41 protein-coding genes and 1 pseudogene are annotated in these 51,259 nt (G+C 45.8%); 30 read left to right on the top strand and 12 right to left on the bottom strand.

Going from position 1 to position 51,259, the window contains the following annotated elements; all coding sequences use genetic code 11:
* Window positions 1–149 (bottom strand): NAD(P)-binding domain-containing protein (locus FC43_RS11455; RefSeq protein ID WP_420865149.1); only part of this gene is annotated, 149 nt, incomplete at its 3' end.
* Between the two features lie 213 nt (window positions 150–362).
* Between FC43_RS11455 and kduI the strand changes: the two genes are divergently transcribed.
* From kduI to FC43_RS09230, 4 genes are all read left to right on the top strand, one after another.
* Complete coding sequence (gene kduI, locus FC43_RS09245) at window positions 363–1,208, top strand: 5-dehydro-4-deoxy-D-glucuronate isomerase (RefSeq protein ID WP_056955460.1); 846 nt, start codon at window positions 363–365, stop codon at window positions 1,206–1,208.
* Between the two features lie 21 nt (window positions 1,209–1,229).
* Window positions 1,230–1,874 (top strand): bifunctional 2-keto-4-hydroxyglutarate aldolase/2-keto-3-deoxy-6-phosphogluconate aldolase, encoded by a 645-nt coding sequence (locus FC43_RS09240; RefSeq protein WP_056955459.1) that lies wholly within the window; start codon window positions 1,230–1,232, stop codon window positions 1,872–1,874.
* A 272-nt stretch (window positions 1,875–2,146) separates the two neighbouring features.
* Window positions 2,147–3,748, top strand: coding sequence for a tagaturonate epimerase family protein (locus FC43_RS09235; RefSeq protein ID WP_056955458.1), 1,602 nt, complete (start codon window positions 2,147–2,149; stop codon window positions 3,746–3,748).
* Between the two features lie 234 nt (window positions 3,749–3,982).
* Complete coding sequence (locus FC43_RS09230; protein WP_056955457.1) at window positions 3,983–5,047, top strand: LacI family DNA-binding transcriptional regulator; 1,065 nt, start codon at window positions 3,983–3,985, stop codon at window positions 5,045–5,047.
* A 50-nt stretch (window positions 5,048–5,097) separates the two neighbouring features.
* On the opposite strand, the gene FC43_RS09225 is transcribed toward FC43_RS09230, so the two are convergent.
* From FC43_RS09225 to FC43_RS09215, 3 genes are all read right to left on the bottom strand, one after another.
* Window positions 5,098–5,772, bottom strand: coding sequence for a GntR family transcriptional regulator (locus FC43_RS09225; protein ID WP_056955456.1), 675 nt, complete (start codon window positions 5,770–5,772; stop codon window positions 5,098–5,100).
* Between the two features lie 3 nt (window positions 5,773–5,775).
* Window positions 5,776–7,110 carry an MATE family efflux transporter gene (locus tag FC43_RS09220; RefSeq protein ID WP_202812968.1) on the bottom strand — a complete coding sequence of 445 codons (1,335 nt, stop codon included), beginning with the start codon at window positions 7,108–7,110 and terminating at the stop codon, window positions 5,776–5,778.
* Window positions 7,111–7,200: 90 nt separating this feature from the next.
* Window positions 7,201–8,619 carry an MFS transporter gene (locus FC43_RS09215; RefSeq protein ID WP_056955455.1) on the bottom strand — a complete coding sequence of 473 codons (1,419 nt, stop codon included), beginning with the start codon at window positions 8,617–8,619 and terminating at the stop codon, window positions 7,201–7,203.
* A gap of 418 nt (window positions 8,620–9,037) precedes the next feature.
* Between FC43_RS09215 and FC43_RS09210 the strand changes: the two genes are divergently transcribed.
* The 8 genes from FC43_RS09210 to FC43_RS09175 all read left to right on the top strand — a co-directional run bounded on the left by FC43_RS09210 (window position 9,038) and on the right by FC43_RS09175 (window position 20,828).
* On the top strand, window positions 9,038–11,542 hold the full coding sequence (locus FC43_RS09210) for a glycoside hydrolase family 31 protein (protein ID WP_056955454.1): 2,505 nt from the start codon (window positions 9,038–9,040) through the stop codon (window positions 11,540–11,542).
* A 12-nt stretch (window positions 11,543–11,554) separates the two neighbouring features.
* Complete coding sequence (gene uxaC / locus FC43_RS09205; RefSeq protein ID WP_056955453.1) at window positions 11,555–13,003, top strand: glucuronate isomerase; 1,449 nt, start codon at window positions 11,555–11,557, stop codon at window positions 13,001–13,003.
* 21 nt (window positions 13,004–13,024) lie between these two features.
* A complete protein-coding gene (locus tag FC43_RS09200; protein ID WP_056955452.1) occupies window positions 13,025–13,909 on the top strand; it encodes an aldose 1-epimerase family protein in 885 nt (294 codons plus the stop codon).
* An 86-nt stretch (window positions 13,910–13,995) separates the two neighbouring features.
* A complete protein-coding gene (locus tag FC43_RS09195) occupies window positions 13,996–15,225 on the top strand; it encodes a glycoside hydrolase family 28 protein (RefSeq protein ID WP_235807617.1) in 1,230 nt (409 codons plus the stop codon).
* Window positions 15,225–16,550, top strand: a complete 1,326-nt coding sequence (locus FC43_RS09190; RefSeq protein WP_191979102.1) for an enolase C-terminal domain-like protein — start codon at window positions 15,225–15,227, stop codon at window positions 16,548–16,550. Before FC43_RS09195 ends, FC43_RS09190 begins: the two co-directional genes overlap by 1 nt.
* Window positions 16,551–16,577: 27 nt before the next feature.
* On the top strand, window positions 16,578–18,347 hold the full coding sequence (gene uidA, locus FC43_RS09185) for a beta-glucuronidase (protein ID WP_056955449.1): 1,770 nt from the start codon (window positions 16,578–16,580) through the stop codon (window positions 18,345–18,347).
* 5 nt (window positions 18,348–18,352) lie between these two features.
* Window positions 18,353–19,183 (top strand): alpha/beta fold hydrolase, encoded by an 831-nt coding sequence (locus FC43_RS09180; RefSeq protein WP_056955448.1) that lies wholly within the window; start codon window positions 18,353–18,355, stop codon window positions 19,181–19,183.
* Window positions 19,184–19,196: 13 nt separating this feature from the next.
* Window positions 19,197–20,828: a glycoside hydrolase family 30 protein gene (locus FC43_RS09175; RefSeq protein ID WP_056955447.1), complete on the top strand. Its 1,632-nt coding sequence runs from the start codon at window positions 19,197–19,199 to the stop codon at window positions 20,826–20,828.
* A 55-nt stretch (window positions 20,829–20,883) separates the two neighbouring features.
* Here FC43_RS09175 and FC43_RS11130 read toward each other — a convergent pair whose 3' ends face one another.
* A complete protein-coding gene (locus FC43_RS11130) occupies window positions 20,884–21,054 on the bottom strand; it encodes a hypothetical protein (protein ID WP_156648380.1) in 171 nt (56 codons plus the stop codon).
* Between the two features lie 545 nt (window positions 21,055–21,599).
* On the opposite strand from FC43_RS11130, the gene FC43_RS09170 reads away from it, so the two are divergent.
* The 3 genes from FC43_RS09170 to FC43_RS09160 all read left to right on the top strand — a co-directional run bounded on the left by FC43_RS09170 (window position 21,600) and on the right by FC43_RS09160 (window position 25,808).
* Window positions 21,600–23,060: a glycoside-pentoside-hexuronide (GPH):cation symporter gene (locus tag FC43_RS09170; protein ID WP_056955446.1), complete on the top strand. Its 1,461-nt coding sequence runs from the start codon at window positions 21,600–21,602 to the stop codon at window positions 23,058–23,060.
* Window positions 23,061–23,096: 36 nt separating this feature from the next.
* Window positions 23,097–24,566, top strand: a complete 1,470-nt coding sequence (gene uxaC / locus FC43_RS09165; protein ID WP_056955445.1) for a glucuronate isomerase — start codon at window positions 23,097–23,099, stop codon at window positions 24,564–24,566.
* Between the two features lie 585 nt (window positions 24,567–25,151).
* Entirely contained in the window at window positions 25,152–25,808 is a 657-nt protein-coding gene (locus FC43_RS09160; RefSeq protein WP_056955444.1) for a histidine phosphatase family protein, read from the top strand.
* 64 nt (window positions 25,809–25,872) lie between these two features.
* On the opposite strand, the gene FC43_RS09155 is transcribed toward FC43_RS09160, so the two are convergent.
* Window positions 25,873–27,417: an FGGY family carbohydrate kinase gene (locus FC43_RS09155; protein WP_056955443.1), complete on the bottom strand. Its 1,545-nt coding sequence runs from the start codon at window positions 27,415–27,417 to the stop codon at window positions 25,873–25,875.
* Window positions 27,418–27,785: 368 nt separating this feature from the next.
* Between FC43_RS09155 and FC43_RS09150 the strand changes: the two genes are divergently transcribed.
* The 3 genes from FC43_RS09150 (at window position 27,786) to FC43_RS09140 (ending at window position 31,853) form a co-directional block, all read left to right on the top strand.
* Entirely contained in the window at window positions 27,786–29,432 is a 1,647-nt protein-coding gene (locus FC43_RS09150) for a mannitol dehydrogenase family protein (protein WP_056955442.1), read from the top strand.
* A 26-nt stretch (window positions 29,433–29,458) separates the two neighbouring features.
* Entirely contained in the window at window positions 29,459–30,460 is a 1,002-nt protein-coding gene (locus FC43_RS09145) for a D-isomer specific 2-hydroxyacid dehydrogenase family protein (protein ID WP_056955441.1), read from the top strand.
* A gap of 175 nt (window positions 30,461–30,635) precedes the next feature.
* The gene (locus FC43_RS09140; RefSeq protein WP_156648378.1) at window positions 30,636–31,853 is read left to right on the top strand and encodes a phthiocerol/phthiodiolone dimycocerosyl transferase family protein; all 1,218 of its coding nucleotides are present in this window, start codon (window positions 30,636–30,638) and stop codon (window positions 31,851–31,853) included.
* A gap of 690 nt (window positions 31,854–32,543) precedes the next feature.
* On the opposite strand, the gene rbsK (FC43_RS09135) is transcribed toward FC43_RS09140, so the two are convergent.
* Both rbsK (FC43_RS09135) and FC43_RS09130 read right to left on the bottom strand, forming a co-directional pair.
* Window positions 32,544–33,473, bottom strand: a complete 930-nt coding sequence (gene rbsK / locus FC43_RS09135; RefSeq protein ID WP_056955461.1) for a ribokinase — start codon at window positions 33,471–33,473, stop codon at window positions 32,544–32,546.
* Window positions 33,474–33,532: 59 nt separating this feature from the next.
* Window positions 33,533–34,549: an aldose 1-epimerase family protein gene (locus tag FC43_RS09130; protein ID WP_056955439.1), complete on the bottom strand. Its 1,017-nt coding sequence runs from the start codon at window positions 34,547–34,549 to the stop codon at window positions 33,533–33,535.
* 556 nt (window positions 34,550–35,105) lie between these two features.
* On the opposite strand from FC43_RS09130, the gene rbsK (FC43_RS09125) reads away from it, so the two are divergent.
* From rbsK (FC43_RS09125) to FC43_RS09105, 5 genes are all read left to right on the top strand, one after another.
* On the top strand, window positions 35,106–36,029 hold the full coding sequence (gene rbsK, locus FC43_RS09125) for a ribokinase (protein ID WP_056955438.1): 924 nt from the start codon (window positions 35,106–35,108) through the stop codon (window positions 36,027–36,029).
* 23 nt (window positions 36,030–36,052) lie between these two features.
* Window positions 36,053–36,448, top strand: a complete 396-nt coding sequence (gene rbsD, locus FC43_RS09120) for a D-ribose pyranase (protein WP_019206576.1) — start codon at window positions 36,053–36,055, stop codon at window positions 36,446–36,448.
* Window positions 36,449–36,473: 25 nt separating this feature from the next.
* The gene (fucP, locus tag FC43_RS09115; protein WP_019206577.1) at window positions 36,474–37,814 is read left to right on the top strand and encodes an L-fucose:H+ symporter permease; all 1,341 of its coding nucleotides are present in this window, start codon (window positions 36,474–36,476) and stop codon (window positions 37,812–37,814) included.
* Between the two features lie 225 nt (window positions 37,815–38,039).
* On the top strand, window positions 38,040–38,894 hold the full coding sequence (locus tag FC43_RS09110) for an aldo/keto reductase (protein WP_056955437.1): 855 nt from the start codon (window positions 38,040–38,042) through the stop codon (window positions 38,892–38,894).
* A 119-nt stretch (window positions 38,895–39,013) separates the two neighbouring features.
* On the top strand, window positions 39,014–40,189 hold the full coding sequence (locus FC43_RS09105; RefSeq protein ID WP_056955436.1) for an ROK family transcriptional regulator: 1,176 nt from the start codon (window positions 39,014–39,016) through the stop codon (window positions 40,187–40,189).
* A gap of 43 nt (window positions 40,190–40,232) precedes the next feature.
* Here the strand turns inward: FC43_RS09105 and FC43_RS09100 are convergent, their stop codons facing one another.
* From FC43_RS09100 to FC43_RS09090, 3 genes are all read right to left on the bottom strand, one after another.
* The gene (locus FC43_RS09100; RefSeq protein WP_156648377.1) at window positions 40,233–40,793 is read right to left on the bottom strand and encodes a hypothetical protein; all 561 of its coding nucleotides are present in this window, start codon (window positions 40,791–40,793) and stop codon (window positions 40,233–40,235) included.
* A 6-nt stretch (window positions 40,794–40,799) separates the two neighbouring features.
* Window positions 40,800–41,114 carry a PD-(D/E)XK nuclease family transposase gene (locus FC43_RS09095; protein ID WP_056955434.1) on the bottom strand — a complete coding sequence of 105 codons (315 nt, stop codon included), beginning with the start codon at window positions 41,112–41,114 and terminating at the stop codon, window positions 40,800–40,802.
* Between the two features lie 78 nt (window positions 41,115–41,192).
* A complete protein-coding gene (locus tag FC43_RS09090) occupies window positions 41,193–42,374 on the bottom strand; it encodes a helix-turn-helix domain-containing protein (protein WP_056955433.1) in 1,182 nt (393 codons plus the stop codon).
* 158 nt (window positions 42,375–42,532) lie between these two features.
* On the opposite strand from FC43_RS09090, the gene FC43_RS09085 reads away from it, so the two are divergent.
* The 7 genes from FC43_RS09085 (at window position 42,533) to recQ (ending at window position 50,761) form a co-directional block, all read left to right on the top strand.
* The gene (locus tag FC43_RS09085; protein ID WP_056955432.1) at window positions 42,533–43,984 is read left to right on the top strand and encodes an MFS transporter; all 1,452 of its coding nucleotides are present in this window, start codon (window positions 42,533–42,535) and stop codon (window positions 43,982–43,984) included.
* A 27-nt stretch (window positions 43,985–44,011) separates the two neighbouring features.
* Window positions 44,012–46,048 (top strand): right-handed parallel beta-helix repeat-containing protein, encoded by a 2,037-nt coding sequence (locus tag FC43_RS09080; protein ID WP_019206583.1) that lies wholly within the window; start codon window positions 44,012–44,014, stop codon window positions 46,046–46,048.
* 455 nt (window positions 46,049–46,503) lie between these two features.
* The gene (gene tnpA / locus FC43_RS09075) at window positions 46,504–46,902 is read left to right on the top strand and encodes an IS200/IS605 family transposase (RefSeq protein WP_040470070.1); all 399 of its coding nucleotides are present in this window, start codon (window positions 46,504–46,506) and stop codon (window positions 46,900–46,902) included.
* A complete protein-coding gene (locus FC43_RS09070; protein ID WP_019206586.1) occupies window positions 46,902–48,065 on the top strand; it encodes an RNA-guided endonuclease TnpB family protein in 1,164 nt (387 codons plus the stop codon). Before tnpA (FC43_RS09075) ends, FC43_RS09070 begins: the two co-directional genes overlap by 1 nt.
* Before the next feature lie 241 nt (window positions 48,066–48,306).
* Window positions 48,307–48,492 (top strand): type II toxin-antitoxin system RelE/ParE family toxin, encoded by a 186-nt coding sequence (locus FC43_RS11450; RefSeq protein ID WP_338086426.1) that lies wholly within the window; start codon window positions 48,307–48,309, stop codon window positions 48,490–48,492.
* A 65-nt stretch (window positions 48,493–48,557) separates the two neighbouring features.
* Complete coding sequence (locus FC43_RS09065; RefSeq protein WP_019206587.1) at window positions 48,558–48,836, top strand: helix-turn-helix domain-containing protein; 279 nt, start codon at window positions 48,558–48,560, stop codon at window positions 48,834–48,836.
* 128 nt (window positions 48,837–48,964) lie between these two features.
* Complete coding sequence (recQ, locus tag FC43_RS09060; protein ID WP_019206588.1) at window positions 48,965–50,761, top strand: DNA helicase RecQ; 1,797 nt, start codon at window positions 48,965–48,967, stop codon at window positions 50,759–50,761.
* Between the two features lie 105 nt (window positions 50,762–50,866).
* On the opposite strand, the pseudogene tnpA (FC43_RS09055) reads toward recQ, so the two are convergent.
* Window positions 50,867–51,169 (bottom strand): annotated as a pseudogene (gene tnpA / locus FC43_RS09055) (IS200/IS605 family transposase); the annotation flags it as partial.
* Window positions 51,170–51,259 lie beyond the last annotated feature (90 nt).

Genomic DNA, 51,259 nt, shown 5'->3' with positions numbered 1-51,259 from the left:
TCGCTGTGGTCGCGCATCATTTCGTCCGTCCGTTCGCGGTGGCGGTTGTAAACGCCAACCGTGAAGCCGCGGCTTTCGATGTTTAAGGCCAGGTTCTTACCCATGACCGCAAGACCGATCACACCAATTTGTGCCTTTTGATCTGACATTGTGTTGTCACACTCCTTAATCTAACTAAAACATGTTTACGTTCACTATTATACAAGATCAAGCAAAAAAAGAAAGCTTCGCTAAAATATTTTTTAGCGTGAACAAATGCTTTACTAGCAACGGAAATGCTGATTCCGACAGAAGTAAGCGCTTGCTCAAGTGGGAGCGAAAGACTATATTATGGAAAAAGGCAAAAAAGGGTGGGTAATAAAATGGTGCCAAAAATGAAAGTACAATATGCACATAGTCCTCAGGATATTGCACACTATGATGCAGAACAAATGAGACAGGAGTTCTTGATGACGAAGGTCTTTATTCCAGATCAAATTTTGCTAACGTATACCTATAATGACCGGATGATTTTTGGAGGAATAATGCCACAAAAGGATGCGTTAGAAGTTGAACTAAGTAAGGATTTAGGTGTGGATTACTTTTTGCAACGCCGAGAATTAGGCTTTATTAACCTTGGTGGTGAAGGGAGCGTTGAAATTGAAGGAGTAACTTATCCGGTGTTCCCACACGATGGCTTTTATATTGGGATGGGAACCAAAAGGGTAGTTTTTCGTTCTAAAATTTCGGCGAGCCCAGCTAAATTTTATATTGTTTCTACACCGGCACACCGGACATATCCAACTCGTCGATTGCAATTTAAAGATGCGGTAAAAATGCCAATGGGTGACCAAGAGCACATGAATAAGCGAACCATTTACAAGTACATTGATGCTTCGGTGATGGGTACTTGCCAACTCCAAATGGGATACACCGTGTTAGAGCCGGGGAATGCGTGGAATACAATGCCAGCGCACACTCACGCGCGACGGATGGAAACTTATCTATACACTGAGTTTGGCAGCCCAACGACACGCGTTTGTCACTTTATGGGGGTGCCTGAAAATACCAAGCACATTTGGGTTGAACCTGACCAAGCAATTGTTAATCCGTCATTTTCCATTCACAGTGGAGTTGGGACGACCAATTATGCGTTTGTTTGGGCGATGTGTGGCGAAAATCAGACCTATGATGATATGGATATGGTGGACATGCATCAGTTACGATAAGAAATTACGGGAGAAAATCTTATGAAACGAGCAAAGTTGCTTCAAAAGATGGTTGAAACAGGTATAATTGCGGTAATTCGCTCTGAAACGCCAGCTAAAGCACTTAAAACGGTCGAGGCATTGGTAGCTGGCGGGATTACGGGAATTGAACTTACTTTTAGTGTTCCCCACGCAAGCCGGGTGATTGAACAGGTAGTGGATCGCTACGAAGGTACCAATGTTGTCGTTGGCGCCGGGACGGTGCTTGATGTTACTTCGGCACGGTTAGCAATTATGGCAGGGGCAAAATTTATTGTTAGTCCAACTTTTAGTAAGGAGGTTGCCTTTTTGTGCAACTTATATCAGGTCCCATATGTGCCAGGCGTTTACACACCAAATGAAGCGCAACAAGCATTAGAATACGGGGCGGAATTGGTAAAGTTGTTCCCGGGTAAGCTAGCCGGGCCGATGGTAATTGATGAATTCCATGGTCCATTCCCGTATTTAAACGTCATGCCATCTGGCGGGGTAAATGTTGCTAATTTAGTAGATTGGTTTGCGGCTGGTGCAAAGGTAGTGGCAGTCGGCGGTGACTTACTAGAACCTGCCAAACATGATGATTATGCCGCCGTGACTGCAAAGGCGACGGAATACATTGCCAAGTGGCGAGAATGGCAGCAAAATTAAGTGATTGATGAGCTCCGAGCCCCGGCGGTTAGGGGCTTTTTTAATTGTTTTCGCAAAGCGGAATGTCCAAATGATTACAAAAGCCAAAATTAATGCTTCACGTGAACAATAAAACGTGATATTATGTAAGCGTAATCAAATAAGAGCTGCTCCATTGTGATTGCTAATGTTAATAGTGTTCTCTAGCTTTAGCGGTCCGGATCGGTTAACGACCGATTCTAACTGTTTCTTGTTAAATTTGTTCTCGTTAACATAATGTAGGAGGATTAAAAATGGATTTAAATGGGTTGTTGAAGGATGTTGAAGAAATCCTTGCCAAAGTTGACGCTGGCGAAAAGGTTGAAAGCTTATCGGATGCGGGTGTGTATGTACCATCCGTTCAAGTAGACCGTCGCAACGTTTACTTCATTTACCACACTAAGGATGAAAAGGACCACACGGTTAAGACTCTGGTCGTTTACGAAGAAAACCCGACGATCGGTGACTTTGACGCGTTAGAAACGTTGAAGGGGGAAAACTCAACTCTGATCACGGCCGCTTTGACCGACCACAATAACCAAGCTTTGGCTAAGCGGTTCCCATGGATCAAGCCAACTTCCCGGCGGAACTATAAGTACACCTTTGGTTTGGGGGACCGGCTGGGTAACGCCTCAAACGCTCACTTGCGTCTGTTCAAGGGGACGGGGATCATGCCAGTGTTGGCCCAACAATCAATCCGGGAACTGACTTTGATGCACCGGACGAACACCGATGTTTTGCTGTCCGCTTCGTGGGCGGTCTTTGAAGAAGGCTTCACCTTTGGTTGGGGTGCTGATGGGGACCACGTAAAGACCGAATACGAAGTTGACTACGCCGTTAAGGTTGGTTGCTCCATGATCACTCTGGACTGCACGGATGTCATCAACAACGACGCGGTAACGATGAGTGATGAAGAACTGGATAAGACTTTCAACGCTTTGGACGATGACCAAAAGAAGTACTTCAACGACACTTACCTGGACAAGACCTTTGACCTGGGTAACGGCAACTCCGTTCACTTTACTAAGCACGACGTTGAAGAATCCGTTTTGACTTTCTACGGGGCAATTCTGTTTGCAGCTGATATCTACAAGAAGTTCGTAGTACCATACAACCTGGACTTCGAAATCTCAATGGATGAAACGCCATACCAAACGACGAACCCGAACCACTTCTTCTTTGGTAACGAATTACACAAGCGCGGGATCGTCCCAACTACGATGGCTCCACGGTTCTACGGTGAATTCCAAAAGGCAATCGACTACATTGGCGACAAGGACCGCTTTGAACGTGAATTTGTGCTGCACGAAGCGATCGCGGAATACTTTGGCTACAAGCTGTCGATTCACTCTGGTTCCGATAAGCTCTCCGTTTACGAAATCATTGGCCGGGTAGCTAAGAATGGTTGGCACGTAAAGACGGCTGGTACGAACTGGCTGGAAGCTTTGCGGGTCATTGCCCACAAGGATCCAGAATTCATGGTAGAACTTTACAAGTATGCTTATGAACACTTGGATGATGTGAAGGACTTCTACGTCTTTAACGCTCAAACTGATGGGAAGGCACCAAAGCCAGAAAACGTTACGGTTGACAATGTAGTAGACGTGCTGAGTGATGATGATGGCCGCCAAGTGCTCCACACGATGTACGGTTCCTTGATGAACCTTAAGCACAACTACCATTACGTCTTCCGCGACAAGTTCTGGGACATTTTGTTGAAGAACCAAGACCTGTACGACAAGTACTTGAACATCCACATTGCAGAACACATCGACTTGTTGCAAGGCAAGTACAAGACGAAGGAAGAAGCTTTAGCTGCTTTGGAACCAAAGACGGATATTTCTAAAGAATACTAAATTATTACGATCAGCCTCTAAAACAAACGCATACTGGTGCTAACTAGGTGTTCGACAAACCGCTTAGAAAGCATTAGAATAAGTTTCGGCAAACTGAATATCTACACTGGAAGGGCGAGAATCTGCGAATATTATTATGTAGCGCGGGTTCTTGCCTTTTTAGAACGAAAAATTGTAAAATTGATTAATAATATTTAGTTGACGAGTTTAGCATAGCGAAAGGAGTTCGGGATAATGGCAAAAAATGTCAAACAGGAGGAAATCCTTAATCGAAATCAATCAATAACGATTAAGGATTTGGCAAAGATTGCCGGAGTATCACATACGACAGTTTCGCGAGCGTTAAACGGCAGTGAGCTAGTAAAAGAAAGTACACGTAAAAAAATTGCAGAGTTAGCAAAGCAATTAGGGTATACGCCCAACATTAATGCACGGAGCTTAGTTACCAACAGATCTTATGTGCTTGGAATCTTTTTTACGAATTTGGAAACTGGGACCTCAACCAGCTTTCTGACTGAAGTAATTGAGCAGACGCAACGTATGCTATCGTCGCGATATTCAATTTCGATTAATAGTATTGATAAAGCTATTCGGGACATTGAGCAATATTCACTATCTGTCTCGAATTATGATGGCGTAATTATTATTAGTCAATCAAAATCTGACGACCAATTTATTGCGGAAGTAATTGATAGTGGCGTCCCGCTAGTTGTATTGAATCGTCGAATTGCAAATAAAGATGTTAACAACTATGCTATTAACGATTATTTGGGCAGTAAAAGCGTGACGGAAATGGCGATTCGGATGGGACATCGTCATTTTGCCTTAATTCAAGGAATTGAAACTTTTGAATCTGCTAGTCAAAGAACAGCCGGCTTTATGGATGCACTTCGAGAAGCTGGTCTAAACCCGGATGAGGCAATTATAGGTCAAGGGGATTATAAGCCGCGAAGTGGAAACATTGCGATGCGTCAAATTCTTTCTAGTGGTAAAGCTCCAACTTGTGTAATTTGTGAGAATGATGATATGGCAGTTGGAGCGCTAGATGCATGTGTTGAATTGGGGTATAGGGTTCCTGATGATATTTCAGTAATTGGTTTCGATGATATGAGTTATTCGAAGTATCTGATGCCACCGTTGACGACAGTACGGAAACCAACATCAACGATTGTTAAAAAAGGGGTAAGTAAATTAATGGGGCTCCTAGAACAACGAGGCAAAAAAGAAAATGAAAGTGTCGATCGAGAAGTCATAAGTTCAGAGATTATCGTCAGGTCCTCGGTAAAAAAAATAAACTAGTTAAAAATGGCATTCAAAAGAATCTTCAATAAATTCTTTTGAATGCCATTTTAATTATTAGTGAGTGGTTCCTCAAAGTAATCTTGGTATTGATCGATGACGCTTTCCTGTTCGTCTAGCATAAGATGCAAGTGGTTGCGTAGTAGGAAGGAAAGTTCATCGACATTACGTTGACGAACAGTATCAAGAATTTTAACGTGTTGGTTAGAAAGGGTTTCCCATTTTAAATTAGGGACTCTTAGGCGTAGTCGGCGGAATCTGTTTAACTGCATGTTATTTAATTGCAGCCAGTCCCAGACTTCTAATTTGTTAGCAGCAACGTAAAACTCCCGATGGAACTCTTGGTCAAGGTCAAAGAAAAGGTCAGGTTGGCGATTGGTGATAGCTTCGGTTTGTTGTGCAAGATTGTGAGAAAGGTTTACATAGTTTTGACTGGTGATTTTCATTACCGCTTCCAGCATTATTTGAGGTTCGATACATTCACGTACAAACCGACCATTCGTAGCGGTATTCATGTTTATTTTAGTAATGAAAGTACCACTTTGGGGAACTACATTAATCAACCCTTCTCGTTCGATTCGAATTAAGGCTTCTCTAACGGGGGTTCTACCCATTTCTAAATCTTTTCGAAAAGTTGATTCCGTAACCTTAGCGCCAGGAAGGTAATGAAAATGAATTATTTTATACTTGATTTTAGTGTAGGCTTCATCGTAATTCTTATCCATAGTTTATAATCTCCTTTGGTCAGAAGTTAGAGAGGTTGTGATGTTAGCTAATTTCCGGTTAACCATCCAGTAACAATAGAGTAAAGATAAACTCCAAGCAACGGGGTTAATGAAACAAACCGCAGTGAAGCTCATTAATACAATGGCGATCAAACTACCACAACTTCGTCCAATTAATTCGCCAACCCCAGAAAGCACGGCTTCAATACTAAAGCCAAGCCCTTGTAACGTGTTTCTATAGATCATTAACGAACCATGGAAAAAGAAAGTGAGCGACATCAAACGTAAATAACGGGCTGATAATTGGATAAGGTGCTGATTTTTACCGATTACCAAATAACTGAGAGGGGTAGCTGATAACATGATGACGGCAATGCAAAAAATGCAATATCCAACTTGGATGGTCACACCATCGTGAATACCTTGACGAATGCGCTGGATTTTTTTAGCGCCATAATTTTGGCTGATAAATGTTGCCATCCCCATACCGACGCTTTCCATAGGTAAAGTGAACATTTGGCGTATTTTTTCGCCGGCAGTTTGAGCAATGACCACTTGTGGACCAAGGGCGTTAATTGCTAACTGCATGATAATTGCTCCTATTGCTGAGATTGAATATTCAAGCCCCATTGGTACTGAAATATATATTAGTCGGTAGAAATAATGGGAAGAAAAGGCCAGATATTCCTTTTTGAATTTTATCATATTAATTTTAGTAACTAACCAAAAAATATTGGCAAGCCCACTTGTGAATTGGGCGATTAAGGTTGCGTAGGCAGCACCGCGAACGCCAAGTTTTAGATTACCAACGAAAAATAAATCTAGCAGAATATTTAGTAGGCTGGCACCGACTAAAAAATAAAAAGGATGCTTTGAATCTCCGAAAGCACGCAGAACACTAGCTGAGAAATTATATAAAACGGTAATTCCAATCCAAGCAAACTGTGGTTGAATAAAAGCAATTGCAGCTGGTAAGAGTTGTTGAGGGGTATGCATTATAGTTAGTAGGATAGGGGTTAGGATTGTCATACTAAAGCCAAAGACGGTGCTAATAATAATGCATAGATAAACACTATTCCAAAAATATCGTTGGATATCTTTAGTATGATGAGCGCCAAAGCTTTGGGCAATCGGAATTCCTAAACCAACACAAAAGCCTTGTACAAACCCAATGATCAGAAAACTCAAAGAATAGGTTGCGCCAACACTACCTAAAGCTTCACTGCTAATTAATCGTCCGACAATAATCGAGTCAATGAAACTATATAATTGTTGAAAAAACTGTTCCGAAAACGAGTGGGAGAGAGAAAAAGATGATTTGTTGTCGCGGACGACCAATAGTTAAGTCTGTTGATCCGTGCATTATCTTCAATATCCTTTCAAAAAAAGACCCATGCCATTCCATGTGGCATGAGTCCTTTGAAGTTCTTATTCTTCAGAGTGATTCATTTGGGCGTGACGTTCAGCTAAAATTTCACCGTTTTGCTTAACTTTATCACGAGTTAATGGATAAACGAAAGCCAATAAGAGGACGGCGAGAATAGCACAAACGACTGGAACTAAGGTAGCGGCACTATAGATAGCATTAACTGTGTGAGCAGATTGTTCAGCTCCCCCGGTAGTTGATGATTTGTATCCGACCCAACTTAAGAGGAAACCACCAAAGCCCCCACCGATAGCTTGAGCTACTTTCCGAGCAAATGAGTTAACCCCATAGACAATCCCGTCTTCACGGTCACCGGTAGTTACTTCGATATTATCAATAACATCCGTAATAAATGCCCAAACCTGCAAGTTAAATACTGCAAAACCTAAGGAACCAATAAAAATGAAACCTAAGTATACATAAGGACTACTGGTCCGGATCATAAAGAGGATGAAGTAAACGATGGCACTGATACTTAAACCAGCAATTGAAGAATTACGACGCCCGAAGTGGGTCGCAATATAATGCGAGAATGGTGACAGCAAAATTACAGTCGCAGTATTAACGACCATCGCGATCGCCATAACGGCACTGTTCTTAAAGTAGTCGTTGTAAACATAGGTGATCATGGTACCTGCTAAGTTTTGGTTAACTACCAATACTAAGTCGGTTAAGACCAAACCGAGCAAAGAGCGATCTTCTAGCATGGACTTCATGATCTTGCTTAACGGAATATTTTCAGACTTTTCAGTTTGAACCCGTTCAGTAGTTAAGTGAATAGTTAATTGGTAGCAAATCCATCCCAGGATTGCACAGACAATAACAACTTCCCAGAAGCGCATGCCAGAGATTTTTTGGGTTGCGCCAACGTAGATGAACATTGGGATGATGTAAGAGGTGATGGAACCACCTAAAGCTGAACCAATTGAACGCCAAGTAGACAAGGAAGTCTTGTCATCAGGATCGTTACTAATTGCGGATGCTAAAGACCCATAAGGGATGTTAACTGTAGAGTATAAAATCCCCCAAGCGATATAAGTGAACCAAACCCAAGCCATTCGAACGCCCATGGAAGCATCTTTAACCCATGGAACAAAGAGTAGAACTAAGAAGATTAACAATGGATATTCCATCCGGTTAATCCATGGAATGAAACGGCCGCGTTTGTGAAGCTTACTCTTATCAACGAGGCGTCCAACAACGACGTCAGTGATGGCATCGACGAAACGTGCTAACAAGAAAACAATGGCAGTTTGTGAACCGGAAAGTCCATAAACGTTGGTATAGAAGATCATCAGGAACGAGTTAACAACATTAAATGAGAAGTTGTTACCAATATCCCCAAACATGTACCCTATTTTGTCACGCCAATCAAAGGGATGGGCATTTACAGTAAAGGTACGTTGTCCTTTATTCTCCATTTTAAAAACCCCCAAAAACAAACAGGAATTAAACAAAAATTGCTACAAAAGCGAAAATATTGCAGAAACTAAAATAAATAATTATATCAATCGGCAAACTGATATGTTAGTTTGAGCGATATTTTTTCACTTCTTTCGACACTTGAGATGATAGCACCATTGGTAAGCGTTTTCAATAGGTTGGAGGATAAAAAAATATGATGAGAGGTAAAAATTCATCGCATATTATAGTATATAATTCTACATAATTTTTCAAAAACCAAAAAGTTAATTGACACATTATCAATGTAAGCGTATTCTACAGATAACGACGACCGATGTTTGTTTTAATATACCTAACCATAATGTAGTATATCAGTTTGCCAGTTTTAAAGATGGGTCGCCTAGTTAGTAACATGCGCTACTCGGAGGTTGATTTATGAAAAATACAACAAAGTTACTCAATATAGAGAATCATAAAGAGTTCTTGGAACTAACAACAGACGGAGCAAAATTTCGGATTTATCTGCTGGATGAAAATTTGATTCGGGTTCGCGGAACCTTCGATGACGAATTTGCAGCAGAAGAGTCCTATGCATTGATTAAGACTGCTTGGGATGACAAGACTGATAAGTTTATGGCTGATGAGCGGACTCGTGTCGAAGCATTGCCGATTAACCTTAAGGAATTGACGGACCATTATGAAGTCGAAGGCCCTAAATATAAACTTTCAATTTATCGTGAACCATTCTATCTTCAGATTGAAGACTACGATGGACATGTATTGCATAAAGACGTCCCTAAACGGTCATATGTATTAGATAACAATAATCGTAGGATTCATTACACTCAAATGGGAGATAATGAGAAGTTCTATGGATTTGGTGAAAAATCAGGGCCGTTAAATAAATACCGACGTCGAATGCGAATGCATAATACAGACTCGCTAGGGTGGGATCCCAAACAATCGGATCCGTTGTATAAGATGATTCCGTTCTATATTGATTTTAATCCTACGGAAAATGTGGCTAGTGGTTTGTTCTATAACAATTCACATGATTCCGAATTTGATATGGATTGTGAACACAGTAACTATTGGTTGCGTTATAGTAAATTTGTAGCTGATGGGGGAGAATTGGATTATTTCTTTGTTGGAGGCCCAACCATTAAAGAGGTTGTTGAACATTACACAGATTTGACTGGTAAGACAGCAATGATGCCAATGTCATCGTTGGGATACATGGGTTCGACAATGTTCTACTCGGAACTCGAAGAAGGTGATGATGAAGCGATTGTCAATTTCTTAGACAACTGTAAGAAGTACGATATTCCGTGCGATGGCTTCTTCCTTTCATCAGGTTATACTGCTGGTGATGATGATGGTAAACGTTATTACTTCCATTGGAATAAGAAACGTTTCCCAGATCCACAGCAATTTGTTAACGATTTAAAAAAGCGAGGAGCGCTAGTATCACCGAATATCAAGCCAGGGATTCTGCTAACTCATCCTTTGAACAAGGATTTTGCAGATCGGAATGCTTACGTTAAAACTGCAGATGGTCAGGCAAATCAAGTTAATCAATATTGGGGTGGCCCAGCTAATTTCATTGATTTTACTAGCGAAGATGGACGTAAAGCATGGAGCCATCATATGAAGGAATCTCTTTTGAAATTAGGGATTACTTCAATTTGGAATGACAATAATGAATACGAAACTGTTGATGGAGACGCTAAAGTGTCCATGGAAGGTTGCCAAGATAAGGTAATGGATGATGTAAGGCCATTAATGTCAACGATTATGGCAAAGGTAGCTCATACAGCTATTCATGATTATGACCAAGATGCACGTCCATACGTTACCAACCGAGCAGGCTTTGCAGGGATCCAACGATATGCACAAACTTGGGCTGGTGATAACTATACTTGCTGGGATTCTGTTAAGTACAACATTCCAACAATTCTTGGGATGGGATTATCAGGCGTTGCTAATCAGGGCTGTGATATTGGTGGTTTCTTTGGCCCATTGCCGACGGCAGAAATGTTTGTTCGTTGGGTTCAACAGGGGATCTTCCAACCACGCTTCTCAATTCATTCGGCCAATGATGATAATACTGTTACCGAGCCGTGGACGTATCCAGAATATACAAAATATATTTCTGCTGCGATTAAGCTGCGTTATTCGTTAATCCCTTATTTCTATTCCTTGCTATATGAAGCCCATGTTACGGGTGCACCAATTATGCGGCCGCTTATTTATGAGTTCCAAAACGATCCGAACGTGACAGATGAAAGCTTTGAATTTATGTTGGGCCAATCGTTGTTGGTTGCAAATGTTGTAGAGCAAGGGCAAACGGAAAAGAAAGTCTATCTTCCGGCTGGTACGAATTGGTTAGATTTAACCACTAATCAGCGATACGCCGGAGGGCAAACAATTAAAATCCCGGTTGAACTGAGCAGTATTCCGATGTTCTTACGAGACGGAGCAATTATTCCAAAGGCTCCGGGGTTGACCAATATTCACGATCAGGCAATTGAAAAGCTTGATTTGGTTGTGGAACCGAGCGAGGATGCAGAATTCACTCTGTATGAGGATGCTGGTGAAACGATGGCATATCAGAACGGAGAAAACCTGACAACAAAGATTACGGTTACTGGTCGTCCAGAAGGAGTAATCGTTGATTTTAAACGGAGTGGGAATTATGCCACTAAAGTTAAAGAAATGAATCTATCAGTATACTGTACGCGGATGGCTCCAATAAATGTTGTAGTCGCTGGTAAGTCCTTACATCGGTATTTAAACTATGATGAATTTATGAATGCTAAAGATGGCTGGTGGTTTGATGGTACTCACCGTCAAGCTAAGGTTCGGTATGAAAACCCTGATGAGCAAAATTACCAGGCCAATCTTGAATTTACGCTAAATGACTTAATTTCAATCCAATAGTGGAGGCAAACTATGACATTACTAGATGAAAATTTCTTGTTATCAAATCAATGGGCACAGAAAATTTACCAACATGCGAAGAACATGCCGATTATTGATTATCATTGTCATTTAAGTCCAAAAGAAATTTATGAAAACAAACATTATAAAAACTTAGCTCGAGTATGGATTAATGACGGTTCCGCAGGGGATCACTACAAGTGGCGTTTAATGCGGGCCAATGGAGTACCTGAAAGTTTAATTACCGGTGATGGTGATGATTTTAAGAAAGTAGAAGCGTTTGCCGAAACGATGGAGAATGCAATTGGGAATCCATTATATGAATGGACACAATTGGAATTAAAGCGTTATTTTGGGTTTGAAAAACCTTTTACTAAGGGGAATGCTCGTGAAGTTTGGGACAAGGCCAATGCATTACTGGCTACTGATGATTTTCGGCCACGCCAGTTATTGCAACGGATGAATGTAAAAGTAGTTTGCACAACTGATGATCCAGCTTCAGCTTTAAAATATCATCAACTTTTAAAAGCAGAAGAAGCCGAAAATGGGTTTAAAGTATTACCGGCAATGCGCCCGGATGCTGCTTTTAACATTCGAGCAACAACTTTTGCTCAATATATGGCAACTTTAGGTGAAGCGGCAGATGTCGAAATTAAGAATTTTACTGATTTGAAGCAAGCATTCGATCGTCGTTATGCTTACTTTGCCGAACTAGGTGGTAAATTATCCGATCATGGGATTAATACCTTCCACTTTGTTCCGGCAAATGAAGAAGAAGTAGATGCTATTTTAGCGAAGGGATTTGCTAATGAAGAATTAACGGATCATGAAGTAGATATTTACTTAACCGCGCTAATTGAAGAATTGATGCGGTTAAATAAAAAATATGGTTGGACAATGCAGTTCCACGGGAACGTCGTTCGGAATGCAAACAAGCAGTTGTTTGATCAAGTGGGACCAGACGTAGGTGGCGACTCAATTGGGACTCAAGCTGACTTTGCAGCTGAAATTATGAAGTTGCTGCAAGCAATGCAAGCGGAAGGCAACATTCCTAAGTTAATTTTGTACTCCTTGAATCCGAATGACTGGATGCAATTGGCAAGCGGAATGGGCGATTTCTATGGCGATGGTATCGATGAACATGCAATGAAGCAAAAACTTCAATTAGGGTGTGCATGGTGGTTCAATGACACTCGTCGGGGAATGCATATGCAATTAGAAATGATGGCAGAAAACAGTTTATTGCCAAACTTTGTTGGGATGTTGACGGACTCACGGAGTTTCTTATCTTACTCTCGTCATGAATATTTCCGTCGTGTCTTATGTAATTACTTGGGTGAGTTAGTAGAAAATGGTCAAGCCCCAGCTGATGAGGAGTATATGGGAAAGATTGCAGCGCGGATTTCATACACGAATGCGCATGATTACTTCCAATTTGGCGAAGTTGCTACTAAGGACTAGTCGAAAAGGTGGGGATCTACGATGCAAGTTCTTGAAAATGATAAGTTTAAAGTTGAAATCGATGAATTAGGGGCACAATTAACCCATTTGTACAACAAAAAAGAAAATTTTGATTATATTTGGAATGGTAAGTTATGGCCCAAACATGCCCCTGTACTATTTCCTGCAATTGGACGATCAGTGAATGATGAATACTTAATAGACGGAACGAAGTATGATATGCCACAACATGGTTTTGCAGGAGAACAGATTTTTACAGTTAAGAAGAACACTGGAAAGGTATTGGTCTTAGATTTAATTGCGAATGAGGAAACTAAGAAAATGTTTCCATTTGACTTTAAATTAACCATTACGTTTGAGCTTGGAGAACAAGGGTTAAGTTACCATTTTAGTGTTTTGAATCAAGAGTCTGATCGAGAATTTAGCTTTTCATTAGGTTCACATCCAGCATTTAATGTTCCAATTAATGGGGAGGGGAAGTTTACAGATTATACACTTAAGTTTGAGCCGAGTGATTTGGAACTCAAGCAGTTTGAAATCGTTAAGACCCCTAATCCGTATCGTACAGGGAAGGTAGTAACGCTGTCAGCGGCAGATGCAGGTCTCATTAATTTGAATTACGACATGTTTGAAGATGGTTTGGTGATTATCGAAAATGATGGGCTTAAAGGAGTTACTTTATCCTCACAAAATACGGATCATCAAGTACATTTAAGTTTAGCTGATTTTCGGTATGTTTGTCTTTGGACAAAAGAAGGAGCACAGGCGCCATTCTTATGTATAGAACCATTTGCGGGACTACCGGATGTTGTAGATCAGCCAAGTGAATTAATGGAAAAGGAAGCTAACACGAGATTAGCACCTGGTCAGATTAAAAATTTTGAATATGCTATTACGTTGCAGTAATACGTAGTGGAAAAGAGCAGAACAACATGGGAGCACCGCTTGTTTTGCTCTTTTTTGGAAAGGAGTTGCAGATGGAGAGAGTATTAATGGAAAAATGGAAAGAAAAGAATATCACTTTTCCGCTGCAAAAATTGATAAATCAGTGCAGTAGTGAAGGTGGTGGGATAGTCAAAATTCCATCAGGCCAATATACCATTGATTCTATCGAACTCAAAGATTACGTAACTCTGTATTTAGAACGTGGAGCACGGCTGATTGGTAGCGGGGATGAACAGAAATACTGGCATAGGCCGGGACTGTTTGAGTTAAAACAGAATATGACACCCTTGAGTTCGCTAATCCATGCTGAGCGAGCAAAACACATTGCAATTAGAGGATACGGAACCATTGATGGAAATTATCAACGATTTATCCTTCCTAATCAGGATGATGAACCACATTTGAAATTTTATAAGTATCCTCGGCCGATGATGATTTATTTTCAAGAATGCCAAGATGTTTCTCTGGAAGAAATTACGTTACAAAATTCGCCTTTTTGGACTGTGCACTTAGTTGGAAATAATGGAGTATACATTGATGGTCTTACAATAAAAAATGAAGTACGTATGCCGAATACAGATGGTTTTGACATTGACCGAAGCAAAAACGTAATAATTCAGAATTGTTTCATCCAAACGGGTGATGACGCTTTTTGTCCTAAGTGCACCGAAGAAACCAGTGAGTACGGTGATGTTGAGAACCTGATTGTGCGAAATTGCCGAGTAATAACTCAAAGTTCAGCAGTTAAGTTCGGTTCAAGTAGTTTTGGCAATTTTAGAAATTGCTGTTTTTCAAAGTTAATAATTAGGGATACGAATCGTGGTCTGGCTTTTCAACTACGAGATTCTGGAAATGCTGAGAATATTATTTTCGAAGACATTGACATTCAAACCAAGCACTACAGCCAGGAGTGGTGGGGATCTGGGGAACCAATTTATATAACATTATTGCCACGCACGCAGACGACTGATTTAACAAAGTGCCAAATCTCGAATATCATTTTTCGGCGAATTAATGCGGTCGCTGAAAATGGTGTGTTAATGATTTCTCAATTGCCAGGCCAAATTAAGGGGATTAGGTTTGAAGATGTTTTTCTAAAGTTAAAGAAATCCTTAAACACTAGGATCGAGTATGACTTGCGACCAGTTGATCAGAAAGAAAAAATTCAAGCACTACTAAAAGGAATCACGGATTTTAGTGACAGTAAGTTTGAAATTAAGGGTGGGAATCTTATTAACCCTGTGGTTGATTTGTTGCAAGCTAGGGAGGCAAACTGATGGTTCCGATTATTGAAAAAATGGAAGTTGTCCCCGTTGCCGGTCGAGATAGTATGCTCTTGAATTTAAGTGGAGCACATGAGCCATTTTTTACCCGGAATATAGTAATCTTGACAGCTAGCAATGGTGAAGAAGGAATTGGTGAGGTACCTGGTGGTAAAAAAATTACTCAGATTCTAAATGAAAGTCAAGATTTAGTGTTGGGAACACCCTTAGGAGACTATAAAAAAGTTATCAGGGGCGTAAAGAAGCGTTTTAGTGAATTAGATTCTAAGGGTCGAGGTCTCCAAACCTTCGATCAACGAGTCTGTATTCATGCGCAGACGGCTATTGAGACGGCTTTTTTGGATTTATTAGGGAAATATTTAAAAGTGCCAGTTGCCGCTTTGTTGGGTGATGGAATACAGCGAAAGAAGATCCCTGTTTTAGGATATTTATTTTATATTGGTGATCGTAAAAAAACTGACTTGCCATACGTAAAGGGTGAGGGGGCCGAAGATAGTTGGGAACGATTACGGCGCGAACCTGCGTTAACACCGGCAGCTGTGGTCCGACTTGCTCAAGCAGCTTACGAGCGATATGGATTCACTACCTTTAAGTTAAAGGGTGGGGTCTTTAACGGTGAGACAGAAGTGGCTACGATTAAGGCTTTGCATCAAGCATTCCCGATGGCGAAATTGGATCTGGATCCAAATGGAAGCTGGTCATTGAAGCAGGCTATCCGTTATACAAAAAGTTTAAAAGGTATTTTGCACTATATTGAAGATCCATGTGGTGCAGAGGATGGTTTTTCGGGACGGGAAATTTTAGCAGAATTTCAAAGGCAGACGCATGTTCCAGTAGCAACAAATATGGTTGATACTAATTGGCGACAAATGGCACATTCTTTGACATTAGGAGCTGTTTCAATACCTTTAGCTGATCCTCATTTTTGGACGATGGAGGGGTCTGTTGAAGTAGCGAAGATTTGCCAAGCTTTCAGTCTTAATTGGGGAATTCATTCAAATAATCATTTTGATATTTCGTTAGCAATGGCGATTCACGCGGCTGCTGCGGCTCCCGGAGAAATATATGCGATTGACACCCATTGGATTTGGCAAGACGGGCAAAATCTAACTAAGGATTCATACCAGATAAAAGACGGCTTTATAAGTCTTAAACAGGATAGTGTTGGTCTAGGTGTTACGATAGATCGCCAAAAATTAATTCAAGCACACCGGCTATATATACAAAATACTTGTGATCAGCGAAATGATGCTCGGCCAATGCAGTATTTAATTCCGAATTGGAGATTTGATCCGCATCGGCCAGCATTGGTTCGATAGTAGTTTTCAAAGAAAGGAAGTTTAAAGATGCTTTTTCCAAAACAAACAGCAACGCGGGCGTTAGAAGATCTTTCGGGAATGTGGCAGTTTCAAGCAGAAAAAAGTCCTTTAACGGCTACGCAACCATTACCTAATCCAATATGGATGGCAGTACCAGCTTCGTACAATGATCAAACCTTGAACCGTCAACTGAGGGATCATGTTGGCTGGTTCTGGTATCAAACAACGTTTAGTGTCCCCCAAGAGCAATTAAGAAAACGGAATGTTCTTCACTTTGGGGCGGTTGCTCAAAATTGTGAAATTTACATTAACGGAAAACAGGTAGGAAAGCATGTCGGTGGCTTTACTCCATTTGAGATTGACGTGACTCAAGAGGTTCATGTTGGAGACAACGACTTAAAGGTACGTGTAAACAATTTATTAGACGACACGACCTTGCCGTCCGCTGAGTTACATGAAAAAGATGGTAAATATACGTTACGACCACGTTTTGATTTCTATAACTACGCGGGAATTCACCGGAAAGTTCAATTATATACGACTAATCAGACGTACATTGAACATGTGGCAGTTAATTACGATATTGAAGGTAATACAACAACGATTAATCCTGATATTCAAATTAACGGGACTTATGCTAAGGCAAAATTATCAGTTATCGATGAAGATGGTCAAACGGTAGTAACTGGTAATAATGTAACTGCCACTTTAGTGCTTAATGATACTCATCGTTGGGAACCATTAAATGCCTATTTATATCAGTTACGAATTGAACTGTTTAATGACCGAGATGAACTGATTGACTCTTATAGCCAAGAATTTGGGGTTCGAACAATTAAAGTTGAAAATCATCGATTCTTAATTAATGACAAGCCGTTTTATTTCACCGGTTTTGGGCGTCATGAGGATTCTTTAGCTGCTGGGAAGGGTGAAAACCTTCCGCTTTTGAATTTAGACTATCAAATTATGAAGAATATGGGGGCGAATTCATTCCGGACATCGCATTATCCATACAGTGAAGAAGCAATGCGAATGGCGGATAGAGAAGGATTCGTAGTAATTGATGAAGTTCCAGCAGTCGGATTGTTTGAGAATTTTAATGTGTCGTTAGCTGGAGGAATGAAAGAGGGAACGACTTGGACAAATTTAGATCCAGAACAAAAGCATAAGCAAGCGTTGCGAGAGATGATTGAACGTGATCATGATCATCCATCTGTAGTAATGTGGTCAGTAGCTAATGAACCAGCAAGTCATGAAAAAGGTGCTCATGAGTACTTTAAAGAAATCATTAACTACACACGAAAATTAGATCCGCAGAAGCGGCCAGTAACGATTGTAAATATTATGATGGCTAATGCCGATAAGGATTTAGTCGGTGATTTAGTCGATGTATTATGTCTCAATCGTTATTATGGTTGGTACGTTAACTTGGATGACTTAGATGGTGCAAAACACGATTTACGTGTTGAATTAGAAAAGTGGCATGCTCATTTCCCTGATAAACCGATTGTTTTCACGGAACTAGGGGCAGATACAGTTGCAGGGATGCATTCTCTACGTCATGCACCATATTCTGAAGAATATCAAGTGGATTACTATCAAGCTAATTTCGAAGTATTCGATGAATTAGATTATGTCCAAGGTGAGCAACTTTGGAATTTCGCTGATTTTACTACAGATGCGGGAATGATTCGGATCGGCGGTGAAAACCGAAAAGGGATCTTTACTCGAAATCGCGAGCCTAAAGCAATTGCTACGTATCTTTCACGCCGATGGAATGACATGAAGAAGGAATGATTAACATGGGCTTTTACGATCAGCAAAAAGACAAGTATGTAGCCTTATCAGGATATGATGATTTTGAAATTCATTTGCGCGAGAACCTATCAGATTTTCCGAAGGCTAATGTGATACTGATCCATGGGATGGGGGAAACATTAACTCGATATGACCAACTAGCAGCAATGCTAGTCAAAAGGGGATTTAATGTTTTTCGCTATGACCAACCAGGGCATGGTCAAACTAGCGGTGAAGTTGGGGTTCTAGAGGATCCACAGCTGTTAACAGACTGTTGCTTGCAGGTAATATCAGAGGTCCGAAAACGTTATTATAACTTTTCACTATTTTTGCTGGGACACAGCATGGGAGGGTTTACGGTATTACAAACTTTAGCACAATTTCCTGGTAAAGCAGATGGAGCGATTGTTTCAGCGCCATATTCAGTGTATGAGAATCCGTTGCTTGGTACTCGACCAATTAGTGGTGATGAACATGAAGGGCTAGAGGGATTACCACAACAGGGTATAAATCGGGATGAACGATTAAGTGTGCGGAACAAAATGGATCATACTAATCCAAGGCCAACAGTTAGTTTAGCTAATGCCTTATATCAAGGCTCACTTTTTCTTCGTTCTCACATAGAGCAAATTGAAGAGCCGTTATTAATGCTTCATGGTTTTGAAGATGGACTGATTAGTTTTAAGGATACACTTGCAGTGTATGAGCGGCTAAAGGTACAAGATAAAGAACTCCATATCTATCCCTATTTAATGCATTCACTGCTCAATGACCCAATACGAAAAAAGCAAATAGTTAAGGAAATTGCAGAATGGTTGGAACGTCATAGTTTTTAAGGAGATGATTAACATGACTTTTAAAAATGAGTTATGGACAGCTACGTCAGGTGATCTACGTCAAAAAAGAACGGTATTACCAACTCCTGAAATATCCCAAGAACCAGGATTAGGAGCTCAAATAGTAATTGATCCAGCTGATCGAAAACAAGCATGGTTAGGCGTGGGAGCAGCTATCACGGATGCAACAGCTTCGTTAATTTGGAAACAAACACCGGAACAACGTCATGCGCTTTTAAGTGAATTATTTTCGCCGGAAGAGGGCGGATTTTCGTTAATTCGTATTCCATTGGGATCGTGTGATTTTGGTTCAGGAGAACAACGTCGAGATGATGAGTATGGCAGGACTAATTATGAACAGCGGATGGATGAATCTAAAGCTAGTAGTTCTGAATCGTTGACACCTGAAGAATATGAAAATCAATTTTACTCTTATGATGATGTGCCATATGGTCAACACGACTCAGCTTTAGAGAAGTTTTCGATTGGTGAGGGGACCCCAGGTGCAGCAAACGCGACAAAAGATTTACGCTATATTGTGCCAGTAGTGCAAGAGATTTTAAAGATCAATCCTGCTGTAAAAGTTTTAGCTTCGCCATGGTCGGCCCCAGCGTGGATGAAGACCACTGGCAAAATGGCTATGGGTGGTCGGATGCGCTTTGGTGAATTTACGGGCAATGGATTTTCTGATTTGGATCGGTTTGAAGGAGTTTATGCTCAGTACTTTGTGCGTTATTTGTCAGCGTATCGCAAGTATGGAATTCCTATCTATGGCTTAACAATTCAAAATGAACCGTCAAATGCAGCAGCATGGCCAGCGATGATATGGGACTTTAAAGAATTAGCTCATTTTGGTTATCGCTATTTAAGACCAGCATTGGATAAAGCGTTCCCTGAAACTAAGTTATATTTCTGGGATGGAAGTCTAAACTTAGATGCGGAAAAGATGTTAGATACTTTATCCTTAAAAGAAGCTCGAGCTTTTGATGGCTTTGCGTTTCATGTCTACGAAGGACCATACGAGAATCTGTTGAAATTTAAACGTTTTAATCCAGACTGGGAACTTTCAATGACAGAACGGCGTTGTATGATGGAGGATACTGTTGAGGATGCATCTCATATCATGATGGGATTAATCGGTAATTGGCTGGTGCGGCAAGGCGTTTCTTCGATTTTCTTGTGGAATTTAGCGCTTGATGAACGTGGCTTGCCAAATATTGCAGGCTCGACAGGACGCCGGGGAGTCGTAACAATTGATCATTCAAGTGGAAAAGTGCAACGAAATCTCGAATACTACATGCTTCGCAATTTTGGACAGGATATAGTCCCGGGGTCGATTGTGGTTGGCTCGACTACGTATACTCAAAATGGTTATTCCGGTGGTTTGGGTTCTGTTGCGTTTATGGCTCCAGATGGATCAATTGCGGCACAGCTATATAATCCAACGGATGAGGAATTACGGGCAACTGTAAAAATTAATGGAGTTACTGGTTGGCAAAGTGTTACAGTACCAGCATATGGGACTGTTTCTTTGCATAAAACAAATGGTAAACTTAACCAGAGTCATCCTAGAAAGGACGAACAATTCAAATTAAACCCATATCCAATGAATCATAAAGATGATATGGCTCCAGGAAAAGAGTAGAAAAAACGCGCGAGAATTTTTTCTCGCGCGTTTTGCATATCAATAATGTAAATATTTAGTTACCAGCAAATACGTTTACGGCATTTGTGTGAGCCTTTTGGTTAGTTTGTTGTACGTATTGAGCGTATTGATTAACAGTTTTATTGCCGGCTACGGTAACTGCGGAACCAACTCCAGCTCCAGCTAAAATAACAGCAGCGACAATTCCTCGAACTAAAGACATCATGGTGTCAATTCCTCCCTCTCTATTATGGTAATTCTCTCTTAACGTTTTATTATTATAGATGAAATCGTGAAAATTACAATGGTAAGGAATCGCTTACTTTATTTGAAAACGATTTTATTTCTCGAAAAGCGTTTTCTTAATTGTTTCGTCTACGAAAACGTGAACATGAAAAAGGATGATTTGAGTAGAAAATATCTGGAAATCAGTAAGATATTTGTCTATTGAAGCTATTTAGAGACGCTAAAGTCGCGGAGGTTTAAAATAATAAATAGATAACGGTGAATGCTTTATTTTCGAATGCTGATTTCAAAAAAACGGGTGCCAGATGTAATGTTTTATTAAATTAAAAAATGTTACCGTTTTCAATTAAAGTGTGGTAAGATAGAAATTGTTAAAAGAGTAACAGATTGAGTGTGAGGAATTTGATGACTGTTTCTTTTGACTGATTGCAATCTTTTTTCAGTAATTACTGACATCGCGATGATAAGTCGCATTTATTTTTATCAAAAAATGTTCACGTGTGTTTAATTAGGAGGGACAAACTCATGGATGGTGCGAAAACTGCATCTACGCCAACGGCTAACGACACCGTTAAGGCGGACAACTACAACAAGCGAATCCCAACCCGCCAAAAGATTGCCTATGGTTTTGGGGACTTTGGGAATGGGTTCATGTTTGACCTCGGTCAAGCTTACTTGACTAAGTTCTGGATTGATGCTGCCGGCATTGGTGCTGGTGCCGTTGCGGGGATCTTCGCCTTTTCAAAGATCTTTGATGCCTTTATGGACCCGATCGCGGGGTCGGTAATTGATGGACGGAAAAATATTGGTAAGCGTGGTAAGTTCCGGCCGGTAATGATGATTTCTGCCATTATTCTGGGGATTATGACGGTCATTACCTTTACGATGCCAATGGGGCTGTCTATGAACCAAAAGATCATTTACGCATATGCAGTGTACATGACTTGGGGTTTGGTTTACTCATTTACCAATGATCCGTATGGTTCGTTAGCCTCGGTAATGAGTCGGAATCCACAAGACCGGAGTTTCATGGCAACAACGCGTCAGGTGGGTTCCGTGGCGGCTCAATTTATCGCTGGGGTAGCTTTCATTCCGCTGATGGAATTAGTCGGCGGGGGAATGAGTTCGAAAGATCAACTGCATGGTTATCTGTTTGCGGCAACCTGTTTTGCGGCCGCTGGGATCTTAATGTTTGCAGTTTGCTACTTTGGGACGAAGGAAAATGTTAAGGTACACCGTGATCCAAACGCCAAGAAGGAAGGCTTTAAGGACTACATTAAAGTAGTCTTCACGAACGGGCCACTTGGGGCACTGATCTTGATGACGTTGTTTACGATTTCGGCAATGAACACGAATAACCAAATGATGGTTTTCTATGCTCAATACAACCTTGGTAACATTGGTCTTCAGCCAGTTATCAACGCCGTTATGATGGGTTGTTCCATCGTTGGGGTCTTCATGATTCCTAGTTTGACCAAGCGATTTGGGCAAAAGCGGACGGCCTTGGTTTCCTTCTTTGTTGGGGCAATTGCTAACATTTTGAACTTCTTCTTGCCAGATAATGTAATCTCCTTCATCGTGCTGGTTACGATTGGGTACACGGCATTGGCCATTCCAAATGGGATTACTTGGGCCATGGTTTCCAACGCGATTGACTACGGTGAATGGCACACGGGGATGCGGAAAGAAGCAATCACTTACGCTGCTTTTAACTTCTCGCGGAAGATTGCGCAATCCATTGCGGCTTTAGTCTCTGCTGGTGTCTTAGCGGTTACTGGATACGTTGCTAATGCTCACCAAACTGCGGCAACCTTAACGGGGATCAAGGCGGCGATGACTTTATACCCAGGCTTCTGCTTGATTATGGCGGCCGTAATTATCGGCTTCCTTTACAAGATCAATGACGCTAAGTTTGAACAAATCGCCACTGACCTTGACCAAGGCAAGTGGGAACACGGTATTATCGGTGACGAAGACGTTAAGTAAACTTAGAAATTTAAAGAGCATTAGGGGGCTTTTAAAATGACGTTGTTAGACAAGGATTTTCTATTAACAAATGAATGGGGTAAGAAGCTGTTCTTTGATCACGCTAAGGATATGCCAATTATTGACTATCACTGTCACTTAAACCCAAATGAAATTTACGAAAATAAGAACTATGAAAACATCACCAAACTGTGGATTAACGAAGATCACTATGGTGACCACTACAAGTGGCGGTTGATGCGGGCCAATGGGGTGCCGGAAGAATTGATTACTGGTAATGGCGATGATTATGACAAGTTTATGGCCTGGGCTGGCACAATTGAAAAGGCGGTCGGCAACCCGGTTTATGAATGGACGCACCTGGAATTGCAACGCTTCTTTGGGATTGACGAACCGCTGACGACCAAGAATGCCCCAGAAGTTTGGAAGAAGGCCAATGCTTTGCTAGCTACCGACGACTTTAAGCCGCGAAATTTGATCAAGAACTCCAACGTCAAGGCAGTCTGCACGACGGACGACCCGGCTTCTGATTTGCACTACCACAAGCTGTTGAAGGCTGAAGAAAAGGAAAGTGGCTTCCGGACTTTGCCAGCCATGCGGCCAGATAACTTGATTCAAATCAACAAGCCAACCTTTGCGGACTACTTAAAGGAATTGGGCGAACAAGCCGGAGTAGAAATCAACTCTTTCCGTGACTTAGTAAAGGCTTTGGAACAACGGTTTGAATACTTTAACGAAATGGGCGGCCGCCTGTCCGACCACTCGTTGTTGACTTACCACTTTGCCGAAGCGACCGATGAAGAACTGGATTCGATCATGAAGAAGGCAGCTGCCAACGAACCCGTTACTGGTTTGGAATACGACAAGTGGTTGACGATGTTCCTGGAAGAAATGATGAAGTTAAACAAGAAGTTCAACTGGACGATGCAATTCCACATCAATTCGATCCGGGACCTTAACAAGCCGATGTTTGAACAATTAGGTCAAGATACTGGTTACGATGCCATGGGTACTCAACCAGACATTGTGGACCAAATGGCTAAATTATATACGAAGATGCAAGAAACCCGCGATCTGCCAAAGTCGATCTTCTACTCCCTGAATCCAAACGATTGGAAGCAACTGGTAACTTTGATGGGTTGTTTCCAAGAAGGCGGCAAGCAAAAGATGCAATTTGGGGCCGCTTGGTGGTTTAACGACACGGCTGAGGGGATGGACACTCAATTACGTGACTTTGCCCAACAAAGTCTCTTACCAAACTTTGTCGGGATGCTGACCGACTCCCGGAGCTTCTTGTCATACCCACGGCATGAATACTTCCGGCGGGTATTGTGTAACTTCTTTGGTAATTTGGTGGAACAGGGCCGGGCTCCCGAAGATGAAGAATACCTGGGTAAGATTATTGAAGACATTGCCTACAATAATGCTTACGAATACTTTGGGTTCTTCCCGGATGCGACGCCAGACGAATTATTTGGCCAGCACGAAAATCGGTTCCAATACTAATTAGGAACTGAGCGCAGCTTGATTACCTACTTTGCCCCGTTGGTGGAATAAACTGACGGGGCGAAGTACGTTTAATTTTGACTGAAGATAGAATTAAAAAAATCCCCCGCTTTTGCGGAGGATTTTTTTAGTTGGCTAGTGAGTTTGGGGTCCAAGTAACCAGCTTGGAAACTCACTTAGGGTGAACCCCGTTGCTCAACTTCCTAAACACACCTAAATTTTAACACAAAACCTGTTAAAACGGTACATGGCTGAGCCTAACCAGCTCAATTAGCCTTCGGGCGGCCAAAGAACGGGGGTGAACCCCTTGTTAGACAACTTCCTAGACAACCTAGCACAGCTGGCGCTTGGAATCGCTAGTGGCGTGCTAGCTAACTGGATCTATGACAAGATCATGCGGCGCTAAACGCCCCAGTTAGCGCCAACGGAAAGCCAGACCTCAGCGCCAGCAAGCGGGCCAACTGATGGGCTGGCTTTTTGGCTTTAAAGTAGCTGCAATTAGTCGAAAACGGCTTGCTAAAGCATAGGAAATCTTGTATCGTGGAAGACGTTGTAATGATAACGTGAACATACGGGGTGGCAATAATGACAAAATACGTCTTTTACTTGGTTCGGCACGGCGAAACGTTCTTGAATACCTTGGGACGCTTTCAAGGTTGGATTGATTCTGAGTTGACCGCCAAAGGGAAGAGCCAGGCCAGTCGGCTAGGGGCAGCTTTGCGTGACGAACGCTTTGATTTGGTGGTGGCATCGGACTTACCGCGGACGGTGAAGACCAGGGATCTGATTTTAGCGGAATTAAAGCATTACCCAGCTGACGTGAGAACGATGGCGGCCTTTCGGGAGATCTTTTTTTCGACTTACGAAGGGACTTCGGTCGTAGAGAGCATCCACAAAATTACCGCGCCGTACGGCTACCGAGATCAAGAAGACGTGGTGGCTCACGAAGGGTTCCAGGCAATGCGCCAGTACATGCACGAACAGGATCCGGCGCACGCGGCTGAGCTGTATCCGGCCCTAGTCGAAAGGTTTAACAGTGGCTTGACTAAGCTTACTCATCAACTGCCTAACGGGGGAAGGGTGTTGGTGGTCAGCCATGGTTCGATCATCCGGACGATTGCGGATTATTTAGGAGTGAATACCGTTAATAATGCCCCGGCTAATGGGAGTGTGACTAAATTGGTATTAGATGAGAGTGGGCAAATAACGATTACGGAATATAACCGTAAATTGGAGCTATAAGTTTCAAGAGCATAAAAACAGCGGGTGGTTGCAGAGCCATCCGCTGTTTTTGGGTTCAGTAATTCTATTTGTAAAGGGTAGGAAAGTGGCGTTGGAAGTCCGCGATGCTTTGGTATTCCGTTGCTAGTTCCCGGCTCAACCGAATGAAGATCGGAATCAAGGCTCGGTAAGCAGCAAAGTTTTCTTCGTTTGGTTCGTACTTCTTTTCCTTGCCAATGTAGTTAACGATGTTGGTAAGGTCGCTTTCCAGGCCCAGGCTCATTTTGGCCAAGTACATGGCGGCTAGACAGCCACTTTCGTAGGAATCTGGAATCGTAATTTCGTGTTCATACACGTCAGCCATGATTTGCCGACCCAAGGAGGATTGAACGAAGCCTCCAGCAACCAAGATGTCCTTTGGATCCCCCGTGACTTCGGTTAAGGCTAGGGTGGTCATATAAAGGTTAAAGACGATTCCTTCTAACACCGCCCGAACCATGTGAGCCCGGGTGTGGTTTCGGTTTAAACCAAAGAAGGAACCGCGGGCGTTGGCATCCCAGAGGGGAGCTCGTTCACCACCTAAGTAAGGGTGGAACAACAAACCTGCTGAGCCGGCCGGTACAGTCTTGGCGATTTCAGTTAGGAGGTTGTAAGAACTGCTCTTTAACATTTTGGCGGTTTCTTGTACCCCCGTAAACATGGCATCGTGGGCCCAGTTAAAGACGATCCCACCGCTGTTGATTGGGCCGCCGACCAAGTACTTACCATTCATAATTGGGTAGCAGTACAGCCGGGCCTTAGGATCGACAATCGGCTTGTCAACAAAGGAACGCACTGCGGCGGAAGTCCCAATGTTGATTGCCAGAGTACCGGTTTCCAGTGCGCCGACCCCGATCGTGGAGAGGGCGCCGTCAGTTGCCCCCATAACGACTTTCACGTCATCGGGGATGCCCATTACCTTGGCATATTCGGAGCGGATCCCTACGATCGCGTGGGTCGTTTCCACCAGGTCGGGTAGTTGGCTACGCTTGACGTTGACCAACTTCAGCACCTCATCATCCCAATCAACACTGCGCATGTTCAATAACCCAGTTGCTGCAGCCATCGAGGTTTCTTCAGCTAAAACATTGGTGTAGCGCCAGATGATGTATTCCTTGATCCCGACCCAGTAGGCAGTCTTTTCACAGATCTCTGGGTGTTCAGCCTGTAGCCACAACAATTTGTAGAAGGGACCCATTGGGTGAATTGGCAACCCGGTGTGTTGGTAGACAAACATACCCTTGCCGTTTTCCTTGTATTCACGGGCGTACTTTTCGGCTCGATTATCCGCCCAAGTGATCGTCCGGGTCAGTGGTTTGTAGTTTTCATCCAGGGCAATCAGGCTGTGTTGCTGGGCGGACCAAGAAATGGCAATAACTTTGCCATCGGTACGCTTGGCCTTAGTTACGACTTCTTGGATGGCGGATAGGGTAGCGTTGAAGATATCATCAGGATCTTCTTCCGCCATGTCGGGAAGATCTTGGTATAAGTGATAGCCAATGTTGGCTTTAGCATAAATCTTACCATTCAGATCATAGAGCAAAGCTTTCGTACTGGTGGTACCAATATCAATACCTACAATGTAATCCATAGTCATACTTCCTTACTTAATATAGTTAGTGTTAGAAAACGAAAATTTAAGTTCTAGATATCCCAAGTGATATACCAGATGTTTTTTACATAATCATATTAAAGCGATTTCATTGCTAGGTCAAGCACAGATGTGGTCGTTCACAAATAAAAACAACAAGAGGCTCAGTTCGATGTCTCAATTGTCAATTCTTTAATTAATTCCGAATCAAAACCCCTATAAATAGCATATGTTCACGTGACACAAAAATATAGAGAATTATTTGAAAATAGTATTTGACAAGGCTAGATTCTATGTTAGAATGAAAGCGTGTTCAAATAGTACTAGTATATCAGTTAGGCACAAGCTTCTTTAATGGAGGAATTGTTATGGTGAAAATTACTGACGACTACATTGCTAACAAGGATACGTTTACGAACCTTGGAATTAATGTGCCGACGTACGATGAAAAAGAATTAGTAGCAAAAACGTTAGCAGCGCCACGGTGGGTCCACTTTGGGGGCGGGAACCTTTTTCGGGCTTTCCACGCGGCGATTGCTAATACCTTAATTGAAAAGGGCGAACTCGACACGGGAATCATTGTGGCGGATACCTACGATGACACGTTAGTCAATCAAGTGTACAAGGGCTTTGACAACCGGATTTTGCGGGTCGTAACCAAAGCAGATGGCACGAAAGATCTGCATCTGTTTGCTGATGTAGCCCAAGCCTTGTTTGCGGGGCGGGCCAATGAAGATCCAACTGGCTACAACCAATTAAAAGAAATCTTTACCAAGGACAGTCTCCAGTTGGCTACCTTCTCGATTACCGAAAAGGGATATGTCTTGAAGGATCCAGCTGGCAACTTCTTTGCACCGGTTCAACGCGACATTGAAAATGGTCCAGCTCAACCAGAGAATAACATGGCCCTGTTGGTGGGCTTGTTGTTAGCTCGGTTTGAAGCTGGGGCTAAGCCACTGACCTTGCTGAGTACCGACAACTTCTCACAAAACGGGGACAAGTTGCGTGACAGCGTGATCACGATTGCCAAAGCTTGGCAAGAACATGGCTTTGTTGAGCAAGCCTTCGTTAATTACGTCAGTGATGAAAGTCGCGTGGCTTTCCCATTATCAATGATTGACCGGATTACGCCAAACCCATCGGAATCCGTTTCCGCAGATTTGCAAAAATTAGGCTTTGAAGATGCTCACATTATCCATACGCCAAAGAAGACTAATATTGCGGCCTTCGTCAATACTGAAGAAGCCCACTACCTGGTGGTAGAAGACAAGTTCCCGAATGGTCGGCCAAAATTTGAAGACGCGGGGGTATTGATGACTGATCGCGACACGGTCAACTTGGCGGACGAAATGAAGGTTACGACCTGCTTGAACCCTCTGCACACGGCACTGGCGGTTTACGGTTCAATTTTGCACTTCAAGTCGATTTCCTCAGAAGTTGAAAATGCCAGCCTGCGCAACTTGATTAAGCAGATTGGTTACGTAGAAGGGTTACCGGTAGTCAAGGATCCGAAGGTTATCAACCCGCAAGAATTCATCGATGAACTGGTTACGAAGCGCTTGCCAAACCCATACATTCCAGACACCCCACAACGGATTGCGACGGATACGTCCCAAAAGATGGCCATTCGTTACGGGGTCACGATCAAGCACTACGTTGATGCGGCTGATCGCGAACCAAGCCAATTAAACTTTATCCCACTGGTGATCGCGACCTGGTTGCGTTACCTGATGGCAATTGACGACAACGGGGAAAGCTTTGAGCCAAGTCCGGATCCACTTTGGGATGATCTGCACGCCAAAGTGGCTGAAATTGAATTCGGCAACGTTGATCAAGACGTCCACGCAGCTGTGAAGGACATCTTGTCAAACAAGGCAATCTTCGGGGTTGACCTATATGAAGTCGGCCTGGGCGAAAAGATCGAAGCTGACTTCAAGCTGATGTTGGCCGGTAAGGGCAGCATTCAAAGCACCTTGGATGACATGTTGCAAAAGTATGGCAAGAACTTAGATTAGGAATTTAAATAAAGAGGGTTTGGAAAATGACTGAATATAAAATCGCGGTAGTAAACTCAAGCAGTTTTGGCCAACGTTATAAGGAACACTGGGAAGCCTTGGAAAAGCTTGGTACCGTGGACCGCTTTATGGTTGACCCTGATATTTCTGGTAAGGATTTGGCTGAAAAGTTGGCAGGCCACAACGTCATTATCGCTAGTGTGACGCCAAACTTCCGGGAAGACTTCTTCGAAAACATGCCGGGACTGCTGCTGATTTCCCGCCACGGGATTGGCTACAACAGTATCGATATTGCGGCTGCTAAGAAGCACGGCGTTAAGGTGACGATTGTGCCACCGTTGGTTGAACGGGATGCCGTAGCCGGCAACGCTCTGGCCAACCTGCTGGCGATTATGCGGATGACAGTTGCCGCTGCTAACCGGGAACGGGAAGGCCACTATGAAGATCGGGCCCAATTCCTGGGCGCTGAATTTGCCGGTAAGCAATTCGGGGTCATTGGTTGTGGTAACATCGGGAGTCGGGTGGCCGAGTACTTCCACCTCTTTAGTAAGGATGGCGTTGTTTTGATCAACGACCCTGAACCACACACCCCAGAAGGCTGGTGGGATGACAAGCCATGGGCTAAGCGCGTTTCCTTTGATGAAGTGCTTGAACAATGTGATTGCATTTCCTTGAACGCTTCATTAGACGAAAGCGACTTCCACTTTATCAACAAAGAAGCTTTAGCGAAGTGCAAGGACGGGGTCTACTTTGTCAACCATGCGCGGGGAGCTTTGATTGTCGAAGATGACATGATGGCTGCCGTTAAGAGTGGTAAAGTCCGGGGTTACGCTGCTGACACGATGGAAGTTGAACCAGTTCCTGGTGATCACCCATTCTTACAAGACCCAGTTCACTTCTTGATTACCCCACACACGTCAGCTTACACGGACTACTGCTTGCACGGGATGGGTGACAAGTGTGTGTCCGACGTCCAAAACTTAGTAGCTGGCAAGCCATTGGTTCGTGAATTAACGTCAGAGCTGTAACATCATTTTTGGCTGACAATGTGGGCTGTCAGCTATGTCAATAAAATTCCGTTTAAGCTAACTTAGCCACACCGGCTAAAAAATTCGCTCCTCAACAAAGGCGACTTAATTAGTGAATCGGCAAGGTTAATCACTAGTTGAGTCGCCCTTTTTACATAAAAGTGAGCTGGAGGTAATGATGGAGGATCCACTAAACATTTTGCACACCGTTGGTTTTGATGCTTTATACCCGATTATTCGAGCGGAATTAACCTTGCGGACGGCTTTGGATACCCAACGCTTTCTTGAAGCAGTTGATCAGGTCCAGCAGGTCGTCCCTCAGTTGACTTGTCGCTACCAGTTAACGAACAACCAATTTGTTCCTTTGCCTGGTGGGCAAGAGCAAACGGTGCACCTGGTTAACCGGGTTGATGAGGAAGTGGCCCGCCAACTGGACTGGGAGCGGGGCCCCCAATGGCAACTGTACTTGAGCCCGGTTAAGTTGGTGATCTATATCAGTCATATCTTGACGGATGGAGCGGGCTTTAAAGAACTGCTTTATTTATTGGCGCAAGCGTACCGGGGAGAAGAAATTTCACATTTGGTTAACCATACTGACATTGCAGCGATTCGCCACTTGTTAACAACTCATCGATCGCAACTGAAGGAGAATGATGACCACCCAGCGCACCCGTTATCCTTGCCGGCTTTGGCAGGAACTGCGGTTGATTCACGGCGTTATGAGGTAATTCATACGAAGCTTTCCCAAGCTCAGTTCGCGCACTTGCATCAAACGGCAAAAGCAGCTGGTTTGACGATCAACGATGTAACGATGGCGGCCTTTGGTAAAGCGGTGCAACAGTTTTGCGAGACAGAGCAGCTAGCGTTAGCTTGTCCAACTGACATGCGTCAATATCTTGCGGCGCCAACCCAAGCGGAGCTGCGGGTGCAAAACTTAACGGGGCGGTATAATGTGCAAATTCCGGCACGACGGACGGCTTCGTTGTTTACGGTAGCTAGCCGGTTGCATACGCAAATGGTAAAGCAAAAGGCAGAATTAACATTTTTAGAATCTTTCCGGTCGATGCTTGCGCAGCTTGACCAAGGAGCCAGTTTAGCAGCTTTGCAGGCGCAAGTTGAAGCTAATTACCACGTGCGAGATATTGCATATACAAATTTAGCGATTATAGATCGACGCAAGCTTGATTTTGGGGCCGGAGAAATCGCAAACTGCTTCATTACCGGAGGGTTTCGGCAGATGCCTCGCTACCAAATTGCGGTTTCGTCGTTTGCGGGCGCGTTGACTTTGGCTGCGAATGTCATTGGTACACCGGTTGAAATTAAGTTGGCTCAAGCGGTGATGGAAATGATGAGATTAATGCTATTAACCTTTACTGAAAGGGGGGATTCATGAAATCGAAAGCACTGCACCTTTCAAAAAAACTTGGAATGAAGAACGGGAAAATGCTGATCAGGTTGACTGATCAATTTGAATAAATGCAATGTTGGCACTAGTTCACTGTTTTGCATAATTGGGGTGAGCTAGTGCAAGTGACTCAATGGTTAATTGGGAAGCCAGCGAGTCGAAGCGGGCTTTTAAAACCTTGAACCAGTTTTAAAAGCCACTCCTTCTGAATTAGTAACAACAAAACCAAACAAGCGGCTGATGGAACAGGAACCATCAGCCGCTTTGCTGTTAGTGTGAATTCAGTTTTTCTTGGGCTAGCAGTTCTTCAAAGCTTTCCTCAGGGTCTTTACTAAAATCTTTTTGAAGCTCAGCGGTGATAGCATTAATCTTGCTTTCAGAAACACCCTGAGCTTCTGATGTCACTGTCAGTTGCGGGATGGTTTTTTAACTTCCGGATCCCCTTCGATAAGACTTTTTTTACGAGCTTTGTAAAATACCAAGCGTTGGTCCACGAACTCTTTCATAGATCCGATTGAAACGAATCACGGGTTGACTAGCAACGACCAACTGATCATAGTATTTTTGCGCTTCGTCTTGGTGTTAAAAACGACCAGTGTCCGCAAAGTGCTGCCGGAAATTTCCCGGGAAATAAAAAGCGGCCCCGGCGCCTATGGAATGGTGCCGGGGCCGCTTGACTTAGCTTTGAATCCCTAGTTGAGCTTGCAAGGCCGGTAACTCAGCGGCCGTTGGGTAGGAGGTTTGGCTGCCCTTCCTCGTCACGGTTACCGCTGCGTAGGTGTTGGCGTGGTGGAGGGCGGTTGGGATGTCTTCGCCGTGGGTGTAATAGTAGGCAAAGGCCCCGATAAAGGAATCGCCGGCGCCAATCGAATCGACGGCCGGGACCTGGTAGGACGGAATCAACAGCTCTTGGTCCTTAGTAACCCACAAAGCACCGCGGGCCCCGATCGTGACAATCACGTTCTTGACCCCCTGAGCCACGAGTTCCTTGGCCGCCGTGGTGATTTCGGCCAGGGTTTCGACCGGCCGCTTGGTCAAGCGGCCCAGTTCGGTTTCGTTGGGCGCGTAAAATTCGCACTTGGTGACGTGGGCCAGATTTAAGTCGTCGTTGGCCGGGGCGGGGTTTAACAGGACTGGAACGCCGTATTGTTCCGCCAGGTCAATAGCCCGGTAGTTAGTTGCCAAGTCGATTTCTTGTTGTAAGACGATCAGTTTGGCGTTTTTAATCAGGGCGTGGTAATCATCCAGACTAGCCGGGGTCAATTCACTGTTGGCCCCTTGGACTACGATGATGCTATTCATATTGCCGTGAATGAAGCACGGCGCGACCCCGTTGGATTGGGTGCCGACACTGACCCCGCTGATGTCGATGCCGGTTTGTTTAAAGTGGGCGAGGTAGGCCTGGCCTAAGGAGTCGGCGCCGACCTTGGAAATCATCGCTACCTTGGCGCCTAATTTCGCGGCGGCCACGGCCTGGTTCGCCCCTTTGCCGCCAAAGGCCATGTGGAAGTTGGGGGCCGCTACGGTTTCGCCCAGTTGCGGCATCCGGTCAATTTCGGTGGTTAATTCCATCATGTTGGAGCCAATTACCAATACATCGTACATCATCGTGATCATTCCCTTCGTTTCCTCAGGTTGCACTGAGGTTCATCATTAGTGTTCAGACATTACTTTTCCAACCCGGTTTGGACGTGGAAGTGCTTTTCGGCTTGTGGTGGCAACATAATCAAGGTCCCGGCTTGCTTAGCGGCCAGGCGGCCTTCAGGTGTGGAGGTGCCGGGCAGGGCAAAGGCGTTGACTTGTTGGTCGCCGTTGTAGAGGATCCAACGGGTGACGATCGGCAAGTCGGCCGTTGGGTACTTGGTCAAGAAGGTGTGACCATCACCCAATTCAACCCGGAACTCGGCCGTGTCCGTATACTTGGACAAGTCATCGGAGAAAAAGACGATTTCGGGGTCGTAGTGGCTGGCGTCGTCGAGCTTGTCAATCAGCTTGCCACTGGCTTGCAGTTCATCGGTAAAGGCCGTCCATTCCGGCGTCGGGTGAACGTGGGCCGGGACAGAAGTCCGCAGCTGGAAGGCTTCATCGGGCACGTTGGCCGTCATCGTTGCGCCAGGAACGTAGGCGTAGCAGAGGTGACACATGTACTGCAGTGGCATCGGGGCCGCGTGCGACAGGTTTTTAACGTGCATGTCAAGATCGAATAGGCCGCTGTCAGCAAATATGGTGACCGACGGGGTAGCTAAATAATGATCCCCAAAGCCCTTGATGTATTCGTAGTCGCTTTGAACGGTCAGTTGGCCGTCTTCAATCAATAAGGCGGCATGATCCATGCGGGCGGTCGCGAATTCGCCGTGTTGGACGTGGTCATCCTCCGGACTCGGGTTTCCACTGGCCAGCAAGCCTGAATTGAATTCAAAGGCCCCGTAGGTATCGGCGATTTGCTGGCCGAAGCGCGGATAGGTGAAGCCGTCTTTTTCCTTGAGGTTGATCCCATCAAAGACAGCGTCCCAAATCATCAGCCCATAAAACGGCAAGACGGTCAGATAACCGCGGTGGTTGGTAAGCTTGAGGGCTTCTACCCCGGATGGATAAGTAAAGGTTTCGACCGTGAAATCCGCGTCTTGATACAGGGTAAAGGACGTGGGGTTAAACATGGCGTGGCTTAAGTTAAACTTCTTCATACAAAAAACTCCTTCGTAAATGTATCCGCTTTCATCATAAGCGCTACAAATTCAATTGTAAATAGCCAGTCATAAAAAGTAAAAGGGTTTATGAAGGTGCGATGCCTGCCAGAAATGGAAAGCGGTCCCAAAAGATTGTGAAAGTTAAGATTTGTAAGCGCTGCCCGGGATTGATCGGGTTAAATGTCCCGAAATGAAACAACTATGAAAACGCTTTGCGACCGGGGGTAGGGCACCTATACTTGTGATTGATAAGTGATCGCTTCAAGCGGAAGTTTATTAATAAAAAACAAGTCGGAGATTAAATCAATTAAGTAAGTCTGTTAAAGATCAATAGTAACTACAAAAAAATAAATTATCTAAAAATGGATAAACTTTGGTAAAACAGTTTACCAAAGCGATGAGCTGCCCCGAAAGTTACGAAAAGCGGCCAAAATGTGCAATGGTGAATTTGCAATCGTTTTCGGGCGATGGTAAATTAGCACCATCGCTGATATGTAAAACGTTTTAAATATCTCGACTGATTGGATCATTTGAAAAGTAGGAGATGGAGAGTATGTCAAACAAGGTTGCCGTTTTGGGAAGTATCAACGTTGATACGACCTACCACATGGAACGTTTCCCCGAACCAGGGGAAACGCTTGCTGCTAAGGATAAGAGTTCTGCTCCGGGGGGCAAGGGTGCCAACCAAGCCGTCGCAGCAGCGCGGTCCGGTTCGCAGACCTACTTTATTGGGATGGTCGGCACGGACGCGGAAGGGAAGTTCATGCGTGAAGCCTTGCAAGCCGACGGCATCGACACCAGCCACATTGGTAATGACTCCCACCACGGAACCGGGACGGCTTTGGTAACCTTGGATGCCAATGGCCAAAATGACATCATGGTCTACGGGGGCGCCAACCAAGCCATGACGACGGCTAACCTGAAGGACCTCGATGCCCTGATGGAAGAAGTCGACTTCTTGGTGACGCAATTTGAAACGCCGCAAGAAGTGGCCCTGGCGGCCTTCAAGACGGCCAAGGCCCACGACGTGATCACGGTCTTGAACCCGGCGCCGGCTAAGGAAATCTTGCCGGAACTGCTGGCCTACACCGATGTGATTGCGCCCAACGAAACGGAAAGTGCCCTCTTGTCCGGGATTGAAATCACGGATGAAGCATCATTGGTGCAAACGGCGCAAGCGTTCCAAGCCAAGGGCGTTACGACGACCTTGATCACGCTGGGATCCAAGGGGGCCTTCTTTGCCACCAAGGATGACCACGGCATCGTGCCAGCCTTCAAGGTGAAGGCAGTGGACACGACGGCGGCCGGGGACACCTTCTTAGGGGCCTTGATTTCCCAGCTCGATCCGACAATGACCAACCTGGCCGACGCGATCCGCTATGCCCAACGGGCGTCCAGCCTGACGGTCCAACGGATGGGAGCGATGCCATCGATTCCAACCGAAGCGGAAGTTACGGCGGCGTTGGCAAATGATTAATCAGAGATAGTGAGGATTTAAAAATGAAGAAGTCAGGAATTTTAAACTCAGAAGTTGCATCAGTCGTAGCCGACATGGGCCACATGGACTGGCTGTCCATTGGTGATGCCGGGATGCCGGTCCCAATGGAAACCAAGAAGATTGATCTGTGCGTGGAACAAGGGTTGCCAACCTTTATGCAAGTCTTGGAAAACGTCTTAACGGAAATGGCCGTCCAAAAGATCTACTTGGCCGAAGAAATCAAGGACCAAAACCCGACCCAATTGGCCAACATTAAGCAAGCCTTGCCAAACGTGGAAATTGAATTCATGCCACACAGCGACTTGAAGAAGAGTTTGGCCAAGACCCACGCCTTTATTCGGACCGGGGAAGCGACGCCTTACTCCAACATCATCCTTGAATCTGGTGTGACATTCTAGTGACCTTAGGAGGAAATTTTCCATCATGGATAGTTTGAAAAAGCAATCTTGGGTCCAGTTAGACAACGGGTACCTGAGCAAAACGCCAATTTGGCAATACGTCTTAGTTTCATTGATCTTCCCAATGTGGGGGATGGCTGCTTCCTTAAATGACATCTTGATCACCCAGTTCAAGACCGTCTTTACCTTGAGTGACACGGCGACGGCCTTTGTGCAATCGGCCTTTTACGGTGGGTACTTCTTGATTGCCTTGCCCGCGGCCTACATTATTCGGAAGAACACGTACAAGACTGCAATTATGACCGGTTTGACTTTCTTTATCATTGGTTGTGCGATGTTCTTCCCGGCTTCTCACATGGCAACTTACGGGATGTTCTTAGCCGCGATCTTCGTGATTGCCATCGGGCTGAGCTTCCTGGAAACGTCTTGTGACACCTACTCGACGATGATGGGACCCCAAGAATCCGCTAACCGGCGGATCAACATTTCCCAAACCCTGATTCCATTCGGGGACGCAATGGGGATCATCCTTGGGAAGTACTTGATCTTTAGTGGGCACAGCAACCTGGAAGCCGAAAGTGCCGGCTTGAGCGCCGCGCAAAAGGCGGCCTTTAATAAGGAAGTCTTGCTCTTGACCCTGAAGCCATACAAGTACATCCTCTTTGTCCTGTTGGTACTCTTAGTCTTAGTTGCCATTACCAAGATGCCATACGCTAAGGCCAAGACGGACCTGGCGGCTGCACAAGGTGGGGCCGGGGTTAAGCAACCATCCCTGGGTGAATCAATTAACTACTTGCTGCACAACACCCGCTTTATGAAGGCGGTGGGGGCGCAATTCCTCTACGTGGGGATCCAAACTTGTGTCTGGTCCTTTACGATCCGGCTGGCCTTGCGGATTATCCCAGGGATTACCGACCACGCGGCTACCAACTACATGATCATCTCCTACGGGGTTTGGTTCGTTGGGAAGCTTTGCGCTAACTGGCTGATGGAACGCTTCTCGATTACCAAGGTCATGATCTGGTACTGCCTGCTTGGAACGGTGGTCTTGATTTTGACGGCGACGATTCACTCCCCAATCGCTATCTGGGGGGCCGTAGCTACCAGCTTCTTCTTCGGGCCGGTTTACCCAACGATTTACGCGCACGGGTTAGACCAAGTGACCGAAAAGCAACACACCGAAACTGGTGGGGCCTTCATGGTCATGTCCTTAGTCGGTGGGGCCTTTGTCCCAGTGATCATGGGGCGGGTTTCCGACCTGAGTGGTTCGATGCAATTATCCTTCATCGTGCCTGCAATCGGCTTTGCTTTGATCCTGTGGTTCTTCCTGTCTGAACACAAGAAGGGTGCAGCCAAGGCCGCCTAAACAATCAACCTTAATCTACTAAAACAAACCATTCGGGTGGTGGGCATTCCCCGCCCCATAATGCACTAACAATCATTCTAGAAATACTCCGCTAGAATAACTACAATCCAATTCTGCGACCCTGCCCCAGTGGCGGGGTCGTTTGTATTTCCCGGGAAATATGGTAAAAGCGAAATTCATCCGGATTGATTTGCTATAATGGAAGAAAAAGGACGGGGATTTATTATGGATATTAAAAACAATTTATTGACCTTAGCCGATGGCAACCAAATGCCGCAAGAAGGGTTTGGTATCTACAAAATTACGGACCAAGCGGAATTGACCGGGGCGGTCCACGCTGCTTATGAAGCCGGCTACCGGCTGTTTGACACGGCCCAAATGTATCAAAATGAAGCCTTGCTCGGGCAGGCCTTAGCCGATTTAAACGTGGCCCGCGACAACTTCTTTATCGCTACCAAGGTGAACGAAGCTAACCAGGGGTATGAAACAACGATTGCTTCAGTGAAGGAATCGCTTAAGAAACTGCGGATGGATTACGTCGATTTATTGATGGTGCACTGGCCAATCCACACCCACTTTTTTGAAACCTGGCGGGCCTTTGAAGACTTGAAAAAGGCCGGGTTGACCCGGTCAATTGGGGTCAGCAACTACGGGATGATCCACTTGCAATACTTGGCGACCCAGGCCAACGAAATGCCGGTCGTCAACCAATTGGAATGCCACCCGTGGCTAAGCGAAAAGCCAATGCTTGAATTCAACCGGGCTCATCAGATTGTTACCCAGGCCTGGTCGCCACTTGGGCGGGGGCAGCTTTTGACCGAACCAGTCTTGCAACAAATCGCGGCGGCCCACGGCAAATCGAGTGCCCAGGTGATCTTGCGCTGGCACTTACAAAACGGCGTCGCAATCATTCCGAAGTCGACCCACGCCGCGCGGATCCAAGAGAACGCCGCAATCTATGATTTTGAATTGTCGCCCGCTGAGATGGCCCAAATTGATGGTTTGAATTGGAACCACCGGATCAGCAAGGAACCAGAAATGGTTTATGAATTTGGGGAACAGTACCCGTACACGCGTTAAGCGGTAGGCCGCCTGGCGAAGGGCGCCCTGGTACATAGGTTAGGGTAATCGGAGTAGCATTTGTTTTTATCGCGTGTTAGTATAATTAATAAACTAACTTAAACGGGGAGCATTGAAAAATGGCAGGAAATAAACGGGCGGGCTTGCGGCTGACCAACCGGCGGCGGGTCTTGCAAGAACTTTTTAATCATGAAGCGACGTCACGAGCGGAGATCGCGAGCCGTTTGAACCTTAACAAATCGACGGTTTCATCGTTGTACAATGAACTGCAGGCGGAGGGCTTTATTGAAGAACTGGGTAGTGGGGAGTCAACCAAAAGTGGCGGGCGCCGGCCCAATTTGATTCGCTTAAACCGCGAATACGGGTTTGTCGCCAGCTTTGAAATTGGCACCAGTCATCTGCGGGCGATGTTTAACTACTTAAACGGGGAAATTATCAGCTTCCGGGAGATTGATTTGCCCAAGCGGGATATTTTGGCGATTATGCAGCTGATTTCAGCGGAATTGGATCGGATGCTCAGTCACAACACGACCCTGCACGGTCTCTTGGCAATTGGCTTTTCGATTCACGGGGTGATCGTCGACAACCGGATTACCGACTCGCCCTTCATTGAGTTAGGCGGGATCGACCTGGAACAATACTACCAGGATAAGTATGCCGTGCCGGTGGTCTTGGCCAACGAAGCCAATATGGCAGCGGTGTTTGAACGCGACTTTGGGGCTTCGGATCGGTACGATAATTTGGTCACCATCAGCATTCACCGCGGGATTGGGGCTGGCATCATTGCGAACCAACGCTTGTACGCGGGCAACGAAGGCTTTGCCGGTGAAATTGGCCGGTCGCTGGTGGTGGAAGGCGACCACTTAGTCAAGGTCGAAGACGTGTGTTCTGAAGGGGCGGTCTTGTCTAAGGTCCAGCGAGTAAAACAACTGCCCAACATTTCAATCGCCAAGGTTGCTGAACTCTATCATCAAGGCGACCGCGAAACGGTGGCAATTGTCGATGAGATGGTGAACCAACTGGGCAAGGTTACCTATAACGCCATGATTAATTATGGCCCGCGGGCGGTGTACTTCAATGCGCCGATCATGGAAGCCATTCCGGAAATCTACCATGGCGTTAAGCAATGGGTCGCCAAGATGGTTTTGCCATCGCAGATTTCGCTAGCGATGATTCATGGTTCGAAGATGGCCTCATTGCTCGGGGCTGGCTCGGTGGCAATCCACGTTGTCTTGGGGATGATGGACTACTCGCTGATCCTCAAGTGGCCAAAGGAAGTTAAAAATGTTGAATAAGGCAAATCGCGGCGCGACCGAAAAGTGGTCGTGCCGCGATTTTTTAGGCGTGGGCCATGGTTTGCTCGTAGTAGCGTTGGGCTTGCTCAGGGGAGATATTTAGCATCTGGGCCAAATTGGTCACGATTTCTTGCGCGGACTGTCCTTGGGCGCTGAGGAATTTGATGATCCCAGTCGCACTCTTAGCTTGGCCTTGTTTTTCCCCTTGTTGAATCCCTTGTTCCCGACTTTGGTTCAACCGGTATTGTAAGTCTGCTTCAAACTTCACGTAGGCCCACTTCCTTTCCTTGTTGCCTTTGACTAATTCAATGGTCGTTTGGACGTCGTTGATAAAGCTATCTTCAGTATTGGGCCGCTTTTCCATAAAGTCAAGGAATGTGCGGATTTCACTAGCGTGCTCAAAGTGCTTGGCCTTGGAATTAAAGACGACAATTTTGCGACCGTCGCCCATTTCTTGTCGGCGGTCAAACAAGTTGACGTTGCCAAATTCGTAGCGCGCCGCTCCCTGGTCGTAGTAGTCAAAGGCACAGAACATGATCACGTAGGTCGGCCGCTTGGCCAGGGCGCGGTAGTCTTCCCCGGGGCGTAGCAGTTCCGTGTCCATCATGTCTTAGTAGTAGCGCAAGCGGTAGGGCAGGTTCTTTTGGTCGGCGATCTGCATTTCCACCGCAAAGTTACGTTGGCGGTTGTCACGGACGTAGACATCGTAGCGGACGGCGTGGGAAGTCAGGGTGCCGACAATGGTGTGCTGGCGTTCCACTAATTTCACTGTGTCAATCTTTAATTCCGGCAGGGCCCGGCGTAATAATTCCTGGCAGAGCCGCTCGTTTTCCATGACGGCGCCAAAGATCGGATCGTCCAAAATCGTCATTTGCTCCCACTTGGTCGCGTAATGCCGCTCGATTGGTGTTAAAAAATCGTTCATTTAGCTCCTCCTTACTTCTAATCAATCCCCCCATCTTATATATACGTTTTTTTGCGCAAATTGTTGCGGATAAATAATTTAATTTTTGCCCGGCTGAAACAGGTAGTCGTAGAGATTCCAATCGGTAATCGTTCGCCGGTCTTGTTGGGCGGCTTTGGGGCTAACCCCGGTCCACTGGTGAAAAACGCGGGAGAAGTGGGCTTGGTCGGCAAAATCATATTTGGCCGCGATTTCGCCAATTGCGAGGTCAGAGTCTAAGAGGTCTTCGATCGCGTAATTGATCCGGCACAATTGGCGGAACTGATTGATCGAAACGCCGACCTGCTTTTTAAAGCTGGTCCCCAAGTACTGGGTGGACAGGTCAACGGCCCGGGCTAAATCCGTGATGGTGACAGCAGTCGTGGGATCTTTCATCAGCCGCCAAAAAACTTTGCTGATCGGGGCGGTCATTTTCGCGGAGAGCAAGGTTTTGCAGCGGGTGGCCATATCGACGTCGATCCGTTCAATGGCGGCAAGGACTTCGTGTTGGCTCTGCAGGCGTTCAATATCGCGAACGTACTGGTCATTTAAAGAATAGGCCATTTCGTAATCCATCCCCACGGTGAAAAAGGCCCGCAAGTTGACCGAAACGGAAATAATCGCCCAGTTTTTGACGCTGCGCAATTCGTCATTTTCCGCTAAGACGCCGACCCGGCCGGAATTGAGGTTGTTCTTAAAAATCGTCGGTAAGGCAGCGATGTCCCCCTGGGCAATCGCCTTTTTGACCGCTCGTTCGTAATAGTAATTGACGTGGTTGGCGTCGGCGGTAAACTGAAGGTTGGTGAATTTGGCCCCAAAGGTATTGGCAAAGGAAGCGGCTTGAAAGGCAGCCTTGATCGTCGCCAGTGGCAGCGGGGTGGCGGCCAATTCCAACAAAGTCAGCACCTGGTAGCAAAATTGCTCAGTGGTGAGCGAAGCGGTGTTTAAAAAGCGGGGCAAGAAGAGGACTTGCCCGCGCTGGCCGATCAGTTGGCTGACGTCAGTAATGATCGTTGGCCCCAGCAAGATGATTTGGTCTTGGTGCTGAATCACACAGCTGTAGAGGGAAGAACTGTGGCGCAAGAAGCCCACCGGTTTCGTTGGCTGGGCCGTAATGATGGCTTGCATTGTGGCGGTGGAAAGACCGCCTTGCTTGAATTTTAAGGTCGATTCTCCCGCTGCTTGGCGCCAGATGCCCGCCGGTAAATTCAGGGCCTTGAGAAAGTTTTCAATTCGACTCATGGTAGCGCTACCCCTTTTTCGTTCAAAAAAAGTTTGATTGCTTCATTCAAATATGTTACCGCTTTCTTAAAATATAATCAAATGGTTGGTTCGAATAACCAACTAATTGTCACGTGACTGTTATTGAGGGTTGTTTTCTTAGAAAGGTGTGACAAAGAATGGAGACGCCAACTACTAAAAAGGTTGACGAATTCGCGAAGCTGTCATGGGGCGAGCGAATTGCTTATGGGGCTGGGGACCTGGCCCAAAACTTGATTTTCGGGACGATTGGGTCCATGTTGCTGTTCTATTTGACGACGGTCTTTGGAATCTCGGCGGCGGCCGGGGCGACCATTTTTCTGATTGTCCGGTGGGTTAACGTCTTTTGGGATCCGTGGATCGGGACGGTGGTTGATAAGAGCCACTTTAAGGCCGGCAAGTACAAGCCATTCTTGCTGTACTTTGGGATTCCGCTGACCCTGTGCAGTGCGATGCTGTTCTTGCCAATTCCGGCGGTCCGGGGGAGCGTCGTCTATGCCTTCGTTGCTTACTTGGCCACGGCCTTGATTTACTCTTTGGTTAACATTCCATACGGGTCCTTAAACGCTTCTTTGACCCGGGACAACGATGAAGTATCAACCTTGACGACGGTGCGGATGACGGAAGCCAACATTGGGAACCTGTTAGTGTACACGTTCTTGCCATTATTTGTTCAAATGGCTTCCCCTGCGAAGCAGTTAAAAGATATTGGGTTCTTTGGGATCAAGCTGAACTTGGGGAACTACGCTTCGCCTGAGGCGGCCGGCGCCTACTTCAAGGTTATGTCCATCTACATGGTGATCGGGTTTATCATGCTGATGTGCACTTACTTTGGGATTAAAGAACGGGTCTTGCCAACGGCCGAAGAAACTGATGCGGTTAAATTCTCCGACCTATGGAACGAGCTGCGGCGTAACAAACCGCTGCAGGTCTTAGGCTGGTTCTTCTTGATTGCCTTTACCTTCATGTTCTTCGGTAACACTTCTTGGGCCTTTTACATGCAATACAACATCGGGCACTCCGAATGGATGGCGTCAGTTAACCTGATTGGCTCGATTCCGGGGATCTTCTTGGTCTTCTTGTGGCCAATCGTGCGACGCAAATTCGGGAAGAAGAACTTCTTCTACCTGTTCTTGCTGATGTTTATCATCGGGACGCTCTTGCTTTGGATCTGGTCTTTCCCAGGTTTGAAGGATCAAATCTGGCTGGGCTACGTTGGTCGGTTTGTCATGCAATGGGGGATTACCGCGGCGACCGGCTACATGTGGTCATTGGTTCCAGAAGTCATCTCGTACGGCGAATACACTTCCCAAAAGCGGGTGGCTGGGATTATCAACGCTTTGATGGGGCTGTTCTTTAAGATTGGGTTGGCCCTTGGGGGGATCATCCCAGGTTACATCAACGCCTTTTGTCACTTTGACGGAACCAAAGCGACCCAATCAGCGGCGGCTTTGAACGGAATCACGATTTCTATGATCTGGTTGCCAATTGTTTTGGCCGTGGTAGCGATGTGGATCATGAGCAAGTACAGCTTGAGTGACACTGAAGTTGACCGGATCAACCACGAAATCGAAGCGCGGCGCAACCAGTAGCCCAAGTTAACGAAAGGAGAAAGCACAATGAAGCTTTATGTTGATGTCAACGCCCCGGTGAGCGGGGATGGGAGCGAAAAGCGCCCCTTTACCACGATTCAAGCGGCGGCCGATGTCGCGCAACCGGGCGACGTCGTCTTAGTGGCCCCCGGGGTGTACCGGGAAAATGTTAACCCCAAGCACGCCGGCACGGCGGCTGCCCGGATTGAATACCGCTCCGTCGAACCCTTCGGGGCAGTGATTACCGGGGCCGAACCGGTGACCGATTGGGAACCAGTGAGCGGTGATGTTTGGGTGACCCGGATTGATAACTCCTTGTTTGGGGATTACAACCCGTACACGACGCGCGTAGCCGGGGACTGGTTTGACGGCCGGACGGTGCACCACACCGGGGAAGTTTACTTAAACGACCAGGCCTTGTACGAAGTTACCAGCTTGGCAGCTGTGAAGGATCCCAAGCCGTATCTGCGCTCTTTTGAACCCGAAAAGACCCTGCTGACTTGGTATGCCGAACAAGATGCTGCGGCTGATCAAACGGTGATTTACGCAAACTTCCAAGGCGTCGATCCGACGACGGCCCAAGTGGAAATCAATGTCCGTAAGGAATGCTTCTTCCCGCAACAAGAAGGGATCGGCTACTTGACGGTCAGCGGCTTTGCGATTAACAAAGCTGCCACCCAATGGGCGCCGCCGACGGCCTTCCAAGACGGGATGATTGGGCCGCACTGGTCCAAGGGCTGGATCATCGAAGACTGTGACATCGCCAACTCCAAGTGTGTCGGGATTTCCTTAGGGAAGTACCTGCAACCCAACAACGATAACAAGTGGCTGAAGACCAAGCTCAAGGACGGAACTCAGACTGAACGGGAAGCCGTTCTGCAAGCTTCCTACGAAGGCTGGGACAAGGATCACATTGGTTCGCACGTGATTCGGCGCAACCACATCCACGATAACGGTCAAGCCGGGATCGTGGGTCACCTGGGCTGCATCTTCTCGGTGATTGAAGACAACGAAATTGACCGCAACAACATCCGCCAGAACCTGGGCGGGGCCGAAACCGGGGGGATCAAGCTCCACGCGGCCATCGATGTGATCATTAGGCGCAATCAAATCCACTTTAACAACCGGGGGATTTGGCTGGACTGGCAAGCCCAAGGGACGCGGGTTTCCCAAAACGTCTTCTACGACAACACCTTGCCGTTTGACTTTGAGGTCAACGAAGATACGCTCGACGGCCTGTTGATGGGGCTGGGGGAAGACTTGTGGGTCGAAGTTTCCCACGGGCCAACCCTGGTGGACAACAACTTGATGCTGTCAGATCGGTCGTTACGTTTGGCAGCCCAAGGGGTCGCGCTGGTTCACAACCTGATTGCCGGGAGTTTCTGTGCCGTTGGGCGGGGGACCAATAATAACTCGGTCAACGTCCCATCGGACCGCTACACCCCATACCACGTGCCTCACGGGACCCAAGTGGTTGGTTTCATGAGCTTCTTGCATGGGGATGACCGCTTCTACAACAATATCTTCGTGCAAAAGCCGCTGCGGGACAGCATCAAGGCTTTAGAAGCCCGCAAGGCGGATGAACCAGATGAATGGGACGACTACAACTTTAAGGTCGGCAGCCAAGTCTTCAACGATTACCCTGTCTACGAAGAATGGATCAAGCAATTTGAAGGCTACCAAAACATCTACGCGCCAAACAACGACCGTTACTATGGTCACCTGCCGGTTTACGAAGGCGGCAACGTCTACTTCGGTGGGGCCACGCCAAGTGTGCACGAGACCGATGCTTTGGTCGTAGACGGTCCCGTCGACGTGGCGGTGGAACAACGCGCTGATGGCCTGTACTTAAAGACGGACCTCTTTGAGCAGTTGCAAGCGCACCAAGGAATTATTACAACGGCGACGCTGGGTGAAGCCTTTGAACCAGAACAACGCTACGAAAACCCGGACGGGACACCAATTACCTTCGACCAAGACTACTTTGGTCACGCCCGGGTCGGGGTCAAGACGGTTGCCGGGCCATTTGCCAGTGCGTCGGAAGCGGGTCAAAAATTGATCTAAAAACCATCCTCCGCTAGTACTCCCTACTCAAACAAAACCAATACCAAAGGACCGGCTGTGGGCGCCGGTCCTTTTTGGTGAACAAAAAAATAAAATTGTTTCGCTATTTTTGACCCTAAAACGCGTATATATAAAGTAAGGGGGACGTTGGCCGTCAGCGGCGCGCATAAAAGGTTGCACCCGCCAGAGGTGTTAAAAGCGTGCCCTTTTGTCCGTGCCTGATTGCAAACGTGTTATCATAAATACGTGAAAGGAAATGTAGGTCAGTAACCATGGAAGTTAATTACTATCATGATCAGCACGGCAAAAGTGAAATTGGCGAATTTATCGTTAATGAGCGAGAATACCCCCGCTTCAATAAGCGGGGGATGAATCGCCCCTTCTAAAGCACGTAGTGCTTTTTCTTTTGCACTATGTTATATTAAGTGTAATTAAATAATATGGTTGTGATAACAGTGAAATTAGACCGTAATCAACATTCAGTATATCTTTTGAATTACCACCTTGTGATGGTAATTAAGTACCGTCGTAAGGTAATAAACGACGAAGTGTCGGAGTACCTTAAACACCAATTCGTACGCGTTGGTGAATTCTATGGCGTAACTCTACAAGAATGGAACCATGATGTCGATCACGTTCACGTCCTGTTCAGAGCGACACCGCATACTGAAATTGCCAAGTTTCTAAATGCCTATAAGTCGTCATCCTCACGGATGGTTAAGAAGAAGTTCCCAGAAATTACGCAATACCTTTGGAAATCAGCTTTCTGGACCCAAAGCTATTGCTTAATTAGCACTGGTGGCGCGCCGCTTGAAGTCGTTAAAAAATACATCGAAAATCAAGGGATAAAATAATGGTTCAAAAAGCCTATAAAATACGATTGTATCCGACACCGGACCAGCAGGTACTGTTGGCCCGTACTTTTGGATGCATGCGTTGGTTTTGGAATCAGATGCTTACCATGCATATTTCACGATATGTAAATAATCCAAAGGCTAAGTTCATTAACACTTTTGGCATGAATAATTTGCTAAAACGTTTGAAAGAAGAATATCCCTGGCTGAAAGATGTAGACTCTTCTGCTTTCCAATGTGTGAGCCGTGATTTAAACGATGCATACCAGCGATTCTTCAAAGGCCAGAATGAGCGGCCAAAGTTTAAAAAGCGGAAGTATGCGCAAAGTTACCGTACCAAGAGCGGCTCTATTAAGATCATCGACGACCACCATATTCAGTTACCAATCCTTAAACAAGTGTATTTTCGGGCTGGTCGACTGCCACAAGGGCGGATCATTAACGCTACTGTACGCATTAATAGCGCCGGGCAATACTATGCCTCGGTTTTAGTAGAAAGCGAAAACCAAGCCTTGCCTAAAACCGGGAAACAAGTTGGTGGTGATTTGGGCCTCAAGGCCCTGCTGAATCTGTCAGATGGCTATAAAGAACCAATTCACCACTATGAAGATAAGCTGGCAAGCAAGCTCCACTATTGGGAACGTCGTGCTGCTCGTCGTCGACGCGAAGCCAAAAAGGCAATTGCGTGGGATGAACACAATAAGGTTCCTGTTCCACGACAGTTAAGCGATTTCAAAAACTATCAAAAGGCTCGTGTCATGGTGGCTAAGTATAAGCAAAAGATCAAGAACCAACGTGAAGATCAACTGCATAAGCTAACTACAACTATGGTACGCAACTATGATGTGATTGTGTTAGAAAAGCTTAATGTCAAAGCCATGATGAAGAATCACAAGTTGGCAAGAGCCATTGGCAACGCTAGTTGGGCAAAGCTGGTCACCATGTTGTTGTATAAATGCGAATGGTACGATAAGCAACTAATCCAAATCGCTCCATACTACACTAGTCAGCTCTGTGCCCACTGTGGGAAAAACAACCATCGGTTGGGGCTTAATAAATCTGAATGGTTGAGTGTTCGCGAATGGGATTGCCCAAGTTGCGGTACCCACTTAGACCGCGATGTGAATGCAGCTCAAAATATTTTGGCTCGTGGGTTAGCCTAAAGTAATCCACATCCTAGAGGAAAGGCTCGGAACGCGCCGTCCCTCTCTAGGCCGTTAGGTCTAGCGATTAATAGTCGTAACCTCTGCACGAAATTCTTTTGAGAACGGTAGTGTAAGTATGCGATGTTCTCAGAATCTCCCACTTTAAGCGTTCAAACCGTTAGGTTTAGCTAAGTGGGAGAAGTTCAATGATCGTTTAGCGCATAGTAGTCAAAAGCAAGATGTCGCCGTCTTAAAAAAATTGGCGTATCAAATTGAATTGTTAAAGGGATTAGGAACTAATCTTGGGATGCCTCAGGCGAAGTTTCTGAAGGGTTACCGTCACAAATTGTGGGAATTACGGCCACTTCCAGAGCGGGTCTTTTATACCACTTGGGACGGTAAAGCGTTCTTATTGGTAAGCCACTACACTAAAAAAACAAAATAAAACTGATCCACGGCAAATTGAGCGGGCGCTGAATTTAATTGATGATTGGGAAAGGAGACACCGAAATGGGTGATTGGGAAAAGAGTAAAAACAGCATTACTAGTATTTCTAAAGAGGAACTTTCGGTAATTGACACTTTAGCCGCCTTACATGTGCAGCGCATTAAAAGTGGCCTAACCCAACGCGAACTGGCAGAGCGGATTGGGATGAGTCAATCGCAATTAGCCAAAATCGAACGCTTAGATTCAGTTCCGTCATTGGAAACATTAAATCGTTATGCTTCCGGTTTAGGGATGAGGGTGACCTTAAATTTAACGCCACTGAAACCGGCGCTCGAAGGATGAAATTAAGGTTGCGGAGAAGTCCGGGACATGCAACGGGGCAGTAAATTTAGTAGTAGGAGCGTACGGTCAGAGCTTTCCGATTCTGACCGTGTTTTTTAGAGTAAGCTTTTAACGAGGGAGGAAAAATAATGCCGAGCGCACAAGCCATTTTACAAACCGTCTTTGGTTATGAGCAATTTCGCCCGGGCCAAGCCCAAGTGATCCAGCAGGTCTTAAACCACCAAAATACCCTGGCGGTGATGCCAACGGGGGGCGGGAAGTCGCTTTGCTACCAAATTCCGGCCTTGTTAAATAAGGGGGTAACGCTGGTGGTGTCGCCGCTGCTAGCGCTGATGAAGGATCAAGTCGATGCCTTGCGCCAAAACGGGATTCCGGCCGCGGCAATCAATTCAACGATTCCCAAAGAAGAGGTCAACCCGATCTTGCGCCAGGCGTATGAGGGCAAGCTCAAGCTCCTGTACGTAACCCCGGAGCGCTTAGCGATGGAATTCTTTCAATATCAGCTGACCTTTTTGCCCATTGATTTGATTGCCATCGATGAAGCCCACTGTATTTCCCAGTGGGGGCATGATTTTCGCCCGGCTTACCGGCAGCTGCAAGCAGCGATCGAAAAGCTGCCGACCCACCCGACAGTTTTGGCTTTAACCGCCACTGCGACCCCGCCGGTCCGCCAAGACATTGGCGAACAGCTGGCAATTCCGGCGGCCAACTTCGTGATTACCAGCTTCACCCGGGACAATTTAGCCTTTAAGGTCGTCCACCCGCAGGTCCCGGACCGTCAATACATCGTCCAGTACTTGCAGGCCCACGCCGGCGAAGCGGGAATCATCTACGCCAATACCCGCAAAAAAGTGGAAAGCTTGGCTGAATATTTACAGGACCAGGGCTTTGACGTGGCGGCCTACCACGCGGGGATGGCGCCCGAAGACCGGGCGGCGGTCCAAGACGCCTTTTTAGCTGACCAATTGCCCTTAATTGTGGCGACCAACGCCTTTGGGATGGGGATCGATAAAAGCAACGTCCGCTTTGTCCTCCACGCCACCAGTGCCGAAAATTTGGAGTCCTACTACCAAGAAGCCGGTCGGGCCGGTCGGGATGGCCTCCCCAGTGAAGCGGTAATGCTCTATCACCCCAATGATCTCCAGCAGTACCGCTGGTTTTTGGATCAATCTGACGCCGATGAAGCTTACCGGGAGGTGCAATACGCCAAACTGCAAGCTGTCACCAGCTACGCTAATACCCCCCAGTGTCTTCAACAGAACCTGGTTGCCTACTTTGGCCAGGAATGCCCACCGTGTGGGCGGTGCAGCAATTGCCTCGACGAGCGCGAAGTTGAAGATGTGACGGCGGCCGCCCGGGTGCTGATTACCGTGGTCGATGAATTGCACGGCCGCTTCGGGAAAGCCCTGGTCGCCCAGATTGCGACGGGGTCAACCAACCAGCGGGTGCGCGAGGTAGAAGGCGATCAATTGCCCCATTACAATCAATTAACGGACTATTCGCAAGCCCAGGCCAACCGCTTAATTGACTACCTGGTGGCGACGGGGTACTTAATGTTAGAGGGGGGCCAGTTCCCCGTCGTGAAGGTCACCCCGACCGGCCGGGCCGTTTTACACGGGCAAGCGACCGTCCAACGGCGGGTGGAACCACGGCCGGTGAAAAAAGCGGCCGCAGTCCCAGTCGAAACGCCAGAACAAGCGGCCCTGTTTGAACGGCTGCGCCAAAAGCGGCGGGAATTGGCGGACGAACAAGGGGTTCCGGCCTTTGTCATTTTTTCGGATCGGACCTTGCATGACATGGCCCGTTTGCAACCGCAGACCCCGGCTGAATTCCTGCAGGTCAGCGGGGTTGGCCAAGTGAAATTACGTCAGTACGGTGACGTGATGATCGCCGTGGTGGCACAGTATTTGCGCGGAGATGAATAAAACAAACGGTGATGACCAGCAATGCTTGGTCGTCACCGTTTTGGTTAGTTTAATGATGTTTGGCCGGAAATCCCGTGACTTTAGTCATGGAATGGATAGGCCCCTTTAGCGCCCGTTAGGGCGTTTTTTAGTTTCGTTGTATTTTTGATTGTTGATGTATTGCTCGACAACTTCCTTGCTCATATTGCCTAACGTGCTCATGTAGTAGCTTGGCGACCATAGATGACCACCCCAGTATTGGGATTGTCTGATTTCTGGATGTCTCCTGAGGAAGATAAAAGCACTTCTACCTTTCAGGGCCTTGATAGCACTGGTTGGCGCTTTGCTAGGTGGAAAACTAATCAGTACGTGTACGTGATCGGGCATGACTTCCATTTTCTCAATCACAATGTCATTGTCGTCAGCCACCAATTGTAGAATAGACTTCATTTTGTTTGATAATTGTTCAGTCACGAATTAAGCAATTGGAACTTCGCCAAAATGCTAAACAAATGTCGA

Source organism: Limosilactobacillus ingluviei DSM 15946 (genome assembly GCF_001435775.1).
Taxonomy (GTDB): Bacteria; Bacillota; Bacilli; order Lactobacillales; family Lactobacillaceae; genus Limosilactobacillus; species Limosilactobacillus ingluviei.
The sequence above is the reverse complement of the archived record's forward strand: the minus strand, read 5'-3'. Positions and strand labels throughout refer to the sequence as shown.

What these genes read in the sequence shown, in the direction of transcription:
- FC43_RS09200 (WP_056955452.1), top strand. Translation starts at nt 13,025, where the DNA reads ATGCAAGTTCTTGAAAATGATAAGTTTAAAGTTGAAATCGATGAATTA.
- FC43_RS09130 (WP_056955439.1), bottom strand. Translation starts at nt 34,549, where the DNA reads ATGAAGAAGTTTAACTTAAGCCACGCCATGTTTAACCCCACGTCCTTT.
- FC43_RS09100 (WP_156648377.1), bottom strand. Translation starts at nt 40,793, where the DNA reads ATGGACACGGAACTGCTACGCCCCGGGGAAGACTACCGCGCCCTGGCC.
- FC43_RS09085 (WP_056955432.1), top strand. Translation starts at nt 42,533, where the DNA reads ATGGAGACGCCAACTACTAAAAAGGTTGACGAATTCGCGAAGCTGTCA.
- FC43_RS09210 (WP_056955454.1), top strand. Translation starts at nt 9,038, where the DNA reads ATGAAAAATACAACAAAGTTACTCAATATAGAGAATCATAAAGAGTTC.
- FC43_RS09150 (WP_056955442.1), top strand. Translation starts at nt 27,786, where the DNA reads ATGGTGAAAATTACTGACGACTACATTGCTAACAAGGATACGTTTACG.
- rbsK (WP_056955461.1), bottom strand. Translation starts at nt 33,473, where the DNA reads ATGATGTACGATGTATTGGTAATTGGCTCCAACATGATGGAATTAACC.
- rbsK (WP_056955438.1), top strand. Translation starts at nt 35,106, where the DNA reads ATGTCAAACAAGGTTGCCGTTTTGGGAAGTATCAACGTTGATACGACC.
- FC43_RS09155 (WP_056955443.1), bottom strand. Translation starts at nt 27,417, where the DNA reads ATGGATTACATTGTAGGTATTGATATTGGTACCACCAGTACGAAAGCT.
- kduI (WP_056955460.1), top strand. Translation starts at nt 363, where the DNA reads ATGGTGCCAAAAATGAAAGTACAATATGCACATAGTCCTCAGGATATT.
- FC43_RS09065 (WP_019206587.1), top strand. Translation starts at nt 48,558, where the DNA reads ATGGGTGATTGGGAAAAGAGTAAAAACAGCATTACTAGTATTTCTAAA.
- FC43_RS09145 (WP_056955441.1), top strand. Translation starts at nt 29,459, where the DNA reads ATGACTGAATATAAAATCGCGGTAGTAAACTCAAGCAGTTTTGGCCAA.
- FC43_RS09235 (WP_056955458.1), top strand. Translation starts at nt 2,147, where the DNA reads ATGGATTTAAATGGGTTGTTGAAGGATGTTGAAGAAATCCTTGCCAAA.
- FC43_RS09070 (WP_019206586.1), top strand. Translation starts at nt 46,902, where the DNA reads ATGGTTCAAAAAGCCTATAAAATACGATTGTATCCGACACCGGACCAG.
- recQ (WP_019206588.1), top strand. Translation starts at nt 48,965, where the DNA reads ATGCCGAGCGCACAAGCCATTTTACAAACCGTCTTTGGTTATGAGCAA.
- FC43_RS09080 (WP_019206583.1), top strand. Translation starts at nt 44,012, where the DNA reads ATGAAGCTTTATGTTGATGTCAACGCCCCGGTGAGCGGGGATGGGAGC.
- uxaC (WP_056955453.1), top strand. Translation starts at nt 11,555, where the DNA reads ATGACATTACTAGATGAAAATTTCTTGTTATCAAATCAATGGGCACAG.
- uxaC (WP_056955445.1), top strand. Translation starts at nt 23,097, where the DNA reads ATGACGTTGTTAGACAAGGATTTTCTATTAACAAATGAATGGGGTAAG.
- FC43_RS09195 (WP_235807617.1), top strand. Translation starts at nt 13,996, where the DNA reads ATGGAAAAATGGAAAGAAAAGAATATCACTTTTCCGCTGCAAAAATTG.
- FC43_RS09140 (WP_156648378.1), top strand. Translation starts at nt 30,636, where the DNA reads ATGATGGAGGATCCACTAAACATTTTGCACACCGTTGGTTTTGATGCT.
- FC43_RS09160 (WP_056955444.1), top strand. Translation starts at nt 25,152, where the DNA reads ATGACAAAATACGTCTTTTACTTGGTTCGGCACGGCGAAACGTTCTTG.
- rbsD (WP_019206576.1), top strand. Translation starts at nt 36,053, where the DNA reads ATGAAGAAGTCAGGAATTTTAAACTCAGAAGTTGCATCAGTCGTAGCC.
- FC43_RS09170 (WP_056955446.1), top strand. Translation starts at nt 21,600, where the DNA reads ATGGATGGTGCGAAAACTGCATCTACGCCAACGGCTAACGACACCGTT.
- uidA (WP_056955449.1), top strand. Translation starts at nt 16,578, where the DNA reads ATGCTTTTTCCAAAACAAACAGCAACGCGGGCGTTAGAAGATCTTTCG.
- FC43_RS09230 (WP_056955457.1), top strand. Translation starts at nt 3,983, where the DNA reads ATGGCAAAAAATGTCAAACAGGAGGAAATCCTTAATCGAAATCAATCA.
- FC43_RS11130 (WP_156648380.1), bottom strand. Translation starts at nt 21,054, where the DNA reads ATGATGTCTTTAGTTCGAGGAATTGTCGCTGCTGTTATTTTAGCTGGA.
- FC43_RS09215 (WP_056955455.1), bottom strand. Translation starts at nt 8,619, where the DNA reads ATGGAGAATAAAGGACAACGTACCTTTACTGTAAATGCCCATCCCTTT.
- FC43_RS09190 (WP_191979102.1), top strand. Translation starts at nt 15,225, where the DNA reads ATGGTTCCGATTATTGAAAAAATGGAAGTTGTCCCCGTTGCCGGTCGA.
- FC43_RS09110 (WP_056955437.1), top strand. Translation starts at nt 38,040, where the DNA reads ATGGATATTAAAAACAATTTATTGACCTTAGCCGATGGCAACCAAATG.
- FC43_RS09175 (WP_056955447.1), top strand. Translation starts at nt 19,197, where the DNA reads ATGACTTTTAAAAATGAGTTATGGACAGCTACGTCAGGTGATCTACGT.
- FC43_RS09225 (WP_056955456.1), bottom strand. Translation starts at nt 5,772, where the DNA reads ATGGATAAGAATTACGATGAAGCCTACACTAAAATCAAGTATAAAATA.
- fucP (WP_019206577.1), top strand. Translation starts at nt 36,474, where the DNA reads ATGGATAGTTTGAAAAAGCAATCTTGGGTCCAGTTAGACAACGGGTAC.
- FC43_RS09105 (WP_056955436.1), top strand. Translation starts at nt 39,014, where the DNA reads ATGGCAGGAAATAAACGGGCGGGCTTGCGGCTGACCAACCGGCGGCGG.
- FC43_RS09240 (WP_056955459.1), top strand. Translation starts at nt 1,230, where the DNA reads ATGAAACGAGCAAAGTTGCTTCAAAAGATGGTTGAAACAGGTATAATT.
- FC43_RS09095 (WP_056955434.1), bottom strand. Translation starts at nt 41,114, where the DNA reads ATGAACGATTTTTTAACACCAATCGAGCGGCATTACGCGACCAAGTGG.
- FC43_RS09090 (WP_056955433.1), bottom strand. Translation starts at nt 42,374, where the DNA reads ATGAGTCGAATTGAAAACTTTCTCAAGGCCCTGAATTTACCGGCGGGC.
- FC43_RS09180 (WP_056955448.1), top strand. Translation starts at nt 18,353, where the DNA reads ATGGGCTTTTACGATCAGCAAAAAGACAAGTATGTAGCCTTATCAGGA.